Raw genomic sequence first — 42,627 nt, 5'->3', positions numbered from 1 at the left:
TGCTCCCCGTTAGCATCACAACAGGAGAAACAGCTTGTTCAACTATTGCACCCCCGTTTGTTTAAGTACATTTCTTCACAAAAGTTAAATTCAATTTAAATAAAGAAAGACTTAATTCCAACTTTCCATAATCTCTCCGTTTTCATCGTTTCTATACGTATTTTAATTTAAGAAAACATTCTTCTAAGTTTATTGTTAGGTGCGATGGAAATCCAATTATATTAGATATTTAATTTTATTCACTTACTATAAATGTAACGTCACCAACTGTAATACTTACAGTTAGTTAACTGCCTCTTAAAAGGACAGCTATTTTTGATACCCTTGAGCAATACTATCCTTCTCACATGTGTTAGAGTGATAGTGAGAGGCGGTTAATTATGGATAAATATATTATTAAAAATACTAGAAAAAGCATGTGGATTCAATCTATTGTCAGTAGTAATGAAATTGTCGAAACAAACCAATTTATAGAAGCATTAGTATTTGAAAATGAGAATGAAGCCCAAGAGGTCTGTAGGAAATTAACAAACTACAGCGAAGAGCAATTCGAAGTAATTTTAAACAAGACCCCAAAAAAATAATCGGGATAAATTTGCATAACCTAATTAAAGCACCCCCGTTAGTTCAACAAGCACCTTCTCTTTCCATGTACATTTTTCTCGAACTGTTCATCAGCCAAAAGAATCTTTTTCCTCATTTGTCCATGATTAATTCGACTGTTTTTTCTATCTATCCGCAATTAACTACATCATTTTTACCTTATTACATAAGATGTACTATCCCTATCGAAAGGGGGGTTTACTAATGAGTGATTATGGTTGTGTCTCTCCTGTAGCAGGAAAAAAAGACTCTAGTTTTGCGTTAATCGTTGTCTTGTTCATTTTGTTGATTATTGTAGGCGCGGCTTTCGTTAGACCACATTACTAAATTTTTATTGATGCGAGCGCTTATACAAAGTGCTCGCATTTTTTTCTAATTTCAACCTAATGCACAATAGTGGTCAAATCCACCATAAAAGTGAGTTGGTTTCATTCTTGTTCCACTAAGGTGCGATGTTCAATAAGAAGAACGGAATCCTTTTTGGAAGGATTCTCCCCAATACTTCAACAAGGTTACGTTCCTTATTAGAGCCAGCAATTATTCTTGTTTTTTATTTATCAATAATAGTACGGATAAGGATAATAAGGATACGGAGGCGGAGCAATATAAGGTAATAGAGCTAAAGCAGCTAAGGAAGCTAGTGGAAAACCTCGACGTCTAAAACGTCGGAACCTTCTTCTAGGACGACCAAAAGGTCCATAATATTGTCGAGTATCCGATTCATCCCCCTCACTTTCTCGCTCCATTACATCCTCACCAGCTAACACTGTAATATTATCCATATCAACATTTTCAATAATGCCATCAAATGTACTTCCATCTGTCATCGTTAAAGTCACATGATAATACATGTGGTTTCTGCACTCATCATGTAAATCCCTTAAGTGGTTACGGTAATCATGGTTTTCTACATTCACTTTTTATCTCATCTCCCTTCAAATACATGGTATTCACCTAGAAGAAGGGCGTTACTCAATTGTATGTATTAATTACATTCAACAACAATATTTCTCATCATTATTATTAACCTCCCCTTTAGCTCTGCAACAACACCAAAGGGCTTATTAAACTATTGCCACCCCGTTAGTTGTAGAAGAACATTATTAGCTTGTTAAAAACACTTTTCCTATAGCTTTATTTAGTGCAACAACATTTACTGCCTCTTTTACGTTTAATAAGTCATATTTAGAATCTATCTCCATCAAACGCAATTGTTTATCATTAATCAATGATATAAGGTGATTAAAGGTCTTCTGCCATTTATCTATTGATACATTTTTATTCCAATTCCGTAAATGAAACATATTAGCATTTACTTTTGCCTTATTAAAAATTTCTGCCCAATTTACCTGTACCCCTGATAAAAGACCGATTGTTAAAAAATTGCCGTTTGGGAGTACACATAAAGCCAAATCATTAACAGATGAACCACCAATAGAATCAATAGCAGCATTAGCACCAAGTCCATTTGTTAATTCCATAACTGTTTCATGTAATGATTTTTCTTTTGTATTAATTACATAAGAAGCACCAAGTTGAAGTAAATCTTCTGTATGTTTATTATTTCTAGTCACTGCAATCAACCGAAAACCAATAACCTTTGATAATTGAGCAAAAATACGTCCAATAGACGAACCACACGCATTAACCACTAAAACATCATTCATTCTTAATTTTAATACTTCTGTACATACAACCCAAGCTGTAATTGGATTGATATACATTTGTGAAGCCGTAAAATCATCAATAGATTTCGGTATCTGAACTGCTAATTCTGCTGATGTCTTAACGTATTCTTGCCATGTTCCATCCCCACGCAAAGGTAAAACACGTTTACCAATAAAACTATGAGAAACGGAAGCCCCTACATCTTCTACAAATCCGACACCCTCATAACCAGGGATATTAGGTAAAGAAATACGTTGAGAATAAGACCCGCTAATCGGTATTAAATCTGATGGATTGATAGGACGTGCTAACATCCGAACAAGGACTTCATTATCATTTGGAGGTTCAATATCTTTATTTTCAACTTTCAGCACATCTTGAGGACTTCCAAAATCATAAAATCTAATACATTTTGCATCCAAAACAATGAAGTCCTCCTTTAACCAAAGGTAATTTTTATTAATTAAATCATTATCATCTTTAACTAACCTGCTCGTAGTTTTAAAAAAGGCATCCCCTTATTGAAGGATTCTCCCCGTTAAGTTGTATAAGGAAAATTTTAACACCCTCTAGTGTGAATTTAAAGATACAAGTCAACCGAATTCAATTGTGTGACATTCGGACCTGCATAAATGATTAAGACCCTTAATTGAATAAGAATCAAGAAGTCTGTGAAAAATGGTCATTAGGTAAACATCATTACATCTCAACAAAGAAGGAGTTGAGGTGTCAATGAAATGTGCAGTATATATTCGTGTATCCACGGATAAAGAAGAGCAAAAAACATCTTTAGATAACCAACAACAATTTTTCTACAATATCCTTGCAGAAAAGGGGTGGGAGTTATACGAGTTTTATATCGATGTTCAGTCAGGCACCAAAGATAAGAAACGTGAGAACCTTCGGCGATTAATTAAAGATGCGAAAGCACGAAAATTTGATGTTATCCTATCTAAAGAACTTTCACGTCTCGCCCGTAATGGAAAGCTCTCTTATGAAATTAAGGATATCGCCGAGAATAATAACGTCCATATTATCACCTATGACAATGCAATAAACTCAATTGAAGGGAATATTCACATGTTCGGTCTTTATGCTTGGGTGTATGAACAGGAGTCTCAACGCACTTCTGAGAGAATAAAGGCAGCTCTTAATACAAAAGCAAAGCGAGGTGAATTTATTGGCTCTAATGCACCATATGGGTATAAAATTATCAACAAAAAACTAGTACTAGCTGAAGACTATACTCCAACTGTCGTACGACAAATTTTTAAGTTGTACATGGAAGGAAAAGGGCTTGACGGGATTGCACGTACCTTGTCGAAAGATGGATATTCAACTCCTGCAAGGGTTGCTGAAAAAAAAAATAATGCTGGTCATTATTGGCATGGCTCTAGTGTTAAAGGTAACCTAACTAATCCGCATTACATCGGTGATTTAGTACAACAAAGAGAAACCACTAGAAGCGTAACGTCTGAATCGAGACAGAAACAACCTCAAGAGAAGCATGTCGTTTTAAAACAAACGCACTCTGCGATAATCTCTCATGAAGATTTTGAAGCCGTAAAACAGCTTATGAAAAGTAGAAAGAAGAATGTGACCAAGGGGAAAAAGCACCTTTATACAAATATTCTTTTTTGTGCTGATTGTGGAACAGGTATGTGGTATAAACAGAATCGAGATGGGTATATTTGTGGACGATATTCTAAACATGGTAAAGGCGCTTGTACACATCATGCTATCAAAGAGAAGGATTTGAATCACATTTTTTTATCTGATATGGAACAAAAGATTGATAAAATCAGTGATGACTTAGCGCTAAATAAGTTAGATTTACAAGCAAAAAAGAAACAAAAACAATATCACCAACATCTAAAGATAGTAGATGAAAAAATAGTGGGTTTGAAATCAAAAAAGAGACGCTACCTAGATTTATTAGCAAACGATTTAATTTTTCACGATGACTATAGAGAGGTGGCAAATATTGCCCAAGAAGAAATTGAAAAATTAATCATAAAAAGGAGTGACCACTTAGCGTCACTCCAAGATGACAACTATGCAAAGAAGGCTGAAAACTTAAAGAAATTATTTTCCCGTTTCTTGCCATTGAACGAGGTAACGAACGAAATGTTGCATTACTTTGTTGAACGAATTGATGTTGAGAGAGCGGGGAGACCAATCATCAAATATAGGTTTTCAATCCTCAATGCTTAGTAGTTATTTCCCCGTGTAAACTAACTGCGACACACACTCCACATGTGCAGTCTGCGGGAACATATCCACCGGCTGTAAGCTTTTTAGCTTGTAACCGCCCTGAGAGAGCTCCTGTACATTCTTAGCTAGTGTCGAAGGGTTACAGGATACATAGACAATTCGTTGCGGCTTTGTACGTAACAATGTCTTAATTAACGAGTCATCTAATCCACTTCGAGGAGGATCAACAATGACGACGTCAGCTTTCCAACCTTCTTTTTCCCATTTAGGAAACCATTCTTCCGCTTTTCCCACTTCATATTTAGCATGGGTGATTCCGTGTGCTTCAGCATTTTTCTCAGCATCGGCAATAGACTCGGCGATAACATCCATGCCACGAAGCTCTTTCGCTTCTTTCGCCACCCAAAGCCCTATCGTGCCAACACCACAATAGGCATCCACAACATTTTCTGTTCCTGTTAACTTTGCGGCTTTTTTTGCTGCATTATAAAGTTTTACCGTCTGAACAGGATTCAGCTGAAAGAAGGCTCGTCCTGATAAATGAAACGTAAATTCCTTGATTTTTTCTTCTATCTTTTCTTTGCCCGCTAAAACAATGGTTTCATCACCAAAGACTAGCGATGTTTTTTGACTGTTTATATTTTGCACAACAGACGTAATATCTGGTAATCGCCGCTTCAATTCTTCTAAAAACAATTCTTTTCGAGGAAACTCTTTTGTCGATGTGATAAGAACTAATTGATATTCTCCTGTTTCAAAGCCAACTCTTGTAACAATCGTACGTAAAAACCCGGTTCGTTTCTTTTCTTCGTACACAGAGATATTGAGCTCTTGAACAATTTGCTTTACCACTTGAGTGACCGTGTCCGTTTGCTCATGCTGCACAATACATTTATCAATATTAATAAGCTCGTGGCTATTGGAACCATACAATCCAGCTACGACTTTCCCTTTTCTCACTCCTGCTTGCATTTGACTCTTGTTACGGTAATTCCACGGATCATCCATGCCAATCGTATTTTTAAAAGAGATACGATCGAGGTTAATTTTTGTATACCGTTCAAATGCTTGTCGGACAACATCTTTTTTCTCACGAAGCTGTCCTTCGTAAGAAAGATGTTGAAGCTGACAGCCACCGCAAGCGTCATAAATTGGACATGGTGGTTTTATTCTATCTTCGGATTCTTTTCGCCATTTTATAATTTTCCCAGTAGCGAACTTGTGAGATACTTTCACCGCTTCGCAGACCACTTCTTCTCCAGGTAATGCCCCTGGTACAAAAACGACTTGCCTCTTAAAAAATCCAACACCTTCCCCATCAATACCTAAACGTTTGATCGTTAATGGGAATTGTTGACCTTTTTTTATTTTTAATTCCGTTTCCGGTTTTTTATTGAATTTTCTTGTCTCTTTCATTATTTGCACCTCTATTATATTAAACATTAGCACTTGGTTAAAATTGCATGATCTTTTTCAATAAGACCATAACCACACTCTCAAGGCTTTCTCTTTACACATAATAACATATTTCACAGATTTCCTTAACTTGGCATCCCCCATCAGGCACTGCTTCTGTTAAAATAATTTTTGCATAACGTTATAGATAGGAGAGATAATTGTGTCCATAGCTACAGATATTGTTTCGCTAAAAATCATGTCAGAGGTTTACAAAAAACGAGGTCTTGAAGACTTGTTGAAAATGACTTGCGAATACTTAGAAGACGAAGTTCCTTATATTGATTGGGTCGGTGTCTACTTTTTCGAGAGAAATGACGAATTGAAATTAATGGCTGCCTCTAATTTAGAAGACGACTTAACTTGGACTTCTAACGGAGAACTAAAATTCCCTTTAAAAAACTCTAACAATGAAGCAAAAGGCATTATGATCGTCAGAAGTAAAGAAGCCATTGCATTTGATGTCACTGACGTATCAACATTAGAAGCTATCGCCCAATCACTAGGCGAATTAAGCATGGCTAACTAAGAAAAACGGCAGAGCCGTCTTTTCTTAAATACAGCGTGATCTTTAAAGCCACCATCATTTAAGCATCAAGGGCGAACTTCCCTTGATGCTTGTGGCGTAAAGATAGCTGTCAACTTATAAATTCTTATTTTGTAAGAAAAACGCGTAGCGTCTTTTATTAAGTACAGCGCGATCTAGTTTCCATTATCCTTGTCTTTATTAAAAGGTACCTGATCTCTAAAACTCACTTCATTCAAGCTTTTGAACGTATATCCTTCTTCTTTTAAATCATCGATTACCCGCGAAAGTGCCCCAGCGTTATCACTTGAGACTGAATGTAGAAGTAATACGGACCCCGGATGAATTCTGCTCATGATTTTATCATAGGCGTAGTCCGCACCTTTCTGATTCCCTGTTTCCCAATCCACATAAGCGAATGACCAAAATACATTTGTATATCCCATCTCCTGAGTTTTAGCTAGCGTCCATTCACTAAATGTCCCTCTAGGCGGTCTTAAATAGATCATATCTTCCTGGCCAGTAATCTCCTTGTAAGAATCTTTAATATAATTAAGTTCTCTTTCCAACCGTTCCTCCGAAATACTCGGTAAACTAGGGTGGTGGTTCGAATGATTACCAACAATATGCCCCTCATCAACCATGCGATTAATTAACTCTGGCTCTTCGTTCATATAATGTCCTGTAACAAAAAATGCAGCTGGAACCTCTTTTTCTTTTAAAATATCCAAAATATCAGATGTATAGCCATTCTCATATCCATTATCAAAGGTGATAAATAGTTCCTTTTGTGTGGTATCACCTAGGTAAAATCCGCCATATTTTTCTAGCAGTTCCTGAAAATAAGGTTCTGTAGAGGCAGGTTCGTTATTTTTACTAGGTTTGAAATTCCAATGGTACTCTTTTTTGCTAAGTTCCTCAGCAAAAACCCCGATGTTATTCATAGGCTGTAATGCAAATAAAACTCCAACAATGAAAATAAACAGTATTTTTTTCCCCATAAACAATACCCACTTTCACCAGCTTTTTCTTTATGTTTCTCTATTTTTAAGTTTTCATGCATGGCAAAAGAGAAGTTTATTTATGATTCGCTCATTACTTCTTTTTCTTTCTTATATAATTACGGAAATGCGCATTTAAGACTGTAAGCAACAACTTCGAGGAAGACTTATCAAGGTGCTAAACCTCTCTCAATAAGCTACCGGAGTTTCTGGTGTTACACCTTCTTCATACTCCAGATGATCTGTACGGTTTGTAAAGTGAATCTTAGCATGGCCTGTCGGTTCCATTGTAATTTTAGTAATCCCAGTATTTCCTATAATGAAAGGTCTCTCGAGTTCATGCCATTTACGACCTGCAATGAGAAACATTAGCATAATACTGATAAAACCTCCGTGAGAAACAATAGCTACTGTTTTTCCGGCATGATTGTCGAGTAATTTTTCAACTACCTTTTCACATCTGTTTGAAATTTCATCGAGAGTTTCTGTTCCTTTAATGCCAGAAGTTAAAAGCATATTAGGTTGTAAATTTGGAAACTCTTCATACATTTGATCTCTTGTTTTTCCTTGTAACGGACCTAAGCCAATTTCTCTGACCATTTGTGAACTTTCCACTTTCTTTGAATGATGTTTAGCAATTGCCTCGCATGTTTTAACTGCTCTACCCAAATCACTAGTGATAAAATGATCTATGTTTACATTGGATAACGCTTTGCCTGCTAATTTAATTTGTTTTTCACCTAAGCTCGAAAGTGGAAATTCCGCGTGTCCTTGAATAATACCTTTTAAGTTTGCTTCAGACTGTCCGTGCCTTATAAAGTAAACGGTTATCATATGTATGACGCCCTTCCTAGGTTTCTGATATACTAATCTATTTTTCTATTATCCAGGTTAATGTCATGTTCTACAAGCTATATAAGGTAATTATATACCGTTTGACATACAAATAGGTTGCCTTGCAGAACAAGGCAACCTATTCATTCGATTATTCAAACTCACGACGATGCTTTTGGCATTCCTCTTCTAATTCATCCAGCTTAGTAATAATCCGATCTATATCTTCTACACCTGTTTTTTCAGGATCTAATTCATCTAAGGAATTCACTAAATTCTCCATTCTTTCATGTAAAGCACTTAATCTCTCTGTTTTTCCTGAATTCTCCATTATAATCTCCTTTCTTGTTACATTCTTTGTTTATCATCATATTTTAACAGAATGCCCAAAAAGCGCACAATAAAATCCATCATTTTCTTTGTAAGCATTCTATTATGGTGATTATTCCTGTAGTATGAAGAACGGTTGTTTTGTTTTGTGAAAGGAGTGGAAACAAAAATGAAGTCAGTAATGCAAGAAATAAATCCTTCTTATGATCCATGGGAAGCTTACCTTGACATAAAAGAATACGGGAAAGCACAGCTTACAAATATTGAATTTACTACTACGAATTTATGTAATATGCGCTGTGAGCACTGTGCGGTTGGATATTCGCTACAGACAAAGGATCCTGATACTCTCCCATTAGAACTTTTCATAAAGAAATTAGAGGAAATTCCTCATTTAAGAGCGTTAAGTATTACTGGTGGAGAGCCCATGCTTTCAATGAAATCCGTTAAAAATTACGTCGTTCCACTGTTAAAATACGCACATGAACGAGGCGCACGAACGCAAATTAACTCCAATTTAACGATGCCTATTGAAAGATACGATTTAATCGTGCCCTATTTAGATCTTTTGCACATTTCTCATAATTATGGAAGTGTTGATGACTTTACCGATATAGGGTTTGCTGTCATGGAGCGAAAGCCCTCTATAGAACAAAGACAAATGTACTTTGATCGAATGGTTGAGAACGGAAAAAACCTCTCGAAACGTGGAGTTCTAATCTCTGCTGAAACAATGTTAAACAAACGAACATTACCTCATTTGGAGAGAATACACGACCAAGTTATTGAAATGGGTTGTAAAAGGCATGAGATACACCCTATGTACCCAACAAGCTTTGCGAGTAACCTGTCTATCGCTACTCTAAAAGAAATCAGGGAAGGGATTCATAGATTATTGGACCATCGGAACAAAGATACATGGATGCTGTTTGGAACACTTCCTTTTTACCCTTGCAACGATGATAAAGAGGACCAATCTTTGATTTCCCGGTTATTTACAGAAAAAAATGTTACCGTCAGAAATGATCCGGATGGCCGTTCTCGTCTCAATGTCAATATATTTGATGGTGGCATTCACGTAACCGACTTTACCTCCGCAGGTTCTTTAGGCAATATCCAGGAGCAAACATTACAACAGGCATTTGATAATTGGCGCTCTACAGAGATTGCTCAATCGATTGATTGTCATTGCCCGGCTGCTGAATGTCTCGGTCCGAATCTACTCGTAAGAGACGCGTATTATAAAGATATCGATTTTATAAGCCGATCTGCGAATGTAACTAAGACTCCATTAGAGTAAAAAAACTGCTTTTATAATAGCGGGTTATGTTACCCTAAACAAAATTTTTAAAAAAACCTGTCTCACAATGAATACTGTAAGACAGGTTTTTCTAGTTACCTAAATGGCACTAATTCTTTATTTAGTTGTTTCGTCTGTGGATAAACATCCTTGTAGATCTTGAATAATTTTTTATACGTCTCCACGTTCTCAGAAGCAGGCGTATACGTGTCACTTGTTTCCACAAACTGTTGTGCACAATCTTTTAATGATGGAAACCAGCCGAGTCCATAAGCAGCAAGCATCGCTGCCCCCATACCAGGTCCTTGCTCGTTTTTGAGTTTTACGACTTCCGCATTAAAAACATCAGCCTGCATTTGAAGCCATAACTCACTCTTGGCTCCACCACCTATGGAAATCACTTTATCGACGGTTTTTCCATGCTCACGAAAAACTTCCACTGTTTCATTCAATGAGAATGTAATCCCCTCAATCACTGCTCTCGCGAAATCTCCCAACGTATGTGTTGCTTGCATCCCAATAAAGCTACCTCTTATATCTGCATCAGCATGGGGTGTTCTTTCTCCAACAATATATGGCGTAAAGATCAAGCCTTTAGCACCTGCAGGAGATTCACTTGCTGAAGCAAGGATTTGTTCAAATGACTGATCTGCCGCAAATGTGTCTTTAAACCAGCTTAAACTATAACCCGCAGCCAATGTAACACCCATAGTATAAAAAGCTGACTCTTCACCATGATTAAAATAATGAACTTTTCCGCCAAAATCTTTTGTACCTTCTTCTTCATAAGATAAAACAACTCCTGAAGTTCCTGTACTGCAAAGAGTTACCCCGTCTTCAAGAATGCCAGAACCTATAGCACCACATGCGTTATCTGCTCCACCGGCAAATACACTAACACTTGCTGCCAGCCCACATTGATCTGCTATTTCTTCGCTTACGTTCCCTACATTTGCATGCGAAGCAACAAGAGGTGGACACAATTCAAAGGAAATTCCTACTTTTTCACAAATTTGCTTGCTCCACTTTTTCTCCGCTACGTCCAACAATAACGTTCCAGCTGCATCTGAATACTCCATCTGTATTTCACCGGTTAAACGGTATCTCAAATAATCCTTCGGAAGCACAAAGGATGCTGCTTTTGCAAAAACTTTTGGTTCATTTTTTTTCACCCACAACAATTTTGGTAGCGTGAAGCCTTCCAAAGCTGGGTTCTTTGTAATGCTATGTAGCGTTTCGATCCCAATTTTTTCTTCAATTTCTCTACATTCCTCGGTAGTACGTGTATCATTCCACAACATAGCATGACGAAGTGGTTTATTGTTTTCATCGAGTAAAACAAGCCCATGCATTTGTCCCGAAAAACTCATGCCTTCAATTCTATCCGCATCTTTCATCGTATGAGTAAGGTCTTTTATTGCAGCAATTGTTTGCTTGACCCATTTTTCCGGATCCTGTTCGCTGTATCCTGATTTTTCTTGTATGAGCGGATATTCCTTTGATGTTTCTTTAACAACTGTTCCTTCTTTATTAACAAGCAGTGCTTTTACGGCACTCGTTCCTAAATCGATTCCGATTACATAGCTCATCTAGTTTTCCTCCCTAAGAAAAACGCGTAGCGTCTTTTATTAACTTCTATGTAAAATCAGACAGCTGTGTAAAACTGTCTGATTCTTCTACTATTTATTCGGCAGCATATGTGATCAAATAACGGTTAATGGTAGCTTTGATCTTTTCTAAACGACCGGATTCTTGTTTAATTTCATTTAAACCAAGCGCATGATCTTCAAGCTTACGGAAGTCTGTTTTACCTGAAACGATGTCCAAGCCAATACCTTCCGAATAACTCTTGTAACGATTCTCAACAATATCTTCAAGTACTTTATCATCAATTAATTTTTGGGCTACTTTTAAACCAATCGCATACGTATCCATTCCCGCAATATGTGCATGGAATAAATCTTCTGGTTCAAAAGATCCTCTTCTGACTTTTGCATCGAAGTTTAAACCACCACGGCCTAAGCCACCATTTTTAATGATTTCATACATAGCTAATGTAGCTGTGTAAAGATCAGCCGGGAATTCGTCTGTATCCCATCCAAGCAATGGATCACCTTGGTTAGCGTCAACTGAACCTAACATATTGATGTCACGAGCATAGCGAAGTTCATGTTCAAATGTATGTCCTGCAAGGGTAGCATGGTTTGCTTCAATGTTGAATTTGAAGTGATTTTGTAAACCATGATTTTGCAAGAATGCAAAGCTAGTTGCCACATCAAAATCGTATTGATGAGTAGTTGGTTCCTTTGGTTTAGGCTCAATAAGGAATTGGCCGTCATAGCCGATTTCTTTCGCATAATCGATAGCCATGTGATAGAAACGACCAAGGTTGTCCATCTCTAACTTCATGTCTGTATTTAAAAGAGTTTCATACCCTTCACGACCACCCCAGAAAACATAGTTGTCAGAGCCTAATTCTTTTCCTATTTCCAAGCCTTTTTTCACTTTGGCAGCTGAATAAGCAAATACATCTGCGTTGTTAGAAGATGCCGCCCCATGAACAAATCTTGGGTTTGTAAAATTGTTGGCAGTATTCCAAAGCAACTTTGTTTTACTGTCTTTCATATAGTCCTTCATCAAGCTTACAATTGTGTCTAAGTTTTGGTTTGTTTCTTTTAAATTACTTCCCTCTGGAGCAATATCTACATCGTGGAAGCAGAAAAACGGAACATTGAGCTTCTCAAATAATTCAAATGCTGCCTCCAATCGAGCTTTCGCTAAATCGATCCCTGAGAATTTGTCCCAGGGACGAACCATCGTGCCCGCTCCAAAAGGATCGGAACCGTCCATTGCAAATGTATGCCAGTACGCTACACCAAAACGAAGATATTCCTCCATCGTTTGGTTCCCGATTTTTTGTTCAGGATTGTAAAATTTAAACGCATAAGGATTCGTTGATTTAGGACCTTCATAATTAATTTTACCAATGTTATTAAAATAGGACATGCTATCTCCTCCAATTAATATAGTTGTTGTTTGATTATTATCTTACCAACAATAACTTTGTTTGTCTACCGAATAAACTAAGTTTATTCTAAGTGATTTTTATGGTATAAATATACTATTAGGTTTAAAAGGAGACTCGAAAATGTCAGGCTATCAACAATCCATCAAGATAAACAATAAATTTATTATTCTACAAACAATCCGTAATCATGAACCGATTTCACGTGCAACCATTTCTCAGCAATTAAAGCTTACTAAGGCAACTGTTTCAAGCCTTGTTGAAGAACTAATCTCTGAGGATTTTTGCTATCAAGTAGGTCCTGGTAAATCAAGTGGTGGCAGAAGGCCGGTTATGCTTCAATTCAATGAAAAAGCTGGTTTTTCTATCGGAATTGATATTGGGGTAAATTATATACTAGGTATTCTCGTTGATTTAAAGGGGAACATTGTTTTGGAAAAAACCGACAAATTTAATACAAATGATTATATAAAAACAATGGAGAAAATTGAAGTCTTAATAGATTCTTTTATTTCTTATAGTAATCAAAGTCGGTATGGTGTAACCGGTATAGGTATTGGTGTCCCTGCCCTTGTCAATTTGGAGGGAGATATTTTATATACTCCAAACCTCACGTGGGAAAATACAGATTTAAAATCTTATGTTGAAAATAAATACGACATCCCAGTCATTATAGAAAATGAAGCAAACGCCGGTGCATATGGAGAGAAATGTTTTGGTTCTCAAAAACAATCCGAAAATCTTGTTTATCTTAGCATGGGAATTGGGATTGGAGTTGGACTCATCCTTGATAATAAGCTGTTCCGTGGAAGGAATGGGTTAACTGGAGAAATGGGTCATATGATAATTGAACCAAACGGAGAAAAGTGCTCCTGTGGAAGTGCCGGTTGCTGGGAACTATACGCTTCTGAAAAGGCATTACTAAAACGAGCCGCAAAAATATATCCATCCAAAGTAGAAGACTTTACTGTTGAAGAATTGGTTCACGATGCCGGTGAGGAACTCCAACCAGCTTTTGATGAGATAGGATATTATTTGGGATTAGGGCTAAACAATATTATTAATACGTTTAACCCCGAGCAAATTATAATTGGAAACCGAATGACCATTGCTGAAAACTATTTGATCGATTCTATGATGAAGGTCATTCGAGAAAAAACGTTGCCTCATCACCAAGAGGATTTGAATATATCTTTTTCCAAACTAAACCAATATTCAACTGCACTTGGCGCCGCATCCTTTTCGATTGAAAATTTCCTAAAAATTAAGTTCAGCAACGATATTTCCTTCGTGTATTGATAAAATTATATACTAAGGAAAGTTTTATATGGAGGGTGTCTCAGTGCCAAACCTTATATTACCACTGGTCGCTTAGAGAATTCAGATAACAATATTAGACTGGATCTAACATTAACTAAAAACGAGGTAACAGTTATCGAAATGTATCCCATCCAAGATGAAACTGAATCTTATGAAGGATTAGACGATAAATTATTAACTTCTTATTAATCAACTTGTACTTGAAATTGTTAGTAATACTTGATTCTATGACCTCACTGTTTTATGCAGTGGGGTTACCTTGGTTCTTTCGTCGTTTCCATCTTGAAATTAACGTAATCTTGTACAGGGATGGTGGCTCCTATCCTTTGCCGTGTCACATTTTTCACCTCTAACCACGAGTCATCACCTTTCAAACGTAAGTATACTTCTCCGTATGTTACGACACCTTTTTCATTCACTGCCGATGCGTAAGCAGATAAATAACCAAGGGTTTTAGCTGATACTTGAAATTGACGATCCGCTTGCGTACCAAATCCAATAGTAGTCGAGTAACTTAAAGGAAGTTTTGTGTTTTCCGCTGCTTTTATTAAGAGCATGTTTTTTACCATGTCAATATCGGGAACTTCTGAAGTTAATCCTCCTGTAATTCTTTTTTGCTGCTCTTGACTGTACTGAATGTTTTTCTGCTGTTCCCCACCGCGATTATCTACCATGTTCGTATTTATTTTTTCATAATTCCAATTAAGGTTCGTTTCTTCTGATTTATAAGATAACGGCCAGTGACCTAAATAAATAGATACATTCATTCCAATAGCTAACTTGGAACCTTTCACCGTTGACTCATTCATCATTTTAATTAGCTCAGGATTATCAATGTCTACTTCGGATGATTCGAGCAGATTTTTTGCTAATGTACTCGGTTGAAGATTTGGTAAGTCTACGGCAGAGTTAGGGTAAGTATTTTCTTTTGAGATTTCCACGGCTGATTCAGGTATTTTGTTAGAGTTGTCTTCATTCTCCGCTTCCTCTGCTAATACGAGGGCTGGGAGAGCTATGGCAAAACAGTAAAATACTAAAAGTAGCTGACAGATCCACTTCTTCATACGTTATTCCTCCTATTCATTTTCACGTCCAGATTGCACTTTAAAATCGTTACTAACGTCGATGTTCAGGTGGTTTCCCTTTTCTTCTAGTTTTGCTAAAAAAGTTAAAAAATATCCCCGCAAAAAGTCTGCGGGGATATAAATAGTTCTATCTAATTACTTTTTATTCACTCATCATTTCATATTGAAGCAATCTTACTTCGAAAATCCGTAACGGATCGTGAAAATATTCCGGACTTTTACGCATTTCTTCAAGTTTCTCATTCGCTTTGTTTATCTCGAAGTCAGCTTCTTCCTTATGATCAATGACCTTATCAACAGATTCTTGAAATGACATTTTCAGGTCCGATTTCAAAGCCTTTTCGAACAGATCAAATTCAAGAAATATTTTATTAATAATAGTTCCAGTTACATCTTCAAAATTACCGTTTTCAATAAATTTTTGATATTGTTTGAACAACAATTGATTATTGGTTTGCAGATTACCAAAAATCTTTCCAGCACTTTTCAAAAGGAACTGAGTAGGTTTTAATTGGTTCATAAACTTGACCTCGTCTATTTCCATACGGTTTGTCATCCTGTTAATATCCCGTTTCCAGTCTTTAAATATTACGAAGTCACAAGCTAGATTAACTTTCTTTTCTTTATACTTGTCATTAAACCATTCATTCTTACTAATAAGAAAATCCTCTGTTTCTTTCATTTCCTCATGAGTATCCTCCATCCACTTCTGCAGTGAAGCCTGGAACTGGGGGATAACATTTATTTCAATGTAATCTTGAATTTTATTATTCATAAATACATCGATATCATCATGTAATGTTGTGTAATCACTATCATCAGAGATTTCCGAAGCACTTTCACTTAGTAAAACTGGTATTTCTCTCCAAATTTTGCTCTTTAATTCTTCCTTTTCAAGTCTGTAAGTAGATGTAATGATGTTACTCTTTTCTTCTCGCATCTCTACAAGCTCACGTTCAAGTTCGAGAAAGCTTTCTTTCATCTCTTCCTGAAACGCAATATTTGATTCTAATGCTTTCACTCTGGAAACGCGTTGGTCCAATAAATGCGTCAGTGATTCCCTGATAAAATATAAAAGCTTAGCTCTTGATATTTGTTTAGTTGTATTCGATTTAAACGTAAAGTGAACGTTAATAAAATCAACCAGACTATCTGAACTGCGATGAGAAGAGTAGGAATAAAACTGTGCGTCTGGAAGAGACCCTTTTAAAACCTGCTTTAATTCTTCTTCATCAACACTTTCCACGTTATTCAGTACAAAATGAACAGGTACGTGTTTCACTTTGCTGGCAATTGTTTCTGCTTCGAGGATTGCTTTGTCCATCATCGGGCGTTCACCATCAATGATATATAAAATACCATCGACAACATTTGAATATTCAAATCTGTCGTTTTCTTGCGTCACATACTGTGAAAAGTCTGGTGAGCTAACAAGCGAGCAGCCTAGCTCCTTTAAATGACGAGATGGCCACTTTAGATCAACTAGTGTATTTTCAGTCAATGTTGTAATATCATCGACCACTTGTGAACCTTCTTCTGTGATTTCAATCATTTCAGCTTGATCGTCATTACTTGAATGAACAAATAAAGTAAATGCTTCTTCGCCAAACAACGTTTCATCTAAGATCGCATTCATCACTGATGATTTTCCTCTTCTACTAGCTCCAGTAATGAAAAGATGCTTCTTGTCTCGCTCAGTCATTTGGGAAATAAGCCACTCTTTTTTAAATCCGATATTAATTTGATTTGTCTCCGCCCAATTAAGAAGAGATTGCAGTAACTCATGAACATCGTCCAATGACACATCTGTTTTCAAACGTTGAACAATATCTTCTGCTTCCTGTAGCAATAATTGTTCGATCGTTGACGGAAATATATCATTCCAAGCTAACATTGCCGTAGCAGGAAACAACTTCGCATTTTCAGGAGATATGTTCAACCAATTTACAAGCAACCCTGGAAGAACTGGACGCAGCTCTTTCACTAGGTAATTCCCCTTCATAAGTTCTAAATAACTCTCATGATGAAGGTCGAGAACGATTCGTCTATCAGTCATCTGAGTGGTATCAAGACTTGCAAAAATTCGATTAACCAATTCCATCCACGATAAATAAGCAAGACTTTCTTGATACTGATGCCACAATGATTTTGTTAACTGAGAAAACAAGGATTCATCTAATTCATAAAGTTTTACAAGCACATGTTCAAAATAACTTGGTGCAAACAAAGAAGTGTATCCTTTATTCACATAGCCAATTAGTGTTTCAAACCAATGTAAGTTTTCTGTTCTCATTGCCTCTACTGCTGCAAGGTCTACTGCATTTTCCCAGTCTTGTTTCCCCTCATATATCGTTCTGGCAATCGTCGTTACGTTTGGATAATCGGGATCTGTAGCCATTGCAGTTCTAATAAACTGATATACACGGTCTTTGTTGTTTAATTCTTCGTTTAACGATACGAGCTGCAAAGCTACTTCTACAGTAAGCATCGGGTCACTAGATTTAATCGATGTGTACATGGTTTCTGCTTCGCCGAGCCATCCCAACTCATAATATGCATCACCTATATTTTTTTTCGCCCAGTGCTCAAGTTCATTATTAACATTTTGCCACTTTTGTATCGCAGCTTCTAAATCCTTATGATAATAATAGACTTCCCCTTGAGCAAAACGAAGAGAGGCCAAATTACCGCCTTTTTCTGATTGTTCTTTAAAAAAAGCATGTCCTAACGATCTAACAGGATGCAACAAGCTTTCCTCATCTAATATTGTTCGGTAGTATGTTTTATTAATCATATATTCTTCTGCCATTGTATATACCTCCAGGTAATTCAACGTACCCCATTAGGAACTATTCGTCACAAAAAGCTCTTTTTTGACCTTCTTACACATTTATATCATAAATTTGATGTGTACTTGGGTACTTACTTATCATCACTTATTCATATTAGATAAGAGACCATAATAATAACAGATAATCTGCTCGACAAGCTTTTATTTTTTATTTTTACTCTCATCTTCTATCACTTTAATTTCTCTCCACCGGCCCCATCGGTAGTATCCTAATGCTAATAAGCTACTAACTACAAGACTTGAGGCCATTCCAATACCAATACCTCTTTCCCCATACCATTGAGAGAAAAAGTACGTTAATGGATAGCGCAATACCCAAAAAGAAAGTACATTTAAAACAAAGACTTGAAACATTGCGCCTGCAGCTCTCACTACGCCATTTAGAACAAAGTTAATACCTAAGAAAGGATAAAAGAAAGCTACTGTTTTTACATATGTCGTGCCAAATTCTACCGTCTCCGGATCCTTTACAAACAATGATACCGCATATTCTGCTGAAAAAAACACAAGTGCGCTAATAATTACAGAAACAGATGCGATTAAGATAAGACCACTTTTGGCAATTTTCCCTACACGGTCCCACTTTTCTGCTCCTATATTTTGTCCCGCCATACTATTAATCGCCGATCCTAAAGTTAACGCAGGCAACATAATTAAACTATCCAATCGTTGTGCAGCGCCAAATCCTGCAACTACATCTTCACCAAAACTTGTTATCACTGTCATAATTGCCAGTACTCCACCTGAGATAACCATCATGGAAAGACCAGAAGGAAGGCCTAGCTTAAATATATGTTTTAGTTCTTTTAATCGGGGTAGAAAAGGTATACTAAACGGGACACTTGCTTTATAAATGGAATAGAGTAGTCCATACAAAAATGCGGTACCTTGAGAAAATACTGTGGCATAGGCAGCTCCGGCAATGCCCATATCCAGAACACTGATGAAGATAGGATCTAGAATCGTATTTAGTATGACAGCCAGTAAAACAAACCTTACCGGCGTTTTACTGTCACCTAATGCTCTCAGTACTGTCGCAATAAAATTATAACCAAACAAAAAAAGAATTCCTATAAAGTTAATTTTTAAATATAACGTGGCTAGAGGAAGAATACTATCCGGAGTTCCCATCCATTGCAAAATATGGCCGGAAACAAAGTATCCTATGATACCAACTATAAACGTCAGTGATCCAAGTGTCACCACAAATGCGTTTAGAGAATTCTTCAACCCTTTATAATCATTTGCTCCTCTAAATTGCGACAACACGGTCAATGCAGCGGTATTGATTCCTATAATAAAAGATAAGATAGTAAATATTACCGTGCCCGATATAGAAATTGCACCTAGGGCATTAGCTCCTAATAAGTTCCCCACCCATAAAGTATCAATCACTTGATAAGATGTTTGAAGAATATTCGTTAAGAAAATTGGTGAAGAAAAAACAATCATTTTCTTCATAATATTTCCTTCAGTAAAATCATGCTGCGTGTTACTTTTCATCGTCTCCCCCCCAGGTATTGCTCCTTAGAAAAAGAAGGGAGTTAAAAAACCTTCCTAATTCTTTCTAATTTCAAACGTTTCTTCAATATTGACACAATCGATAACTGTCTGAGCCATCGGACAGTTTTTACTAGCCAATTCAACAGCTTTCGCCACTTTACTCTCCACTAACTGTTCCCCTTTAATGATATAATGAAGCCTGATTTCAGTTAATCGATTTGCTCTTTCCGGATCTCTCGTCACTTCTGCTTCAATCTGTAAACCTGAAACTTCCATTCGTTGTTTTACTAAAACTTTTCTTAAGACCGATCCCCCACAAACTGCGATGGAACTTACCATAAGTTGAAATGGTCTAAATCCCTTTTCTTCATCCCCTGAAATCGTCAGTTTTCCAAATTCAAATTCTGTCTCAAAAGCCTCATCGGCATAATTAAATTTCATTGTTATACTCCCTTTCTTATTTCTATTCTCTAATTCTAAGTTTACTTTCATTCTAACAGTTCGTCACCTAAAAAGTATTCGGCGTTCTCAGACTTTCGTTAAAAGACAATCTAATACTTTCGCACTTAATAAGAAAAACGCAAAGCGTCTTTTATTATATACAGCGTGATCTTTAAAGCCACCATCATTTAAGTATCAAGGGCGAACTTCCCTTGATACGTGTGGCGTAAAGATAGCTGTCATTTTATACTTTCTTATCTAACAAAAAGAGACTAAAATGTAATTTGGGTAACAAGTAACTTTTTCAAATATTAACTATGTAACAAAGGGGGACAACATCATGACAAACCAACTCTCGGAAGAACAACCAGCTAATAACCCCACTTACCGGTATTGGGTACTGATAGGAATGGTCCTTATTGCAGGATTTTCACAAGGCATGCTTTTACCTGTTTTAGCAGTAATGCTGGAAGGTTCCGGAGTTTCCTCCTCAGCAATGGTTTCAATGCTGCGGCCTTATATATAGGAATTATTCTTATATCTCCTTTTATTGAAAAACCAGTTCGTAAGCATGGCTATAAACCCGTGATTATTACAGGATTAATTATCGTTGCAATCTCATTAATGCTCTTTCCAATATGGCAAGCATTTTGGGTTTGGTTTGCTTTAAGAATGGTCGTTGGAATTTCCGATAACCTAATTCATTTCTCCACACAAATTTGGATTAGCACTACAAGCTCTCCTGAAAAACGTGGTAGACAATTATCTCTCTATGGATTAGCTTTTGGCATGGGATTTGGTTTAGGTCCAATGATGACCAAACTTCTGGAAATAAACGACTATTTGCCTTTTGTTATCGCATCAGTTGCAAGTCTTATAGCGTGGATCTTTATGCTTTTCATGAAAAATGAATGGCCTTCAAGCGATTTTGAAACGGCATCTCAACTAAATACATTCGCGAGATATAAACAAGTCTTAAAGCTAGCTTGGTTTGCTTTGTTACCAGGGTTTTGCTACGGATTTTTAGAAGCATCTTTACATGGAAACTACCCAGTTTACGCTCTACGTATGGGGATTGATATTCAATTTGTCACGTTATTATTACTGCCAAGCTTTGTTTTCGGAAGCTTGATAACCCAACTGCCTTTAGGTATCTTAAGTGACAAAATAGGACGAAGTAAAATACTACTATTTCTACCGGCATTTGGATTCATTGCATTCTTTAGTATGTCATTTGCAGAACAAAATCCTGCTTTTCTTTTAGGGCTATTCATTATTGCCTGCATGTTATTAGGGTCCATGTTCTCTTTAGGAATCGCTTATTTAGCAGATTTAGTTCCTGCAAATCTACTCCCAACAGGAAATGTAATGACCGCTGTTTTATTTGCGCTGGGAAGTATGACAGGTCCCTTGGTTGGAGGATTCTTGATTGAAATCATCGGCGAAGGTGCCATCTATTATTCAATCAGTGCCATGCTCGCTTTCATGCTTATCGCAGGCATAATCTTTCAAATCCAATTAAGAAAAACGCAAAGCGCCTTTTTTTAAATACAGCGTGATCTTTAGCCACCAAACCTTTCTTTTTGAAACACTTTTTTGTTACATCCGTATTCATTTAATAAGGGAGGTGAAAACAGATGAAAATTTGGACCTTTGTACTAACAATCATTCTTATGATACTGGTTGTCCCTATGACTATTTCAGCAGAAGATTATACGATTCCTGAGCTCGAAATTAATGCTCACCTCCAAGAAAACGGAAATGTCTTTGTAGAAGAATCTCATACCTACCGTTTTGAAGGAGAATTCAGCGGAATTATTAGAGAACTGATTCCAAAAAGAGGTACAGATATTCTAAACGTCGAGGCGTTTGATTCAGATCAACCTCTTGAGATTGAGCAAGACGAAAACGAGTTACGTATTCATCATGCAGGTGAGGATGAGACGATAACCATTCACCTCACCTATGAAATTATCGATGGGGTTGAACGGTATTCTGATCTCGGTCAATTTTACTGGCCTTTCTTCGATGATAGTAACGAGTCTGACTATGGCGATTTAACTATTAATGTTTTTCCACCCGCCGAGACTTTGCCAGCTGAGGTCATTGCATTTGGTGACGATGAAGCTTTTGAAACAGAAAACATACATGATGACGGTTCTGTAACTTTTTCATTCGGTGAGGTGCCAAGTGGATCTAAAGGCGATATTCGAGTTGCCTTTGACTCTGAACTTTTTCCGGCCACTTCACTCAAGGAAGACACTCCATTGAGGAAAATTTTTTTACAAGATCAACAGACTCTTAAAGACAAGGCCATAGCCTTTGATGAAAGGCGGGATAACTTAGCCTCATTATCAGCAATTATACTACCGGTTTTCGCGATTATTCTAGGTTTCATAGTCCTCCTAACCTTTTTTCAGAGGCAACGGAAAATGAATCATATTAAAAAAGATATGGTAACGGGGGGTGTACCTTCGCTTATTATGAGCTTACCTGCAACGATTCTGTTTACTAAGTATCAACATCAGCAACCCCCATCTGAGGTACTAACTGCTGCCTTGCTTGATTTAGTCCGAAAAGGGAATGTCACGCTTTTACCCGACGAAAAGTTTAAAATCATTGACCGAACAAATGTACTTAGTCATGAAAAAGTCCTTATCGTTTGGTTATTTGATGAAATTGGTCAGGAAAACATATTTGACTTTGAAATGTTAAAAACATATGCAGACAAAAAGAGCAACTTCTCGAAATACAAAGCTCACCATTCTAAATGGGTAAAAGAGCTGAGAAATGAACTTAAAGAGCACTGCTTATATAAAAAAAGAACTAGATTAAGATGGTCAATAGGTATAGCGAGTCTCGTGCTTGTTCCATTTCTACTATTATTCCCATTTCATGATCTGGTTCTAAGTTTCTTGTTGACCTTGTTTTTATTCGTTTCTACAGTGCTTTTTTCCATACTTTACAATCCAAAGACTTACAAAGGTGCAAAGATATCTCTGGAATGGAGCCAATTAAATTCTTACTTTGACAAAGTAGATGAAGTGAGGAAACATACCTGGACCAAAGATGACCAAATGAAAGTTTTTCTCTATGGTTTAGGTACAAACAACGAAGTTATGACTAAGAAAAATAAAGAGTTAATTCTAGCATTTTCGAACGCTAACATGTCAACTTCTAATCAGACTGATAACAGCTTTGCAAATTTAGACGTATCATCAATCATTCTTATTAGTGCTCTAGCTTCTTCCAGTTTTCGAAAAACAGACAGAACAACAGGTGTTGTCTCTGCTGATTCCTCTTCCTCATCAGGAGGGTTTAGTGCAGGAGGCGGTGGCGGAGTTGGCGTCGGTGGTGGTGGATCAGGAGCATTTTAGTTGAAGAAAAACGGCAGAGCCGTCTTTTATTAAATTACAGCCTGTTCTTTCGCAACCCCCGAGTAGCACCTCTCAATAGCGTGTAAGTGCTACTCGAAGGAAGCCTGGCTTCCCTTTACGCTTGTGGCAGCTAAAGTTAGCTGTCAACTTATAAATCCTTGTAAAAAAACAAGCTTATTTAAAAACTTCATTCAGTACTTTTGAAGACTGTGAATTGTTCAAGTTTTTATTGACAGTTCCGGAAGGTTTTGTGCGCAAGTTCGTTGCAAAGGAACGTATCATTTCCGTTTCGCCGACCAAATATAGTCCACTCCAATTTTTCTCCTTTTTAAGCTGCTCTACATTTCCTGCCATTTTTTTATAAAATCGGCTAAGATTCTCTCTATACCGCTGATTAAAGTCATCAACATGTGTAGCACCAGAAGCTGTCCGGTCACTAGAAGCTAAACCTTCCTTGACCCTCCATTCTTCTTTACCGGAATCAAATTCATATATTTTCTCATCATGAACTTCCCCTAAAGAAGTTTCGATGACTTTAACTTCATCCAAATTAGGTAGAATAACCCCAGCTAGAGGATATTCTTGCTGCAAGCCATCTAATTGACTAAGTTCTGGTTGCGACTCCCAATGGAAGCTTGTTTCAACAGGTACCTGCAAGTAATGAACTGACCATAAATCATCTTGGTCTGAAGCAAAGATTACAACACTTTTTTGCAAATCCATGCGATTTCCTAAAATCTCATCATTAACCTTTTTCTTTAACTTTTTATAGCTTTTATGTTCTTCTTTATCTCCTGAAGCTTCAAGATATTCATCTAAACGCTTTAATCCATTTTTCAAACGAATTTTCCATTCCCCTTTTTGCTGATCGGGATGCGCAGGATCGGTATTTAAATAAACACTCAAAACACATTTGCCATTTTCACATTGAAAGTCTTTTAAAGATTGAAGTTCACTTGTTAATGCCATAATTGAACATTCCTCCTTATTAAATCTCTTAGTGTCCTTTTTCCAAATATAATTTCTTTAAAACTTCAATTTATAAAAATTTTCGCTTTCGTTCCGTGTTAATTCGGAAAAAATCTTAGTTTCGAGTCGTCTCGACGAAAGCCTAGTGCGGATTTGATCTCCTAACTCCGTTCGAAGAAAACCACTCTTATCTTTAAAAAACAAAGGAGAGCATGTCATAGTTAAGACATACTCTCCTCTATTTTATAAATTACTGATGCAATTTATAAACATTTCCTTCAGCCTCTGGTAGACTTTCAACTGTTTGGAGTTTCTCTTTTAACTCTATTAATTCATCTTTAGAGTCTATAATTGCGTTTAATAAATCATATGCATGTGATTTCAAATTTTGTGAACTATCCACAATGGTCTGAATATCTTCTGATGCCGCCTCTACTACTTTCGATACTTTTTCACTAGAGGCACGAAGCTGATCTATTACTGTGTCACGATTTTCATTGATTACAGTAATCCAATGCTTCGTTTGATGTGTTGTTGAGCTAACGAAACTAGTAACACCATTTCTAGTCTTATCATTGGAAGCGATAATAATAGCTCCACTTAGGACTCCAATTATTGATCCCCCAATTACCCACTTTTTTGATTGTTCACTCATAGTTCCGTTCCTCCCTTTTCAATAATTGATTCTGTGTCTCTATATCTATTTTACCAATAAAATGAAAAGTGAAACAATTAAATTATAAAAAAGTCGAAAATAAGAGTATTTATTCGCTTTTACACTTACTTAACTTGATATAGAATTTTTCCGTCAACCTTCTCCCACCCAACTTCACTTTTCTCTTCCAGCAAATCTAAATGACCTAATGTCTCAGAAAAAGTTAGGGAAGTTTGTTTTTGATATAGTTGTGGATAAACTTCTTTACATAAATCAAAGACTTGTATAGGACCTTTTCCCATTTTCCTCTTAAAAGAAAATGCTTTCCCTAGTTGATCATCTAACCTCTTTTGGATAAGTTCTTTTGGGTTTTCAATGGTTTTCCCATGCCCTGAATAAATATAGTTACTAGTCAAACACCTTTTTAAAGAATCCCTATATTGCAACAATGTTTTTGGGCGTTCCTCACCATGTTGATAAGGTGCTTCAATAATGGCATTCGAAGAAATATGTTCAATGACATGATCTCCTGCAATCATCGTGCCATCTTTTTCTCTGAAAAGGGAAATATGCGATTGTGCATGTCCAGGTGTTTCCATAACGGTCCAACCGCTTAGTCCTTCAATCTGGCTTCCTTCTATTAATTCTGTTGATAATTCCGCTTTTTCAGTAAAAGTCATAAATTGCTCATTCTTCTGCCGCATCTTTTCTATCCATTTCTCCGGAACTCCATGACTGAAATACATTTCAGTATAAAACTCCATCGTTCTTTCAAGAAAATCCTTATCCTTTTTAAGCCATGGTTTAAGCTTGGGATGTCCTGCTATCTTTGCATAAGGCATAAATTTGTGAACAAGACCAATATGATCAGGATGATGATGAGTTAATATCACCAGTTCTATGTCTTTCATAGAAAAACCTAGTACCCCTAACTCATACTCTAGTTTAGTCTCTGTTTCCTTCGTAAATGGTCCGGTATCAACCAAAGTAAGAGCTTCCCCTTTTATTAAATATGTATTTACAGGACCGACTAGGAACGGTGTAGGCAAACTTATTGGATATATTTCCTGCGCACTCTTCTTTACTGATGTTTTCATCGAAAGCCCTCCCTCAACTTTTCCTCCATACGAGTACATTTTTTCCTATTATTTACACTTCCACAGAGAAAGTTTCTATTTTCCTACAATTTCCGACACTTTTCACGAAAAGTTCACCAAATTGTAACAGGTTGCACATATAATATTAAAAATAGGGTATTATAATTAAGAATATATAGAATATTTAGATATTAGGAGGAACCATTATGAGAAAGCGTTTTAAAAATTTTGAAGAACTAGTAAAAGAAAATAAAAAAATAATTATCGAAGATCAAAAAGCTCTGAGTCAGATTGAAGAAAAAATGGATAAAAAACACGACTTAAATTATCAAAAGGAAGAAATGAATCAATCAGTCTAGAAATTAGATATGAAAATCATAAAGCTGATTTCCCCTGAAAGAAATGGTAAATCAGCTTTAACATTTTATTATTATTATTGGTATTTTTTAAGTAATGCCTGTAACTTCAATGCATGACCTAAATCTCCATGCACTTTTAACTTACCACTCATATAAGCAATCGTAGGATTTAAATCATCGTTAGCGAGCTTAACGAAATTAATATCCGTCATTTCCAACGTCAGTCTCGGCTCCCACTCTTCTCCCTCATGATAAAAAGCTTGATTATTATCTATCTTTAATTGATATATTCCTTCTTCCTCACCAGTTAATTTAAATTGATACACATACTTGAGACCTTCTATGTGACTAGGGTCCTCATTCATTTTTACAGTTAGTCCTTCAAATGTCTCTCTAACATTCATTTTTAACACTCCCCTTTAATGATTGAACACTCATTCATATTTACTATTATACATAATTAGTGATTGCGTTACTAATATATTTTGCAAGAAAAAAAAGTATTTATTATTGTTTTTTAGACTGAACGTCTTGATTTTTCACAATAACTCCTCTTGTTATGTCCGCTAGTTCTTGACCATCGATCGTAGGATTATTCTGGTGAATACGGACAGGTTCATGAATTGTAACCTTAACAGTTGCTGGGGTTATTATTTTTCCGTTAGCTTCCATCATATTATAAGATCCATCAATCGTAACTGGTAAAATTGCAGCATTAGACTTCTGAACAAGCTTAAAGCTTCCTTTTTTAAACTCCGCCACAGGGCCTCCCTTGCTTCTAGTGCCCTCTGGGAAAATCACAAGATTTTGTCCATTTTTTATTGATTCAGCCCCAGTAATAATCATTTTAACTGCATTCCTAGGATTTTTCCTATCAATAAATATGCATCCTAAATACTCCATCCATGTACTAATCAGTGGAATTTTCTTGACTTCAATTTTCGATATAAATCCTATTTTCATATCAAGCCATCCTAATAAAATGGGAATATCAAAATTACCTTGATGATTGCTAACTATCAATACAGGTTCATTTTCAGGAATATTTCCTTTACCTTCTACTATAATATTGCCTCCAGCAAGTTTCACCAGACGTCTTGCCCAGTTCCTAGCTGTTATATGAACAAATTCGTCTAATTCTTCATCCTTCCCTTGCTTTTTCAATCTTTTAGCTTTTAACAACCCAGGGGATATAGCAAGTAAGTGTATGAAAAAATAAATAAACCAAATAATCGTTCTTATCATCAAAATCATCCATTCTTCTCCGACTTAAACCGTTATGATTATACCAAAGAATAGAGATCCTTGTCCTATTTAAAAAAATTCCGATGAGTAACCGCAAGATTAGCTGAATACCCACATATCGCTTTTGGGTAAGGGGTTGTTGTAATTCATTCACGGAAGTTTATTTTTAAAAAGCAGCAGAGTTTTCTTTTTGTTAAACCCAGACTGATTCTTGCTAAGCCTAATAGTTAAAACCAACGTGTAAAATCGTACTACAAGGGAATAAGTAAATAAATGAGAATTTTATTAGGAGGAATTTATCATGGAAAGATATCATGTACAAGTTAAAGGTACCGTTCAAGGAGTTGGCTTTCGATACACAGCACAAATGAAAGCTACGGAACGTCACTTAACAGGCTGGGTTAAAAACAAATTGGATGGAACAGTTGAATTAGAAGTTCAAGGAGAAAGCAGTAAAATTCATTCATTCATTGAAAGCCTCTCTGAATTCAAATTCCCTGCCAAAGTTGAGAATATCGAAAAAGTATCCATTCCAACTTTGTCTAAAGAAGATACTTTCTCTATTACACATTAGATTAAGTTTTCTGGAAACCGTTATTGATTCTTTTGTTTTGATACTTCTTATATGAGTCCTTCAGAGAATATTTTCTCCCTTTTTTAAAAGGGATTTTTCTATTTGAAGTTGAATTTATACTTAAGCAGCAAAGAGAGTACTAAAGGAGGTAGCCATGTTAATTAGAAGATTAAAAGCGTCTGAGACACAAACTAGTCTCCAAATGTCAGAGTTTGCTTTTCAATTTGAATTGAACGAAAAAGAACGATTGCAGCAATTAGAGGATGATCAACCGGAACACACGTGGGTTATAGAAGAGGAAAATGAAATTGTCTCTAAAGCTACAGTCCTTCCGCTTCACGTCTACTTCAACGGAAAAGTTGTCCCTATGGGTGGAGTTTCTGGTGTTGTCACATGGCCAGAGCATCGGCGAGGCGGGTATGTAAAGAAGTTATTAAGCCACTCCTTAAATGAAATGAGAGAACAAGGTCAAGTACTTTCATTTCTCTATCCATTTTCCATTCCCTTTTATAGAAAGTTTGGTTGGGAGCTTTTTGCTGATACAGAAATATTAACTTTAGAAAAGCACCAACTTCCTAAACGGGAGACATATGAAGGAACGATCCGAAGACTGACAAAAGATGATCCATTAATCGTTGATGAGGTTTATCAAGCTTGGGCAAAGAAATATGCAGGAACGATAGACCGTGACAGTGAGTGATGGAAAAAATCTGTTTTTAAAAGAAAGAAGGGAACAATTAGTGCTTACTTTAACGCTCAAAATGAAAAAACTGGTTATCTAATTTACGAAGTGAAAAATAGAACGATGACCGTTCATGAAATTATCTGGTTAACCCCCGATGCTCGTCGTGCTTTATTACATTTTATCTCAAATCACGACTCCATGATTGACAAGGCAGTGATTAAAACAGTCGCCCACGATCGTCTTCCTTTTCTTTTAACTGATCCGCAGGTTAAACGGGAAGTTTCGTCTTACTTTATGGCAAGAATCGTAGACGTAAAGGCTTTTTTATCACTCTATCCGTTCGAATTTAATCGTGACGATAAACCTTTGATATTACATATAACCGATGAATTTTGTTCTTGGAACAGTGGCATTTATATTTTGTCGAAATCCACCGATGATAACATTGATAATGAGGTAAAATTCTTTGGTGATAATACATCGAATTCAGGTTCAGGTGCGACATGTTCACATTCTCCTAAGAAAGGAATTCATTTAACTGTACAACATTTAACAGCTATTCTATTCTGTACACAAACTCCGCAAACCTTTGTAGAAGAAGAATTCATTCAAGGAGATCAACAATCTATTAAAGTTTTGGAGTCGGCACTCCCCACTTTAAAACCTTTTATCTATGATTTTTACTAAAAAAAACGGTATAGCCGTCTTTTATTAAATACATTGTGATTCGAGCACCTCTGTTTGAAGTAAACAAACAAAAGGTGTGCCACGTCGGCACACCTTTTGTTTTACTCCCACATTTTTCTTAATGTACTCAGAGAGGTTTTCGTTTGACTATAACGAATTGGTAAATCAAAGCTAGTAGTTTGTTTTAAGATGCTCTTTTCATGTGTAAAGGTATCGAAACTGTTTTTCCCGTGATAACTGCCCATGCCACTAGCTCCGACACCGCCAAAGGGTAAATAGGGCGTTGACAAGTGCATAACAGTATCATTCACACAGCCTCCTCCGAATGAGAGGTTACTAAGGATGAACTGCTCATGATCTTTGCTCTCTGTAAATAGATACAAAGCTAAAGGATTTGGACGTTTTCTTACGATATCAACGATTTCAAAGGGATGTTCAAAAGTTACTATTGGAAGGATCGGGCCAAAGATTTCCTCTGCCATAACTGGATCATCCATTGTCACATCCATCATAATTGTTGGTTCGATGAATCGTTGTTCTTGTGCAAATCCTCCACCGTAAAAAACTTTTTCTTCATCAATTAAATTAATTAGACGTTCAACGTGTTTTTCATTAATGATCTTAGGGTAATCTCTCTTCTTTAATGCTTCATTACCAAACCACTTTTTCGTATAGTACGTTAGTAGTTTAAGAAATTTCCTTCGCTTTTTTTCATGAATGAGAATATAATCCGGGGCGACACAAGTTTGGCCGGCATTTAAAAACTTTCCCCATACAATTCTCTTCGCAGCCAATTTAAGATTAGCATCATCCATAATTATGGCAGGACTTTTACCTCCCAATTCAAGTGTAACCGGAGTTAAATGTTTTGAGGCTGCTTCCATCACCTTTTTTCCGACTTCTGTACTGCCCGTGAAAAATATATAATCTACGTCCTCATCTAAAAGGACTTTCGAAGTTTCCACATCTCCTTCAACTACAGCAATATACTTTTCAGGAAAAGTAGTCGCAATTAGTTCACGAATAATAACACTTGTATTAGGCGTTAATTCTGACGGTTTAATAATAGCCGTGTTACCCGCGCCAATTGCTCCAATTAACGGTGCTATTGCCAATTGAAATGGATAATTCCAAGGTGCAATAATCAGCGTTACACCATAAGGCTCTTTATAGACAAAGCTTTTACCACCAAAACTGCTAATCGGAGTTTTCTCTTTCTTTGGAGTTGCCCAATAATCAACATTTTTGATCATATCTTTTAGTTCACTATATAAAAAACCTATTTCGGTTAAAAAACCTTCGTATTCCCCTTTATTTAAATCTTTTTTCAGTGCCTCAAGAATATCTGATTCATAATTGCGGATAGCTTCTTTCAAAGCAGTTAATTGATTTTTTCGAAAAGAGATACTTTTAGTCTCTCCGGAATAGAAATAGTTTCTCTGTTTCTGGACGAGCGAACTGATCGCATCCTTCATTCCACAAAACACCCCTTTATATCTAATAATACACTATTCCCCAGCTTATAGAGAACTAAGCATTAAAACTTACTCTAACGGTCCTTTTTCCGTACCATAGCGTAACACATCATATATCTCTTTCCCATCAGTTGCATGCCCTTCTCCAAAATTTACCGGTATTATTGCAAAAAATATATAATAGACGGAGAAGTATACGAATTGATAAAAAAACAAATCAGGCTGTAAGACTCCTGCATGAATCAAGCTATTTATTAATATAACGGTAATTAAATTAAACGCGGATCCGCCAGCATAAATGATTGCATGGCTCCACCGATTATCAACTTCCAATTTTTCAAGTTGGGTCCAGGCATCTAAGAAATAAATTCTCCTTATCTCAAAGTCACCTCTTTTGAAAAAAATTCTTCCTCGTCCTATTGTAAATCTCATTTTACCACCAAAAAGATATGTTAGTATAAAATGTCCTGATTCATGAATGAAGGCAACTAATGGTAAAACTACAAAAAATGCGACAATAAAAGTTGGTATATCTTCCCAGCCAAACATTATGTCTCCTCCTTTTGGATAATTATGAAAACATTGAAGAGGCAGAACTTAGGTTTAAATTCCTTCTAACTTACATAATTTAAATGTTCTCTCGATAAATAATCTACCCCATGAATAATGGAAGTAATCTCATCTTAGATAGGAAACGGTTCATTGTATTAAAGTCTCGTTGGCTCACGAATCACATCGCTCATTGTGTTATCTTAGAAATTTATGATATAATCCTTTATGAACTAACGGTCGTTAGTTTTTTCATCTAAAGGAGGTCTACTTATGAAAAGATCTGAAGAAATTCTTCATGCAGCATTAAAAACATTTGCTGAAAAGGGGTACGAAGGAACAAGTCTTTCCACTGTTGCGTCTGAAGTCGGTATAAAAAAACCATCGATATATAATCATTTTAAAAGCAAGGAAGACCTTTTTTTTGCTGTCGTACAGTTTGTTTACAAAGAATACTTGAAAGAAATCAAAACTCTGATTGACAAAAATTCTAATAAGACTCCCGATATTCTATTAAAATTAGTAGTGGATAATGTTACAACCTTCTTAAGCTCTGAAAAATCAGGCATATTTTATATCCACTTCTTACTTTTCCCCCCAAAGAATTTGAAGGAGAAGATTAATAAGCAATTTTCACAGTTTGAAAAGGATTCTGATGATCTTTTCATACCTGTTTTTCAAAATGCTATTCGGTTGAATTTAATTAAACAACTTCCTATACAAGATTTGTTAGATAGTTTTTATTGTTTGTTAGATGGCATCACTTTTCAATTATTTTCTTACACTCGATCTACAGGATTGAGAAAAAAGGAAGCTGCTTGGCAAATATTCTGGAATAGCATTTCCAAGAAGGTGGTTTAACATGTTTGAAATTCTCTGGCAGTATTCTTTAATTTTTATAATGGCTGCTACGCCATGGTTAGAAATATTAGTCGTTATTCCGATTGGTGTCGGGATGGGTTTGAATCCATTTTTTGTAGGAGTTTTTTCTTTCATTGGAAACTTTTTACCCATTTTATTAATCGTTTATTCTCTTCATAAGTTGCAGAAGACTGGCATTTATAAAAACTGGTCCTCCAATAGGGAAAAGAAAACTTTAAAAAATAAAGAAAAACAATCTTCTAAAAATAATCGTGCAATGAATGTCTTCAGAAAATACGGGTTACCTGGTTTAGCTATCTTAGGACCGCTTCTTACTGGAATCCATTTAGCCGCAATCATTGCACTTTCGTTAAAGATCGATAAAAATAAGATCACTGTTTGGATGGGTGGAAGCTTGCTCGTTTGGACGCTCTTTATCACAATAGCCAGCGTTTATAGTATCGATTGGGTCAGAAATATTTTTTAAACAGATCACCAAATTTATTTTCTAGTAGGAGCATTGATTTAGCTCCTACTTTTAATCACTTTCGCCTACCTTCTCTAAAAACCATCCTTCAAGAAATGCCCCTCTTCTATCAGATTTATACTCTCTTATTATCTCCAATTCAGCTTTAGAGTGACCGTGTCTTTCGGCAAGGCAATAAATAATCTCAAGGAGGTCAGCAAGTTCTTCAATCGCTTGTTCTGAATTCTGCGCCTCTAAATACTCTTTCATTTCTTCTTCTAATTTTCTTTTCGCCTCCTTTAAAAACTCTTCTCCGTCTATTCGTCGGTAAGACACAGGTTGTCCATTCATTTTAATAATTTCAGGAATCCTATCTCGGACTAATTTATTATAAATTGGCATTATTTCTCCTCCCATTAGTCAAATAGAAATAAAGTTCTTTTAATTAGAATGTTTTCTAAACGTTAATAAAAGCTTGAAGAAGTAAATAGGACAATCCAATGGGGGGAAGATGATCCAGTAGTACAGATTCTGTCTGAGAAGGATAAAATGAAGCGTTGCCCCTTGAATACGTCCATTTGTAGCGTATTTGAGTACCACTCAGTTTAAATAATAACATCCACCTTTTATAAAACGGGTTGCAATTAAAACTTTTGTCTCAGTCTTATTATGTAAGATTCATGAAAATAATAAAAAATCCCTTTATCTAATAACATTAAACGAAAGAAGCTTAATCAACATGACTAAAATCGATAACTAAGCTTCTTTTTTATTTCACTTTTTTCAACAGCATTTCTTTCCAAGAAGTTGCTAATTCCGGAACAGCAGCAGCACTTTTTATTAATTCATTATCTGCTTTTTTTTGATAATAAAGCTGATTTATATAGGCGATTGAAACTTCCGTGGATCTCGTTATAAATTGAAGAGGCGTTTCTCTAGAAACATGCCCTTCTTTCAACACTCTTAAATAAAATCCTGTGTATCCTCGTTCTATTACTCTTTTAGGCATACTTGGTACATTAAGTTGCTTTGCAAGTTTATGACAAGGCTTTCGAGGCTGTGATACTTGTACTTGAGCCTCTCCCCACTGAAAAATATCGCCAATATTAACGTCATTTTCAACGAGCCCCTTAATCGTTATATTTTCTCCAAAAGCTCCTGGTAAAAGATTCATGCTTAATTCTTCTTCCCAAGAAACATAATGGTCGTATGGATAAACACAAACTGCTTTATCTAATCCTCCATGATTCACTAGATCTGCCTGCTCATCCCCAACCAAGTTATTTTCCGATAGAAAAATTTGGTCGTATACTGGCTCTTTTTTTATTGCAGAAGAAACCGATTCTCCAAAACCTTCTAGTGTTTGTTTTTTTCCAACGTTTATAGAGATAATATTTGCCGTCAATCGTTTCATAAACATTATCCTCTCTTCCATTTCTAAAAAAATAGTAACTATTATTCTATCGTAATTCTTCTACGGTTTCACCGCAATAGCTTATTTTGTCGAAATCAACTATGTAATCCTTTAAACATCTGACATACTTTTCCCGGGAAATATATCACTTTACACTATTTCCCACTATTTTTCTATGTAACTACCCCTATAAAATAAAGAGATGTAAAGAATTACTATAAGAACGTCGAGTACCAGAAAAATTGGAGGAATTGCTATGTTTTCATCTGTTCAAATTGGAATTGATTTAGGAACAGCAAATATACTTGTATACACTAAGAATAAGGGAATGATTATTAACGAACCTTCAGTAGTAGCCATTGATATTAATACTAGAGAGGTTTTAGCAGTAGGACACGAAGCTAAGTTAATGGTTGGTAAAACACCTGAGAACATTGTCGCAATCCGTCCATTAAAAGATGGCGTCATTGCTGATTATCAAGTAACTACGGATATGCTAAAACACATTATGAAAAAGGCATCAAAAAAATTAGGAACTCCTCTTCGAAAACCAAGTGTCGTAGTCTGTACACCATCCGGATCAACCTCTGTTGAAAGAAGAGCCATCCTGGATGCTGTAAGACAATGTGGTGCAAAAGATGTTCAATTAATAGAGGAACCTGTTGCTGCTGCGATTGGCGCTGACCTTCCAGTAGAAGAACCTATTGCCAATGTTATTGTAGACATTGGGGGAGGAACGACAGAAGTAGCTATTATATCCTTCGGCGGAATTGTGTCCTGTCACTCCATTCGTGTAGGTGGAGATCAAATAGATGATGACATTATCCAGCTTATTCGTAAAAAATATAATATGCTTATTGGTTACCGCACGGCCGAAAATATTAAAATTGAGATTGGGTATGCACTAGTCGATCATGAAGAATTGAAAATGGATATTAGAGGGAGAGACTTGGTTACAGGATTGCCAAAAACAATTGAAATTTCCTCTTATGAAATCCAAGGAGCAATGAGAGAATCGTTGCTATCTATTTTAGAAGCAATAAGAGCCACACTTGAAGAATGTCCTCCTGAATTAAGCGGAGATATTGTTGATCGTGGAGTTATTTTAACTGGAGGAGTTGCATTATTAAATGGAATAGAAGAATGGATTTCCTCTGAAATAGTTGTTCCTGTTCACATAGCTCCTAGTCCGCTTGAATCCGTTGCTATCGGAACAGGCCGTTCTTTAGGAATGATGCAAAGACTTCAAAAGTCTAAATAACAAGAGAGTGGGCTGAGTGGCGTAAAGAGAGCTGTCACCTTCTACTTTCCAATAAAAAGAGGATGAATAAAAAGGTCTTATTTAACCTTTTTATTCATCCTCTTCATTTATTTTCCTCGGATCATTTTTACAATGAATACTATTAGTGCTATAACAAGAACTAAATGAATAAGCCCTCCTGCTAAATCAAGCACTAAACCAACAAGCCAGAACAGGATCAAAATCGCAATAATTGTCCAAATCATAAAATAAAACCTCCTTCAAAAATATCTTTTTCCATTATAGATATTTATTATTTCACTTATTCTTACTATTTCCGTTTCCTATTTTTATAAACCAGTTTTATTCTTATTATTCTTTATAAAGGTCACTGAAAAGACAAATACCTTAAAATATATATTTAGCCAACAGTGAAATTTCAAAAATATTTGTCGTTTTAACCACTTATCCTTTAGTTCCTGTTTTAAAGGTCAGTAGTTCACTCAGCACAGTGACTTCCATTGGTGTTTGGAGATAAATTTCCCCGTCCGTGTCTATTTTTTTTAATTCAGTTGTTTCTATGCTTGCACTTTCTATTTTCTGTTGAAAAATATCTGTATCTTGCGCTTCTGGTGTTAAAAGTGTTTTACTTTGAACCCACTCTTTGAATAACGGCAGCCCCGCCTCTTTCACGATAAGAAGATTTAATTTGTTATCCTGAGGCTGGATATGCTCATATGGTAATTCTCTGGTCCCTATAAAACGTCCGTTCATGATAATTATCATAACCGCTTCCCCGTCGTACATCCCTTTATCGGTTCGAACCTTAAAGCTAAACAAAGACGTCTCCTTCATTGTTTTTAAAGCACTTATAAAATAACTGAGTGTCCCGAACTTTTCTTTTATATTACCCTCGATATTTTCAGAGGTATCTGCAATTAAACCTATACCTGCAAAATTTGTGAAAAATCGATCATTTACTTTTCCAATATCTATTTTTTTATCCGGCCCGTATACTGCATCTACACAGGCTTCGGATATTACCATCGAAATATTTAACGTTCTCGCAAAATCGTTACATGTTCCTGTAGGTATGATGGCTATTTTAGGGGGGGCAGAGAGAAGAGCTAAACCATTTACACATTCATGAACAGTACCGTCTCCTCCCATAATTACCACTAACTCGAATTCTTCTCCCCTATCCCGACAAATTTCCTCTAATTCACCTGGATAACCTCCTTTAAGAATTGTGAGTTCCTTAACGTTAGAACTTAAAATACCGGCAGCAATTCCTACATTGTTTCCAGTGTTTACTTTTCCGGCTTTTACATTAAAAACCAACAATACTTTGTTATACATATGTCTCCCTCAATTCTCTTCTATTTTATCTTAGTATGTTTCTATACCCTCTTTTACTTCGACTTATGTAACAGATTTACGTTAATTCAATCTGTCGCCTTTTAGATCTAATGCATGATAATATTAAATCGAATAAACTATTAGAAGGAGGCTAACCATGACAGCATTCGCACTTTTAATATTTATTGGTGGATGCGTTATTTCCCTCCAATGGTATATCGGTATACGCCGTCTACCTGTCATAAGCAACTACCCATCCGATTGTTTAAGGGATTTACCCTCTGTCACAGTTATTGTTGCAGCTCGGGATGAAGAAAAAAATATTTATGACAGTGTGTATACCCTTTTAAATCAAACCTATTGTCATTTAGAGATTATTGTCGTAAACGATCGTTCTACAGATCATACATTATCTTTGTTAAATAAATTAAAGGCTAGTCATATCAATCACGATAAATTAAAGATTATAACTATTTCTCATCTTCCCGCTGGATGGCTAGGAAAAAATCATGCTTTATACCAAGGCTTCTTGCAGTCAAAAGGGGAGATACTTCTCTTCACAGATGGAGACATTTTCTTTACCAAAGAAACTCTAAAAAGGACCGTGAATTACCTAATCAGTTATAATTTGGATCACCTAACACTAATACCTGAAAATAAAGGAGGTACTCTTCCTTATCGGGCGTTTCACAGTTATTGGAGTATAATCGGCATTTGGAATTTCATTCAACTAAATCATGCAGGAGTTGGCGCTTTTAATATGATCAGAGCTTCGGTGTACCGAAAGATCGGTACTCACGAGTCAGTTGCACTTTCGCCTGATGATGACCTTAAACTCGGTAAACTCGTTGTTTCAAAAGGGTTTCGACAGCAGTTAGGCCTAGGAAAATATCTGGTTTCTGTACAATGGTATCAGAACATTCCTGAGGTAATTCACGGCTTAGAAAAGAACTTATTTGCTTTTATGCGGTATCGAGTTTTATATGTTGTGCTATTTTCTATTGTTATATTTCTTTTTCACGTCATCCCCTTTATCGGATTATTTACAGCTTCTTTTTTTGCCCAATTAACATTTGCTGCGGTTATCAGCTTGTATGCCTTGATGTTCACGATTAATGCAAGGATATTCAACGACTCAAGCTGGTTTTTTCTCTGGGTGCCTATTAATGCTTTTATATTTATTTTCTGCCTATGTCGATCAGCGTATAAAACTATCAGGAATGGTGGAATTACTTGGAGGGGGACTAGATATCCTCTAAAAGACTCACGAAAAAAATAAGATATATACAAATTCAGGTACTCAGTTATGCAAAAATAGCCTTACAATTTTCTCCACTACATTTTTCTGATATGATAATGAAAGAGTTCACAACATTCGTCCCACATCGACAACAAGTTTGGAGGGCAGGCTTATGACTAAAACACACGGCTGGATTTTTGCTAGGCTATTATTAGTCATTATTATCATTCTATCTGTATTATGGTTCACTGGGTGGCTTTTTACGATCTCTTACCCTTTTTGGATTGCCGCCCTTCTCGTGTGGATGTTTCATCCTTTAATTCGGTTATTAAGAGCTAAAGTCAATTTTCCAAATGGACTAGCTGTTTTAGTGGCACTTTTACTTGGCTTAAGCACGTTATTTGGCGCTATTACAGGTCTAGTATTCCTGATTATCTTTGGGGTACGCAGAATCTCTGATTTTATTCCAAACTGGATTCAAACGACAGCAACACAAGTTCAAGAAGTTTTTAATGAATCTATTTTTCCGATTTGGCAGCAATTGACTGGGGTTATCGATGAACTAACTCCAGAACAGCAAGCTACTCTTCAAGACGGTATTGCTACTTTAGGAAATCGTCTCGCTAGTACTCTTGCTGATTACGGTCAACAACTAGCTGATGGTCTCACTCAATTAATTATCATTGTACCTAGTTTTCTATTAGCCTTCTTTTTTATCTTTATCGCCTTTTATTTTATCGGCAAAGATTGGGAAAAGCTGTTTAGAAAGGTCTATGATATCACTCCCGCTCCACTTATTAAGAAATCAAAGGCCTTCCGCAATATGTTGCAGTATCGAGTATTCGGTTTCCTAAGAGCACAAGTTATCCTCATGATAATTGCTTCTATTCTCGTTTTTATCGGGTTAGCAATCTTGCGGGTTGAACATGCATTAACTATAGCCATGATTGTAGGAATTGCCGAAATTCTTCCTTATTTAGGATCGGGTACCATATTAATTCCATGGTTCTTATACATGTTCTTTACCGGAGACATTAGTATGGGAATTGGTTTAGCCATTGTATATGGAGTTACGATCGGTATTCGCCAGGCTATAGAACCTAAAATTTTATCTTCCAGCATGAATTTGAATGCCCTCGCAGTTCTAGTTTCTTTATTCGTCGGCTTTCAAATTTTTGGTATCCTTGGCGTCTTTATAGGTCCTTTAATCCTGGTTATTTTGGTTATCTTTAAAGATATAGGTCTAGCTGATGACGTATCAAACTTTGTGAAACATGGTTTTAAAGAAGACCCGACACCAAAAAAAGTCTACCATAAAAATAACTAATGTTTGGTCTGATCTCGCAGAAGTTCACTCTCCTTTCCACTGCCTGACTAGCTAGTTGCAACTGTTAATGCAACTAGCTAGTCTATTTGTGTTGGTAAGCTCTCGCCTGAGCAAGAACTCTGAAAGATGGATATTATCCATTTAAACTGTAAGAAGAGCTAAAGGCTAACAGAAAATAAATTGAATAAATTTTACAAATCTCTCTTGCAGTGAGAATGGTTTTCAATTATACTCATAAATGAGAATGATTTTCATTTACAAAAAAACGCGTAGCGCCTTTTGTTAAATACAGTGTTATCTTTCGCCACCCCCGAGTAGCACCTACGTAGTGCGTGTAGGTGTTACTCGATAGGAGGTGGGGTTCCCTTGACACGCGTGGCGTAAAGATAGCTGTCATCTTATAAATTGTCTGTAAAAAAAAGGGAGGTAAAAACATGTCATCGTTACTAGTTATTGGTGGGGATAAACTCGGAACTATTCCTGTTCGCTTAAAAGACTTGGGATTTCAAGAGATAGTGCACATAGACGGTCGTAAGGTCAAAATGATAAAAAAGGAAATACCCGAAAATGTAGACTTGATTTTAATTCTGACTGATTTCATTAATCATAATTTAGCAAAGAAAATTAAAGATAAAGCTGCAAAAAAATCTGTACCGATTTGTTATGCTAAACGTTCTTGGTGTGCAATCTATCAATCACTTTCAAATTGTGAACATGCTTGTGCTCACTGCCCAATGCTAAAGAACTCTTGAATTAAAATAGGGGGTGTTACCTGTGAAACGGTTACAGCTGATAGATATAGAAAAAACAAACACATCATCGTCTCCTCGTACATTTCATGAATTTCTTCAAGAGACGATGAAGAAGATTCTCAATCTAAAACCTTTAACTACAAAAACTGCATTGGCAACGTTTTACAGCGAATGTCATCCTTGTACTACAACGATCTTCCACTCGTCGAATGATTTTCTTCAAAGAATTTCTTCTGTTCTGGACTATGGATTGAAAATTCTTCCGGTTTTAGTTCAGTTTGAATTACTTTCTACAACGAAAATTAAAGATGTATATATATTTCAAGGATTTAACAAGACTACGTATGAAAACGAAAGTTGGTGTTTCCTTAGTAAAAAAGCAAAATCTGACTCAGAGTTATTGGAACATATAAATTTATTTTTCGATAGTGATAGGAGTCATCACACCATGAGATTGTGGATGTATTGTCTAGAGGACGGAGATACTGATTGTCTTCAAAATACAGCGCAAGCTCCTTGTTCATCCACGTAAAATGGTCTTATTAAACAATCATTAAAAAAACATCCTTCCTTTATGGGAAGAATGCAGTATCTATAATTATATTGGATAGTATCCGATAAATTTATATTGTATGCTTTGCTACTGATTGCGAGCGATCATACCTTGATAAGATTGACCCTGAGAAGACCGTTCAGCTTCGGCAATACGGAATTCTTCGATAAACGTATAGACGATTCTTAATTCTGTCTCTGATAAATCGTCAACCATTTGAAGGACATCTTTTTTGGTTATTTCCATCGATGTATCCTCCTTTTTCTTTAATAGTGATGCTATTATATGTTTACCCACTTTCTATAGTTCTCAATCATTCTTCGGATAAAATCCTCTCATTTTAACCATCTGAAAAATGACGTAAATCAGTACAATACTAGCTAATCCGCATGCAGTATAAGATATAGCCGGAAAGCTATCTAGTCTTTCCAATGCTATTCCGATAAATGCCCATACAAAGACTAATGGAAATACTGTATCTTTTTTAACATGTGTAAATCCTATTGCCAAAATACTAGCAAGGAAAAGTAAAATTATTGTCCAACTTTGAGGTCCAAGAATAACTCCATCCTCGTAACCTAACGTATTGAAAAAGATTCCCACGTTGACAATCGTTGCTACAGAAATCCAACCTAAGTAGATAGAGAAAGGCAGTTTAGACCATATACTCACTTCTTTCACAGTCCGAAGTCTCCGATAAATTATGATAATATTTACTAACAAACTAATCATTACAATCAATGTGCCAATAAAATATTGATAATGAAATAAATAGAGCCAAGAACTATTCAACAGAGCATTTAATAAAAATAGTGTACCTATATTTTCATATGCTTCTTTATCACGTAAGTGTCTTTTAAAAAAAGGTCTTAGCGCCCAAATGAATAAAAGCAAGTAAATAATACTCCAAATACTAAATACATAGCCTGCTGGTGTAAACAATACATTCACCTGGTCGGAAATTTCACCGGTTGTCAGATTGTTGAATGGTAAAATATTAGCCAATGCGTTTACTATAACTAGACCTAAAAGGGCAAAAAGGTTAATATATTTTATTATTTGTAAGTCATATCTCTTCATTTTCAGTAACTCCTTTATTTTCGTTACGTATCAGTACCCTTTTTTCAGAAGAATAAATCCAATTCTAAAGATGATTCCGTAAAGTTTAGGAATACATTAGAAAAACTAAAGTTTAACTTTAATTAAATTTTTGTTTTATAGGTTATATTGCTCTTTAGTCAATTGAAGTCTTTAAAAACTTAGTGTTTTTTTCTCTATTTTGTTGCCTTATTTTCCTCAAAAGTTGTTTGGAAGAATTACGCTCCCTTTCCGTGGATGATCCGTGTGCCCCCTCGAGCCAAAACGCTCTGCGGGGTCTCTCTTGGATCATTCTTCCACAGGAGTCTCGCGGATTCTTCCAAACAACCATTTTTTTATAAAGGAGTTTACGTAACTGTTATTGTTTCTTGGCTTGGAAAGTTCTACGTTGACTTTCTTTTTTGAACAAATAACTCGATGTAGCGAAGGCGGCGACTCCCTCAGGAAAAGTTATTATGCCGGGGTTCCGAACTGCTTTAATAAATTTTG

At 36.1% G+C, this 42,627-nt stretch carries 45 protein-coding genes and 1 pseudogene; 21 read left to right on the top strand and 25 right to left on the bottom strand.

All coding sequences use genetic code 11. The annotated features are described in order from the left end of the window. The first annotated feature begins 380 nt into the window (after positions 1–380). Together ACHABW_RS19015 and ACHABW_RS19010 are read left to right on the top strand one after the other, a co-directional pair. Positions 381–584, top strand: coding sequence for a hypothetical protein (locus tag ACHABW_RS19015; protein WP_435757619.1), 204 nt, complete (start codon positions 381–383; stop codon positions 582–584). A gap of 223 nt (positions 585–807) precedes the next feature. Then, positions 808–930 carry a YjcZ family sporulation protein gene (locus ACHABW_RS19010; RefSeq protein WP_435757617.1) on the top strand — a complete coding sequence of 41 codons (123 nt, stop codon included), beginning with the start codon at positions 808–810 and terminating at the stop codon, positions 928–930. Positions 931–1,160: 230 nt separating this feature from the next. Here ACHABW_RS19010 and ACHABW_RS19005 read toward each other — a convergent pair whose 3' ends face one another. Together ACHABW_RS19005 and ACHABW_RS19000 are read right to left on the bottom strand one after the other, a co-directional pair. Next, positions 1,161–1,520 carry a hypothetical protein gene (locus tag ACHABW_RS19005; RefSeq protein WP_110937078.1) on the bottom strand — a complete coding sequence of 120 codons (360 nt, stop codon included), beginning with the start codon at positions 1,518–1,520 and terminating at the stop codon, positions 1,161–1,163. A 186-nt stretch (positions 1,521–1,706) separates the two neighbouring features. Beyond that, positions 1,707–2,693 (bottom strand): zinc-dependent alcohol dehydrogenase family protein, encoded by a 987-nt coding sequence (locus tag ACHABW_RS19000; protein WP_435757615.1) that lies wholly within the window; start codon positions 2,691–2,693, stop codon positions 1,707–1,709. A 310-nt stretch (positions 2,694–3,003) separates the two neighbouring features. Between ACHABW_RS19000 and ACHABW_RS18995 the strand changes: the two genes are divergently transcribed. Further along, positions 3,004–4,485, top strand: a complete 1,482-nt coding sequence (locus ACHABW_RS18995; RefSeq protein ID WP_435757613.1) for a recombinase family protein — start codon at positions 3,004–3,006, stop codon at positions 4,483–4,485. Positions 4,486–4,488: 3 nt separating this feature from the next. Here ACHABW_RS18995 and rlmD read toward each other — a convergent pair whose 3' ends face one another. After that, complete coding sequence (rlmD, locus tag ACHABW_RS18990) at positions 4,489–5,901, bottom strand: 23S rRNA (uracil(1939)-C(5))-methyltransferase RlmD (protein ID WP_435757611.1); 1,413 nt, start codon at positions 5,899–5,901, stop codon at positions 4,489–4,491. Positions 5,902–6,103: 202 nt separating this feature from the next. On the opposite strand from rlmD, the gene ACHABW_RS18985 reads away from it, so the two are divergent. Beyond that, positions 6,104–6,469, top strand: a complete 366-nt coding sequence (locus ACHABW_RS18985) for a GAF domain-containing protein (protein ID WP_435757609.1) — start codon at positions 6,104–6,106, stop codon at positions 6,467–6,469. Between the two features lie 173 nt (positions 6,470–6,642). Here the strand turns inward: ACHABW_RS18985 and pdaA are convergent, their stop codons facing one another. From pdaA to ACHABW_RS18970, 3 genes are all read right to left on the bottom strand, one after another. Then, entirely contained in the window at positions 6,643–7,467 is an 825-nt protein-coding gene (gene pdaA, locus ACHABW_RS18980) for a delta-lactam-biosynthetic de-N-acetylase (protein WP_435757607.1), read from the bottom strand. Positions 7,468–7,656: 189 nt separating this feature from the next. Then, entirely contained in the window at positions 7,657–8,301 is a 645-nt protein-coding gene (locus tag ACHABW_RS18975) for a histidine phosphatase family protein (RefSeq protein ID WP_435757605.1), read from the bottom strand. 151 nt (positions 8,302–8,452) lie between these two features. Next, the gene (locus tag ACHABW_RS18970; protein ID WP_110936984.1) at positions 8,453–8,632 is read right to left on the bottom strand and encodes an SE1561 family protein; all 180 of its coding nucleotides are present in this window, start codon (positions 8,630–8,632) and stop codon (positions 8,453–8,455) included. Between the two features lie 168 nt (positions 8,633–8,800). Between ACHABW_RS18970 and yfkAB the strand changes: the two genes are divergently transcribed. Then, the gene (gene yfkAB / locus ACHABW_RS18965) at positions 8,801–9,931 is read left to right on the top strand and encodes a radical SAM/CxCxxxxC motif protein YfkAB (RefSeq protein ID WP_435757603.1); all 1,131 of its coding nucleotides are present in this window, start codon (positions 8,801–8,803) and stop codon (positions 9,929–9,931) included. A 95-nt stretch (positions 9,932–10,026) separates the two neighbouring features. Here yfkAB and xylB read toward each other — a convergent pair whose 3' ends face one another. Together xylB and xylA are read right to left on the bottom strand one after the other, a co-directional pair. After that, positions 10,027–11,520, bottom strand: coding sequence for a xylulokinase (xylB, locus tag ACHABW_RS18960; protein ID WP_435757601.1), 1,494 nt, complete (start codon positions 11,518–11,520; stop codon positions 10,027–10,029). Between the two features lie 94 nt (positions 11,521–11,614). Continuing rightward, positions 11,615–12,937, bottom strand: coding sequence for a xylose isomerase (gene xylA, locus ACHABW_RS18955; protein ID WP_435757599.1), 1,323 nt, complete (start codon positions 12,935–12,937; stop codon positions 11,615–11,617). Between the two features lie 142 nt (positions 12,938–13,079). Here xylA and ACHABW_RS18950 point away from each other — a divergent pair, with 142 nt between their 5' ends. Continuing rightward, entirely contained in the window at positions 13,080–14,255 is a 1,176-nt protein-coding gene (locus tag ACHABW_RS18950; RefSeq protein ID WP_435757597.1) for an ROK family transcriptional regulator, read from the top strand. A 275-nt stretch (positions 14,256–14,530) separates the two neighbouring features. On the opposite strand, the gene ACHABW_RS18945 is transcribed toward ACHABW_RS18950, so the two are convergent. From ACHABW_RS18945 to ACHABW_RS18930, 4 genes are all read right to left on the bottom strand, one after another. Then, on the bottom strand, positions 14,531–15,340 hold the full coding sequence (locus tag ACHABW_RS18945) for a YfkD family protein (RefSeq protein ID WP_435757595.1): 810 nt from the start codon (positions 15,338–15,340) through the stop codon (positions 14,531–14,533). A 163-nt stretch (positions 15,341–15,503) separates the two neighbouring features. After that, a complete protein-coding gene (locus ACHABW_RS18940; protein WP_435757593.1) occupies positions 15,504–18,170 on the bottom strand; it encodes a tetratricopeptide repeat protein in 2,667 nt (888 codons plus the stop codon). 183 nt (positions 18,171–18,353) lie between these two features. After that, positions 18,354–19,715, bottom strand: a complete 1,362-nt coding sequence (locus ACHABW_RS18935; protein ID WP_435757591.1) for an MATE family efflux transporter — start codon at positions 19,713–19,715, stop codon at positions 18,354–18,356. A gap of 54 nt (positions 19,716–19,769) precedes the next feature. Next, entirely contained in the window at positions 19,770–20,156 is a 387-nt protein-coding gene (locus ACHABW_RS18930; protein WP_435757589.1) for an OsmC family protein, read from the bottom strand. Between the two features lie 340 nt (positions 20,157–20,496). Here ACHABW_RS18930 and ACHABW_RS18925 point away from each other — a divergent pair, with 340 nt between their 5' ends. The 3 genes from ACHABW_RS18925 (at position 20,497) to ACHABW_RS18915 (ending at position 23,533) form a co-directional block, all read left to right on the top strand. Further along, positions 20,497–20,682 (top strand): hypothetical protein, encoded by a 186-nt coding sequence (locus tag ACHABW_RS18925; RefSeq protein ID WP_435757625.1) that lies wholly within the window; start codon positions 20,497–20,499, stop codon positions 20,680–20,682. Continuing rightward, positions 20,679–21,704 carry an MFS transporter gene (locus ACHABW_RS18920; protein WP_435757623.1) on the top strand — a complete coding sequence of 342 codons (1,026 nt, stop codon included), beginning with the start codon at positions 20,679–20,681 and terminating at the stop codon, positions 21,702–21,704. The genes ACHABW_RS18925 and ACHABW_RS18920 overlap by 4 nt, the downstream gene beginning before the upstream one ends. A gap of 89 nt (positions 21,705–21,793) precedes the next feature. Next, positions 21,794–23,533, top strand: coding sequence for a DUF2207 domain-containing protein (locus tag ACHABW_RS18915; RefSeq protein WP_435757587.1), 1,740 nt, complete (start codon positions 21,794–21,796; stop codon positions 23,531–23,533). Between the two features lie 174 nt (positions 23,534–23,707). Here the strand turns inward: ACHABW_RS18915 and ACHABW_RS18910 are convergent, their stop codons facing one another. The 3 genes from ACHABW_RS18910 to ACHABW_RS18900 form a co-directional block, all read right to left on the bottom strand. Further along, on the bottom strand, positions 23,708–24,502 hold the full coding sequence (locus ACHABW_RS18910) for a VLRF1 family aeRF1-type release factor (protein ID WP_435757585.1): 795 nt from the start codon (positions 24,500–24,502) through the stop codon (positions 23,708–23,710). A gap of 250 nt (positions 24,503–24,752) precedes the next feature. Then, complete coding sequence (locus ACHABW_RS18905; protein WP_435757583.1) at positions 24,753–25,157, bottom strand: hypothetical protein; 405 nt, start codon at positions 25,155–25,157, stop codon at positions 24,753–24,755. 125 nt (positions 25,158–25,282) lie between these two features. Further along, complete coding sequence (locus ACHABW_RS18900) at positions 25,283–26,254, bottom strand: MBL fold metallo-hydrolase (protein WP_435757581.1); 972 nt, start codon at positions 26,252–26,254, stop codon at positions 25,283–25,285. 206 nt (positions 26,255–26,460) lie between these two features. Between ACHABW_RS18900 and ACHABW_RS18895 the strand changes: the two genes are divergently transcribed. Then, positions 26,461–26,613 (top strand): FbpB family small basic protein, encoded by a 153-nt coding sequence (locus ACHABW_RS18895; protein WP_110936997.1) that lies wholly within the window; start codon positions 26,461–26,463, stop codon positions 26,611–26,613. Between the two features lie 74 nt (positions 26,614–26,687). Here ACHABW_RS18895 and ACHABW_RS18890 read toward each other — a convergent pair whose 3' ends face one another. Both ACHABW_RS18890 and ACHABW_RS18885 read right to left on the bottom strand, forming a co-directional pair. After that, positions 26,688–27,017 (bottom strand): SCP2 sterol-binding domain-containing protein, encoded by a 330-nt coding sequence (locus ACHABW_RS18890; RefSeq protein ID WP_435757579.1) that lies wholly within the window; start codon positions 27,015–27,017, stop codon positions 26,688–26,690. 103 nt (positions 27,018–27,120) lie between these two features. Further along, the gene (locus tag ACHABW_RS18885; protein WP_435757577.1) at positions 27,121–27,867 is read right to left on the bottom strand and encodes a lysophospholipid acyltransferase family protein; all 747 of its coding nucleotides are present in this window, start codon (positions 27,865–27,867) and stop codon (positions 27,121–27,123) included. A 292-nt stretch (positions 27,868–28,159) separates the two neighbouring features. On the opposite strand from ACHABW_RS18885, the gene ACHABW_RS18880 reads away from it, so the two are divergent. From ACHABW_RS18880 to ACHABW_RS18865, 4 genes and pseudogenes are all read left to right on the top strand, one after another. Beyond that, positions 28,160–28,432 carry an acylphosphatase gene (locus ACHABW_RS18880; RefSeq protein ID WP_110936999.1) on the top strand — a complete coding sequence of 91 codons (273 nt, stop codon included), beginning with the start codon at positions 28,160–28,162 and terminating at the stop codon, positions 28,430–28,432. A 154-nt stretch (positions 28,433–28,586) separates the two neighbouring features. Then, positions 28,587–29,132, top strand: a complete 546-nt coding sequence (locus ACHABW_RS18875) for a GNAT family N-acetyltransferase (RefSeq protein WP_435757574.1) — start codon at positions 28,587–28,589, stop codon at positions 29,130–29,132. Between the two features lie 33 nt (positions 29,133–29,165). Beyond that, positions 29,166–29,411, top strand: a pseudogene (locus ACHABW_RS18870) (GNAT family N-acetyltransferase); the annotation flags it as partial. Next, positions 29,412–29,804, top strand: coding sequence for a sterol carrier protein domain-containing protein (locus tag ACHABW_RS18865; RefSeq protein ID WP_435757621.1), 393 nt, complete (start codon positions 29,412–29,414; stop codon positions 29,802–29,804). 101 nt (positions 29,805–29,905) lie between these two features. Here the strand turns inward: ACHABW_RS18865 and ACHABW_RS18860 are convergent, their stop codons facing one another. Both ACHABW_RS18860 and ACHABW_RS18855 read right to left on the bottom strand, forming a co-directional pair. Next, complete coding sequence (locus ACHABW_RS18860; RefSeq protein WP_435757572.1) at positions 29,906–31,279, bottom strand: aldehyde dehydrogenase; 1,374 nt, start codon at positions 31,277–31,279, stop codon at positions 29,906–29,908. 69 nt (positions 31,280–31,348) lie between these two features. Next, on the bottom strand, positions 31,349–31,828 hold the full coding sequence (locus tag ACHABW_RS18855; RefSeq protein ID WP_435757570.1) for a site-2 protease family protein: 480 nt from the start codon (positions 31,826–31,828) through the stop codon (positions 31,349–31,351). Positions 31,829–32,101: 273 nt separating this feature from the next. On the opposite strand from ACHABW_RS18855, the gene ACHABW_RS18850 reads away from it, so the two are divergent. After that, a complete protein-coding gene (locus ACHABW_RS18850; RefSeq protein ID WP_435757568.1) occupies positions 32,102–32,689 on the top strand; it encodes a TetR/AcrR family transcriptional regulator in 588 nt (195 codons plus the stop codon). A gap of 1 nt (position 32,690) precedes the next feature. Continuing rightward, positions 32,691–33,176 carry a small multi-drug export protein gene (locus ACHABW_RS18845; protein ID WP_110937004.1) on the top strand — a complete coding sequence of 162 codons (486 nt, stop codon included), beginning with the start codon at positions 32,691–32,693 and terminating at the stop codon, positions 33,174–33,176. A 51-nt stretch (positions 33,177–33,227) separates the two neighbouring features. Here the strand turns inward: ACHABW_RS18845 and ACHABW_RS18840 are convergent, their stop codons facing one another. After that, positions 33,228–33,557: a nucleoside triphosphate pyrophosphohydrolase gene (locus ACHABW_RS18840; protein WP_435757566.1), complete on the bottom strand. Its 330-nt coding sequence runs from the start codon at positions 33,555–33,557 to the stop codon at positions 33,228–33,230. Positions 33,558–33,924: 367 nt separating this feature from the next. Beyond that, positions 33,925–34,569 carry an MOSC domain-containing protein gene (locus ACHABW_RS18835; protein WP_435757564.1) on the bottom strand — a complete coding sequence of 215 codons (645 nt, stop codon included), beginning with the start codon at positions 34,567–34,569 and terminating at the stop codon, positions 33,925–33,927. A gap of 256 nt (positions 34,570–34,825) precedes the next feature. Here ACHABW_RS18835 and mreBH point away from each other — a divergent pair, with 256 nt between their 5' ends. Beyond that, entirely contained in the window at positions 34,826–35,830 is a 1,005-nt protein-coding gene (mreBH, locus tag ACHABW_RS18830; RefSeq protein WP_435757562.1) for a rod-share determining protein MreBH, read from the top strand. 107 nt (positions 35,831–35,937) lie between these two features. Here mreBH and ACHABW_RS18825 read toward each other — a convergent pair whose 3' ends face one another. Together ACHABW_RS18825 and ACHABW_RS18820 are read right to left on the bottom strand one after the other, a co-directional pair. After that, positions 35,938–36,075: a lmo0937 family membrane protein gene (locus ACHABW_RS18825; protein WP_110937008.1), complete on the bottom strand. Its 138-nt coding sequence runs from the start codon at positions 36,073–36,075 to the stop codon at positions 35,938–35,940. A gap of 199 nt (positions 36,076–36,274) precedes the next feature. Beyond that, positions 36,275–37,168 carry a diacylglycerol/lipid kinase family protein gene (locus tag ACHABW_RS18820; RefSeq protein WP_435757559.1) on the bottom strand — a complete coding sequence of 298 codons (894 nt, stop codon included), beginning with the start codon at positions 37,166–37,168 and terminating at the stop codon, positions 36,275–36,277. Between the two features lie 157 nt (positions 37,169–37,325). On the opposite strand from ACHABW_RS18820, the gene ACHABW_RS18815 reads away from it, so the two are divergent. The 4 genes from ACHABW_RS18815 to ACHABW_RS18800 all read left to right on the top strand — a co-directional run bounded on the left by ACHABW_RS18815 (position 37,326) and on the right by ACHABW_RS18800 (position 41,019). After that, entirely contained in the window at positions 37,326–38,447 is a 1,122-nt protein-coding gene (locus ACHABW_RS18815) for a glycosyltransferase (RefSeq protein ID WP_435757557.1), read from the top strand. A 133-nt stretch (positions 38,448–38,580) separates the two neighbouring features. After that, on the top strand, positions 38,581–39,735 hold the full coding sequence (gene ytvI / locus ACHABW_RS18810; protein ID WP_435757555.1) for a sporulation integral membrane protein YtvI: 1,155 nt from the start codon (positions 38,581–38,583) through the stop codon (positions 39,733–39,735). A 434-nt stretch (positions 39,736–40,169) separates the two neighbouring features. After that, positions 40,170–40,487, top strand: coding sequence for a DUF2325 domain-containing protein (locus ACHABW_RS18805; RefSeq protein WP_110937012.1), 318 nt, complete (start codon positions 40,170–40,172; stop codon positions 40,485–40,487). Between the two features lie 22 nt (positions 40,488–40,509). Beyond that, positions 40,510–41,019, top strand: coding sequence for a hypothetical protein (locus ACHABW_RS18800; protein WP_435757553.1), 510 nt, complete (start codon positions 40,510–40,512; stop codon positions 41,017–41,019). A gap of 108 nt (positions 41,020–41,127) precedes the next feature. Here ACHABW_RS18800 and ACHABW_RS18795 read toward each other — a convergent pair whose 3' ends face one another. Together ACHABW_RS18795 and ACHABW_RS18790 are read right to left on the bottom strand one after the other, a co-directional pair. Further along, on the bottom strand, positions 41,128–41,286 hold the full coding sequence (locus ACHABW_RS18795; RefSeq protein WP_183041144.1) for a hypothetical protein: 159 nt from the start codon (positions 41,284–41,286) through the stop codon (positions 41,128–41,130). Between the two features lie 63 nt (positions 41,287–41,349). Next, entirely contained in the window at positions 41,350–42,120 is a 771-nt protein-coding gene (locus tag ACHABW_RS18790) for a TspO/MBR family protein (protein ID WP_435757551.1), read from the bottom strand. Positions 42,121–42,627 lie beyond the last annotated feature (507 nt).

This window comes from Salipaludibacillus sp. CF4.18 (assembly GCF_051262595.1).
Lineage (GTDB): Bacteria > Bacillota > Bacilli > Bacillales > Salisediminibacteriaceae > Salipaludibacillus > Salipaludibacillus neizhouensis.
Note: the sequence above shows the minus strand (reverse complement) of the source record. Positions and strands in the feature narration are given on the sequence as shown.

Coding starts and splice junctions, on each gene's coding strand:
- ACHABW_RS18915 (WP_435757587.1), top strand. CDS start 21,794: ATGAAAATTTGGACCTTTGTACTAACAATCATTCTTATGATACTGGTT.
- ACHABW_RS18835 (WP_435757564.1), bottom strand. CDS start 34,569: ATGAAACGATTGACGGCAAATATTATCTCTATAAACGTTGGAAAAAAA.
- ACHABW_RS18855 (WP_435757570.1), bottom strand. CDS start 31,828: ATGTTTGGCTGGGAAGATATACCAACTTTTATTGTCGCATTTTTTGTA.
- ACHABW_RS18890 (WP_435757579.1), bottom strand. CDS start 27,017: ATGAATGTTAGAGAGACATTTGAAGGACTAACTGTAAAAATGAATGAG.
- ACHABW_RS18900 (WP_435757581.1), bottom strand. CDS start 26,254: ATGAAAACATCAGTAAAGAAGAGTGCGCAGGAAATATATCCAATAAGT.
- ACHABW_RS18865 (WP_435757621.1), top strand. CDS start 29,412: ATGGCAAGAATCGTAGACGTAAAGGCTTTTTTATCACTCTATCCGTTC.
- ytvI (WP_435757555.1), top strand. CDS start 38,581: ATGACTAAAACACACGGCTGGATTTTTGCTAGGCTATTATTAGTCATT.
- ACHABW_RS18845 (WP_110937004.1), top strand. CDS start 32,691: ATGTTTGAAATTCTCTGGCAGTATTCTTTAATTTTTATAATGGCTGCT.
- ACHABW_RS18975 (WP_435757605.1), bottom strand. CDS start 8,301: ATGATAACCGTTTACTTTATAAGGCACGGACAGTCTGAAGCAAACTTA.
- ACHABW_RS18820 (WP_435757559.1), bottom strand. CDS start 37,168: ATGTATAACAAAGTATTGTTGGTTTTTAATGTAAAAGCCGGAAAAGTA.
- ACHABW_RS18805 (WP_110937012.1), top strand. CDS start 40,170: ATGTCATCGTTACTAGTTATTGGTGGGGATAAACTCGGAACTATTCCT.
- ACHABW_RS18860 (WP_435757572.1), bottom strand. CDS start 31,279: ATGAAGGATGCGATCAGTTCGCTCGTCCAGAAACAGAGAAACTATTTC.
- ACHABW_RS18940 (WP_435757593.1), bottom strand. CDS start 18,170: ATGGCAGAAGAATATATGATTAATAAAACATACTACCGAACAATATTA.
- xylA (WP_435757599.1), bottom strand. CDS start 12,937: ATGTCCTATTTTAATAACATTGGTAAAATTAATTATGAAGGTCCTAAA.
- ACHABW_RS18840 (WP_435757566.1), bottom strand. CDS start 33,557: ATGCCAATTTATAATAAATTAGTCCGAGATAGGATTCCTGAAATTATT.
- ACHABW_RS19015 (WP_435757619.1), top strand. CDS start 381: ATGGATAAATATATTATTAAAAATACTAGAAAAAGCATGTGGATTCAA.
- ACHABW_RS18945 (WP_435757595.1), bottom strand. CDS start 15,340: ATGAAGAAGTGGATCTGTCAGCTACTTTTAGTATTTTACTGTTTTGCC.
- ACHABW_RS18885 (WP_435757577.1), bottom strand. CDS start 27,867: ATGATTTTGATGATAAGAACGATTATTTGGTTTATTTATTTTTTCATA.
- ACHABW_RS18935 (WP_435757591.1), bottom strand. CDS start 19,715: ATGAAAAGTAACACGCAGCATGATTTTACTGAAGGAAATATTATGAAG.
- mreBH (WP_435757562.1), top strand. CDS start 34,826: ATGTTTTCATCTGTTCAAATTGGAATTGATTTAGGAACAGCAAATATA.
- ACHABW_RS19010 (WP_435757617.1), top strand. CDS start 808: ATGAGTGATTATGGTTGTGTCTCTCCTGTAGCAGGAAAAAAAGACTCT.
- ACHABW_RS18875 (WP_435757574.1), top strand. CDS start 28,587: ATGTTAATTAGAAGATTAAAAGCGTCTGAGACACAAACTAGTCTCCAA.
- ACHABW_RS18795 (WP_183041144.1), bottom strand. CDS start 41,286: ATGGAAATAACCAAAAAAGATGTCCTTCAAATGGTTGACGATTTATCA.
- rlmD (WP_435757611.1), bottom strand. CDS start 5,901: ATGAAAGAGACAAGAAAATTCAATAAAAAACCGGAAACGGAATTAAAA.
- ACHABW_RS18950 (WP_435757597.1), top strand. CDS start 13,080: ATGTCAGGCTATCAACAATCCATCAAGATAAACAATAAATTTATTATT.
- ACHABW_RS18825 (WP_110937008.1), bottom strand. CDS start 36,075: ATGATTTGGACAATTATTGCGATTTTGATCCTGTTCTGGCTTGTTGGT.
- ACHABW_RS18790 (WP_435757551.1), bottom strand. CDS start 42,120: ATGAAGAGATATGACTTACAAATAATAAAATATATTAACCTTTTTGCC.
- ACHABW_RS18895 (WP_110936997.1), top strand. CDS start 26,461: ATGAGAAAGCGTTTTAAAAATTTTGAAGAACTAGTAAAAGAAAATAAA.
- ACHABW_RS18880 (WP_110936999.1), top strand. CDS start 28,160: ATGGAAAGATATCATGTACAAGTTAAAGGTACCGTTCAAGGAGTTGGC.
- ACHABW_RS18850 (WP_435757568.1), top strand. CDS start 32,102: ATGAAAAGATCTGAAGAAATTCTTCATGCAGCATTAAAAACATTTGCT.
- ACHABW_RS18925 (WP_435757625.1), top strand. CDS start 20,497: ATGACAAACCAACTCTCGGAAGAACAACCAGCTAATAACCCCACTTAC.
- ACHABW_RS18995 (WP_435757613.1), top strand. CDS start 3,004: ATGAAATGTGCAGTATATATTCGTGTATCCACGGATAAAGAAGAGCAA.
- ACHABW_RS18905 (WP_435757583.1), bottom strand. CDS start 25,157: ATGAGTGAACAATCAAAAAAGTGGGTAATTGGGGGATCAATAATTGGA.
- ACHABW_RS18930 (WP_435757589.1), bottom strand. CDS start 20,156: ATGAAATTTAATTATGCCGATGAGGCTTTTGAGACAGAATTTGAATTT.
- ACHABW_RS18910 (WP_435757585.1), bottom strand. CDS start 24,502: ATGGCATTAACAAGTGAACTTCAATCTTTAAAAGACTTTCAATGTGAA.
- xylB (WP_435757601.1), bottom strand. CDS start 11,520: ATGAGCTATGTAATCGGAATCGATTTAGGAACGAGTGCCGTAAAAGCA.
- pdaA (WP_435757607.1), bottom strand. CDS start 7,467: ATGGGGAAAAAAATACTGTTTATTTTCATTGTTGGAGTTTTATTTGCA.
- ACHABW_RS18970 (WP_110936984.1), bottom strand. CDS start 8,632: ATGGAGAATTCAGGAAAAACAGAGAGATTAAGTGCTTTACATGAAAGA.
- yfkAB (WP_435757603.1), top strand. CDS start 8,801: ATGAAGTCAGTAATGCAAGAAATAAATCCTTCTTATGATCCATGGGAA.
- ACHABW_RS18815 (WP_435757557.1), top strand. CDS start 37,326: ATGACAGCATTCGCACTTTTAATATTTATTGGTGGATGCGTTATTTCC.